Below are 56091 nucleotides of genomic sequence, written 5' to 3'. Positions count from 1 at the left end.
GGTGCGTTTGGTCACCCCAATGTCGCCGGGTTGCTGATCGAGTTCGGGCAGCAGGTCGGCCCATCCCGGTGGAAATACATCGCTGCGCCGTGGCCGCTCGGTGCGCCCGGGGGCGAAGCCTGTGACGTTGACCAGCACCACCGGCATGCCGCGCTCGCGGAACGCGTCGAGCAGTGCACGGGAGCGTTCCACCACGGCGCCGATGGGGTGGATGAACGGGTATTCGGCGATGCCTTTTTGCAAGTCCACGATGATCAGCGCGGTGTTGGGATCCAGCAAGGTGACGGCCATGGGAGGTCCTCGAACGGATAGAAGTGGCTCAAAAGTCGGCGAGGCGCTCCAGCAGCTTTACCGCTGCCGCGAGTTCAGCTTGTTCTTCGGCAGACAGTTGCTCCTGCAGCGCCCGCAGCAGCCAATCGTCCTTGGCTGCCCGGCTGGCGATCAGGTGCTTACGAAAGCCGGGAGTCAGCTCGATCAGGGTTTGGCGCCCATCGCTGGGGTCGGGTTTGCCCCTGATCGCTTTCATCGTTTCCAGCCCGGCCACGGTGATGCGCATGGACTGCGGCCGCACGCTCTCCGCCCGGGCCAGGGCCGAGACGGTGCTGGGCCCGTCTCGGTCCAGGCGCAGCAGCACCGACTTCTGGGCGGAAGTGAAATCGTTCGGATGGGTTTGTTCCCGCAGCCGGCGTATCAGCTTGCCCAGGGAGATGCGCAGCTCGGCAGCCAGGGCGGCGGATTGGGTTTCGGAGGTGATGGAAGGTTTGTTCATGCCCGGACGTTAGCATGCGTGCAGAAAAACTGTACAGTTTAGCTGTATGAAATTTTTGTCATAAAAGCCCGCGTCGACGGTCCTTTTGCCGGGGCGTTACCTGGTGTCGCGGCTGGGCGTGCTGTCGTTCATGGACCGGGATGGTGCAAGACCGAATGCTATGTGGGTGACCGATTGTTGGGCGTGGATGATGAACGGGTTCTGCAACTGTTCACGGACTTGATGAGCCGCGCATTGACCTGATCGACATGCATGCGCGGCTTTTTCCCGGCCTATCAAGTGTGTTGATAGCGGTACTCCTGAGTCACCCCTTCATAGCCGTAGGCACTGGCCCGGCAGTCGATGATGTGCACATTGGAGTGCGGGTGCAGGTTGCCGATCAACTCCGCCAACAGCGTGTAGGCCTCACGATGAAAACGCGCCTTTTGCGCCTTGGTGTTGGTCTCATCGGTCACGGTGACTTCCAGGCGGAATGCGTTGCGCCCGTGTTCGGCCAGCGAGCGGTTATGAATGAACCACTGGTCGTGCGGCACAAAATCGAGAATCAGCAAGGTCTGCTCCGGGCGTTTCTCGAGCACTTCACAGGTCAGTGCAGTGAGCTGCGGGACGAGCTGGCGGACCAGTTCGGGATTGCGTTCTCCGGAGATTTTCAGGGTGATGCCTGGCATGGCGAATTCCTCGTAAGGGTAGGGTGAGGTGCCAGATTAAGAAAATTATTCGGATCTGAAAAACGGGAAGATATAATGATATCTATCGGAAAAAACGCAGGTTAGACATGCGCCCCTTTGACCTTGAGCAACTGCGCTCCTTCGTCACCATCCTGGAATCCGGCAGCCTTTCGGCGGCCGCGCCCAAGCTGTGCCGTTCCCAGTCCGCGCTCAGTGAGCAACTTCGCAAGCTGGAAACCTTCACCGGCGTGACGCTGCTGGAGCGCGGCAAAAAAGGCGTGAGCCCCACACCTGCCGGAGAGCGCCTGCTGGCACATGCGCGTGAATTGCTCGCGCTGAGTGACTGCGTGCTTGAGGATATGCGCGGCGTAACCTTGAGCGGCGAACTGCGCCTGGCCATCACCGACTATTTTTTGCCGAGCGCCATCGCGGGCATGTTGAAGGGTTTGCGCACGCGATATCCGCAGCTTCGGTTGCATGTTTCGGTGCGCAAGAGCCTGCAAATCGAAAAGGGCGCCAACAGCGGCGAATTCGACATTGGCCTGTCGATGCGCATCCTCGATGGTCGCAGCCTTCCCGAAGGCATTCCCGTACGACGAGAGGCCCTGCGGTGGGTGGCACTCAGTGGGTTCGACGCACAGCACCAACTCGCGGCGCCGCTGCCGTTGGTGGTACTTCCCCAGGATTGCAGCTTGCAGCGGTTCACCATCGACCTGCTGGATGCGCGCGGGGTGCCGTATGTCATTGCGCATTCCGCGTCCGGGGTGGCGGGCCTGCAATCGGCACTGCTGGCGGGGCTGGGCGTGGCGTGCCTGAACAGCTCGGCCGTGCCTGCCGGGGCCGAGGCATGCCGGTCGATTCAAACGCTTCCGGCGCTGCCCGATGTCGAGTTCAGCCTGTTACCGCCGCGTCCGGGCGAGGCTTCGCTGGTCAGTGCAGTGCGAGAAATGTTGATCACGCACTTTTCCTAGCGGCTCAAGACCTCCGGCTGGCCCCCGGCGGCTGCCCGGTGACGCGCTTGAATGCCCGGCTGAACGCGGCCTGGGAGTTATAGCCAAGGCGCTGCGCCACGGTTTCAATGGGCAGCCGCTCCAGCGTCAGCCACTGGCTGGCCAGGCGCATCCGCAGTTCGGTGGCGTAGCGCAACGGTGGCGTGCCGATTGTGGTTTGAAAGTGTTGGGCGAACACCGAGCGCGAGGTATGACACTGCGCCGCCAGCTCTTCCACCGTCCAGTCACGCCCAGGCTGCTGGTGCAACGCCAGCAGGGCCTTGGCCAGGCGCGGGTCGCGTAGCGCGGCCACCAGGCCGGACGCATTCCCGCAGGCACATTCGACCCAGCCCCGAACAACCATGGCCGCCACCACGTCCGCCAGGCGCGCCAGTATGCCGGCGAAGCCGATGCGGGCGCTGCTGACTTCACGCTCCATGGCCGCCAGGATCGGCATCAGCCCCGGATAACGCTGGCCCTTGGCGTCGATCAGCATCAGGTCCGGCATCAGGCGGCCAAGGCCGTGCAAACTCCCCAGTTCAAACTCCATGCAGCCGCTGAAGAGCAGGGTGCTTTGAGCCACGCCTGCATCGGCGCGGGCATCCACGGCACACACCGCATCGCCGAGGGCTGCGGCGTTGAAGCTGTCGATGTCCTGCACCGGCACCTCCGGGCTGGAGAGCAACTGATGGGCGCCCCCGTGGGAGATGAACACGGCGTTGCCCGGCGTCAGTTCGTACTGCGTGCCGTCCTCGGTACGCAGGGTGACGCCGCCGGCGGCGACAAGGTGGAAGTACGCATGCCCGGGTTTGGCCGCAAAGCCCAGGCCAAACGCCGGCCCGGCCTGGATGCGGCGGTACTCGACGCCCCGCAGGCGCATGCCGCGCAGCAGCTCGTTGATGAGGTCAGAGGACACGTCGAACGGTTCTGGAGGCATCATTTTCGGGGTTTCGGTAAAGGATTCAAGATTTTGCATCATAGATCATCCTGCCCTGCGTACCTAGACTGGCGGTCGCGATAACTTTTGGAGGGTGACCAGTGATGAGCAGTTGTGTGTGTGACGCCGTAACCGGTGCAGATGTTGCGCCCGCGACACCGGCCTGGATGGCGGTGTTTTCGTTGGCGATGGGCGTGTTCGGATTACTCACGGCGGAGTACCTGCCGGCCAGTTTGTTGACGCCGATGGCGGCCGAACTCGGCGTCTCGGAAGCCTTGGCAGGGCAGGCGGTGACAGTCACGGCGGTGGTGGCGTTGTTCGCCGGGCTGCTGGTACCGGGCCTGACCCGCGGGATCGACCGGCGCGTGGTGCTGTTGTGCTTCAGCGCACTGATGATCTGCTCCAACCTGCTGGTGGCGGTCTCGTCGAGCCTCACGGTGTTGCTGCTGATGCGCGTCCTGCTGGGCATCGCCCTGGGTGGCTTCTGGAGCATGGCGGCGGCGGTGGCGATGCGGCTTGTACCGGCGGCACTGCTGCCGCGTGCCTTGTCGATCATCTTCAGCGGCATCGCGGTGGGCACTGTCGTGGCGGTGCCGCTGGGCAGCTTTTTGGGTGGGCTGTACGGCTGGCGCAGCGCGTTTCTCGCCGCCGCCGCAGTGGGCGGCGTGACCCTGGTGTTCCAGCTGTTCACCCTGCCGCCGCTCGCACCCCGCAGGACCGCCCGCTTGAGGACGGTGCTGGAAGTGCTGCTGCGTACGGGCATTGCCGTGGGCATGTTGGGGTGCGTGCTGGTGCACACCGGGCACTTTGCGCTGTTCACCTATATCCGGCCATTCCTGGAAAGCACCACTGGCGTCGATGCCGAGGGGCTGGCGTTGATGTTGCTGGGGTTTGGCGTTGCGAACTTTGCCGGCACGCTGCTGGCTGGTTGGCTGCTGGTGCGTCTGCCGCGTGGAACATTGGTGCTGATGCCCGCGCTGGTGGGCGTTGCGGCGCTCGCCCTGGCGCTGTTGCCGGCAACCGTGACCGGCCAGGTGTGGTTGTTGATGCTCTGGGGCCTGGCGTTTGGCGGGGTGCCGGTGGCCTGGTCGAACTGGGTGGCGCGGGCAGTGCCTGACCAAGCCGAAAGCGCCGGGGGCATGGTGGTGGCTTCAGTGCAGTCGGCGATTGCCGCCGGGGCGGCGGCAGGCGGCGCGATGTTCAGTTTCAGTGGTATCGGCGGGGTCTTTGTCGCGGCAGGTATCTTGATGCTGTTGGCGGCACTGTTGATTGCGCTGAAGGTGAAGGTTGAAGCGCCTCCACAAGGTGCAGAGGCGGGGCCGGTGTTTCATCTCTGAAACCGTGTTAGAGGCAGGGGGCGAGAATAAACGCATGCGCTTCGCCCCCTTTCAGTTCGCTTGATCAATCCTGCTGGTTTTGGGCTCAGTTCCGACTCCGAGCAATCGTAGCTGAACGACCGCCTGCTGATCATTGATCTGCAGCGACCCTCGTATCTCTCTTTACTTCAGTAGCTGCGCAAAATAACCTCTGCCTCGCAGGCACCGTCCTGCTCCTTCAGGTTTGGCAAGGCGCTTCACACTCACCAGCACCGCCTGGCAGGTGTCATGGTGCTTGCACGTTGAGGTTCTGCGATGAGCGCAGTCGTTGATCATGGCGTCCGTTTCGGACGAATTGCAGTAACGCTTCCCGTAAAGGACATGGGCAGGGCCCATGATTTTTACACCAGGGTCCTGGGGTTTACGAAAGCCTTCGAAAATGGAAACCCGATCGGCTTCATGATTCTGCAGCGCGACCAGGGTGAGCTGCATTTGACCTTGCAACCCAACCACCCAGCCGCCGCGTTCACGATTGCCCACCTGATGGTGGACGATGTCGACAGGCTGCACGCCGCTTGCGTGCAGCATGGGGCGAGGATCATCAAGCGCCTCAAGGATCAGGATTACGGGTTGCGGGCGTTTGTGTTCGAAGACCCGGACGGGAATCGTATTGATGTAGGTCAGCCGCTCCAACCGAGCAATCAGGGAAGATAATGTTGACGACTACCGATGTTGTTCACACGCTGCGTGCACCGTCAGAGCTTGATTACTACGCCACCCGGTCAGCCCCGCTGCCTACTGAAATCACCGCGCTGGATGCCTGGAACATCATGACCGGCGAACCGGGGCCGTTGATGCAGGTGGCTTTCCGAATCAGGGATGCCATTTCCTCGTTGTTTGGTGTGAAGCGCATCGGTGGGTTCTCCGGCACCTTGCGCGAGGCTGTGCAGGTCGGCGACCGGCTGGACTTCTTCCTGGTGGAACGCAGCGCGCCCGACATGCTGGTGCTGACCGAGCGTGACCGGCACCTGGATGTGATGATCTGCCTTTCAATCGCTGACCGTGTACTCACGATCACCTCGTCGGTTGTCACCCATAACACCTATGGGCGCCTCTACATGCTGCCGGTGGGGCCAGCGCACAAACTCATCGTGAATGCTCACCTACGACGACTTGAACGAACGCTGCAAGAGACAGCCGCAACGCCCGGCGGGTAGGCACGTTCACCGCCCGCCGGGAGGTGGATCAATTGCCTTTTTCAGCCGCCAAGAAGTACGCAACCAACGCATTGGCGTGACCATGGCCCATGCCGTGTTCAGTCTTGAGCAAGGCCACAAGCTCCATATGCTTCCTGGAGCTGGCGGCCTTGAGCAGATCCAGCCAGTGGCTAATGGGTTGCCCATAGTTTTTTTCGATGGAGGGGAAGTACGACGCTGGCCCTTTTGTTTTTGTGTCGTCGGTCATGATGCAAACTCCCTTTTTGCTGAGGTGATAATGCCCGGATAACGTTACCGCTCTGGACTCACCGGGTCCACCGTACGGCCCGTCCCTACACGCCCCCGTTGGCCTCGCCAATCAGAATATCCTCGAAGAACGCCCCGACCGGTTGTGTGGGATGGCAGATCTGTATCTCCAGCACCCAGACCATCTCGCTCGGTACGATCTCGACTTCAGCCAGCTTGTCCTGCCCGAACAGGGCATGGGGGAAGTCGGCGATGCGGTGTCCGGCCAGGTTGCGCTCAAGGCGCCAGCCCTTGGAGAGGGCGCTACCCTCAGCGAAGTCGTACAGCTCGCGCCCGGTCAGCCCGCGGTGCCAGGCATCGCGGGTCTCGTCGAACACTTCATGCAGGGCCTTCGTGCAAGCGTCATGCAATGGGTGCTCGCCGAATACGAAGGTGTCGCCATAGTCGCCTTCATAGCCATCCCACACCGGGCCAAGGTCCACCACGGCGATATCGGTGGGCCGCAGCTTGCGCAGCAGGTCGATGCCTTGGCGGGGTGTGCGGACGGTGTCTTCGCCAAAGCGGATATAGGTGGGATGCCAGGTGTGAGACGCGCCCATGGCCTGCAATGTCTCACTGGCCATTGCGAGGGCTTGCGCCGTGGTCATGCCGACTTTCAATTGATCGGCGATGGCGGCCAGGGCCCTGACCGTTTGCTCGCGGGCCGCGAGCATGCCGTCCAGCGAGTAGCGCGGGCCGACTTTTTCCAGCACCGGGTGCCGCGTGTTGAGCGACTCCGCTGGCGTCAATGCACCGCTGGGGACGAAGGCTTCGGCGACAAAGCGATGAGCCTGGGCGCCCGCTGCCAGGCAGGTTTCGCGGACTTGGCCGATCATCTTGCTGTTGCCGCAGGCATAGATCTGGCTCTCCGCCCAGTGGTGGGGCTGTGTCAGCGCAACCTGTTGCACGCGGGCGTCTACCGACTGCACTCGATGCCAGTGAAAGCGTGGATGTGCCTGGCTGGCTCGCTCAAGAAACTCAGCGTCGTAGAAGTCTGCCGGCGACGAGTTCCCCCAATACAGGGTGACTTCGGCCTGGCGGGCCAGGGCCGTCAGCAACAAGGGCTTGATGCCGGCATAACCGGTCCCGGTGGCGAACAGCACAACAGGGCGCCCATCGTCGTGTTGCCAGGTGCAGGCGCCTACGGGACCTTCGAGCTTTACCGCATCGCCCACTTGCAGGGTCGGCAGGATGCGTTCGGAAAACAGGCCACCGCTGACCTGGCGAATATGAAACACCAACCGGCCTTGGTCCTGCGCGGGCAGATTGGCCACGGAGAAACAGCGGCTGTCGCCATCGTCGAGGCGAAACCTGAGGTACTGGCCGGCCCGGACTTCGAGTGGCTGGGCAGTCAGCAACACCAGCTCGACGATGTCGGCGCTCAACGCGCGTTTGCTGATCACCTGTGCGCTGGCTTCCAGCGCGGGCGTGTCCAGTGACCAGCCGGGGATTTCCAGGCGCATGTCGCTGCAGGCATGGCTCTGGCACAGCAACATCTCGTCAGCCGCGAGCGGATAAGAAGGGGCAGGGGTGTCGGGTGCGCGCAGCTTTTCCCGGTGCTGGCCCGACACCACCTTGACCTTGCACGATCCGCAGGCGCCGCGCCGGCAGGAAAAGGGTACGGCGAGACCGCTGGCCAGCATGGCGTCGAGCAGCAATTGATCGGCAGCTTCGAAGGATTTGCCCGAGGGCAACAATTCAACGACATGGCGGTTTTGCATAAACACCTCGGGGCAATTGAGGCTCGATTGTTGCGGTAGACTAGGACCAGGAGAACCTCCAGTTTTGGATAATTCATATGGTCCAGCTTCGCAAATGGCGCCCGTTGCTCAAACTCGATGGGGAGCAGCCGCAGGCATCCTACAGAAAGATCGTCGAGGGCCTGGTGAGCGCGATTGTCGAGGGCCGCCTGCGCCCCGGAGCGCTGTTGCCCGGCACGCGGGAGATGGCGCAACTGCTGGACGTCAACCGCAAGACGGTGATCCTTGCCTACGAGGAGGCGGCGACCAAGGGCTGGCTGGTCAGCATTCAACGTCGCGGCACCTTCGTCAGTTCGCAGCTGGCGACAGGCGCGGTGCCGGCCACCCGCGCCCCGAAGTCGTTTGCCCCGGCATTGCGGGAGGCGCCTGCGGCGGCCTATTTCACCCCGGGCGAACAGGTGACAGCCCTGCAACACCGGCCCGGCGCGCTGTTTTTTGACAATGGTGCCTGTGACCATCGCTTGCTGCCGCAAGCCGTGCTGCACCGCTATTACCGCAATGCCTTGCGCAACAGCTTTACCACCAACACCGTGCGCCATGGCAGCGAAGGCAGCGGCCAGTACCTGCGCGATGCCCTGGCCGAAATGTTGCGCCACAATCGCGGCCTGACGGTCGGCGCGCCGCAGATTTGCCTGACCCAAGGCGTGCAGATGTCGCTGTACCTGACCGCCAGCGCGCTGCTCAAACCCGGTGATGTGGTGGTGGTCGAACGCCTGAGTTACCCACCGGCCTGGGAGATTTTCCGCCAGTTGGGTGCGCAACTGGTCACCGTGGACCTGGACGACGAAGGTTGCCGGGTCGACCAACTCGCCGAGCTGTGCCGCCTGCATGACGTACGGATGATGTACGTCACCCCCCATCACCAGTTTCCTACCACCGTCAGCCTGCGTGCCGGACGTCGCCAGCAGCTCCTGGAACTGGCCCGGCTGCATGACTTCTGCATCATCGAGGAAGACTACGACCACGAATACCACTTTGCCGGACGGCCCTATTTGCCTCTGGCCAGTGATAGCGCGCAGCGTCATGTGATCTACATCGGCTCGCTGTCCAAGTCCCTGGGCAGCACCTTCCGTTGCAGCTATATCGTTGCCCCGTCGAACCTCATCGAAGTGCTCGAGCGTACGGCGGCGGTGAGCCTGGGCCAGGGCGATGCCGTGATGCAGCGGATGCTCGCGGACCTGATCAACGATGGCGAATTGAAGAAGCACCTGCGGCGGGTGTCCAGGGAATACCGCCGGCGTCGGGAGACCCTGCTCAGTTGTTTGCTGGAAGCTTTTGGCGAGCAGATCTCTGTGCAGGAACCCGAAGGCGGGCTGGCGTTGTGGGTAAGGTTCGCCGACTCAATCGACGTCGACCGACTGGCCGAAAAAGCACTGGAGCTGGACCTGGTGGTGCGCAGCGGTCGCCTGTTTTCACCGTTTGATCATCCTGAAAATGCCTTGCGCCTGGGCTTCGCCTCGCTCAATTCGGAGGAAATCCGCGTCGCTACGCAGCGTTTGGCTGAGGCGGCGCGGGCGATTGGCGGCGCGGCTAAATAATTAAGCCGGCTCAAAGGTGGATGTGTAAGGATATGTTACTTAGCCTTTGATACTGCCAATAACAGGAACCGACGCTGATGCTCGCTGCCTTCAGACACTACCCGTTTTCGGTCAATCTGCTGCTGTCGTCTGCGTTGTTCCTGACCCTGGGGCGCGCCATTACCCTGCCGTATATGGTGATTTATCTGTCATCCAACTTCACGTTGGGCATCAGCGAAATCGGCCTGGTGGTGGGCGGTGCAATGCTCGTCGGTTCGTTGCTGAGCCTTTACGGCGGCTACCTGACTGACAAAATCTCCAGCTACCGATTGATCCTCAGCTTCACGGGGTTTTTCACCGTCGGCTTCATCGGCATGTGCGTCACGTCGCACCTGTGGCTGTTTTTCCTGTTTCTGGTGTCGTTCAACTTCGCCTATTCAGTGATCGATATCGTGGTCAAGGCCGCGTTTGGCAAACTGCTGCCGGAAGCCGAACGCGGCAAAGTGTTTTCGGTGCGCTACACCCTGATCAACGTTGGTTACGCAGTGGGGCCGTTCATTGGCGCCGGGCTCGCGCACATGGATATGAAACTGCCGTTCCTGGTGTCGGCGATCCTGGGCATGGGCTTCTTCCTCACCTATATGGTGTGGGGCGACAGGAGCCTCAGCTCCGCCGACCCGGCCAATGCCCCGGTGTCGTTCGTCGCGGTGGGGCGCATTCTGCTCAAGGACTATCGCCTGGTCTGCTTCACGGTGGGCGGCGCGTTGAGCGCCGTGGCGTTCGGCCAGTTCACCGGCTACATCTCGCAATACCTGGTGACCACAAGCACGCCGGAATTTACCTACCGGGTCATCAGCTCGGTGGTGGCGGTCAATGCGACGGTGGTGATCTGCCTGCAGTACATCGTGGGCAAGCGCATTACCAACGAGCATCTGAATCAATGGCTGACGGCGGGCTTCAGCCTGTTTCTGCTGGGCGTCGTCGGTTTTGCGCTGTCCACCACCGTGCTGCATTGGGCGTTGGCCGTGGCGATATTCACCGTGGGCGAAATCATCGTGTTCCCGGCCGAGTACATGTTTATCGACCGCATCGCACCGGACCACCTGCGCGGCATGTATTACGGCGCGCAAAACCTGTCCAGCCTCGGCGGTGCGCTGGGGCCGGTGTTGTGCGGGTTTGCCCTGGCAACGCAGTCGGCGCATTTCATGTTCTACATGCTCGCGGCGTTTATCGTGGCGGGTGGGTGCTTCTATCTGATGGGGGCTTCCTATTCCAAACGCTACGACACTGGACGCGGGGAGTGAGTGCTTTACCTATCCTCCACGCCTGCCCAGGTGAGTAAGCCAAACTCAGGTGTTCATGGCCGCCCCTTCAAAAAACGCCGCGCATGATCCGGATCCGGCAACAGGCAGGTGTCGTATTTCCCGAAGAGCCGATAGCGATTACGCGCGATGCGATCATAAGCCCAATCCCGAAGGAAGCGCGGGATGGCGCGCAGCACCAGCAACGGGCGCCAGCGGGCAGGCAGTTGCGCAATGATTTCAAACACCGCCTCCGAACGCTCCCAATACTGCCGGTCGCGGATCACTGCGAGGGTGTCGAACTGATCCAGCGGCAATCCGGCCCAGGCCAATAGCGCCTGACCTTCGGGCGACTGAACGGCCGCCAACCGCACACGTCGGTCGTGGTCGTGGCGAATCAGGAACCTCGCCCAGCCGTTGCACAGCTTGCACACACCGTCGAACAGCACCACGGTTTCGCCGGGCTTGAGGAGTGGTGCGGGAGTAGGCCGGGTGTGGGAGGCGGGCATCAGCGTGGGTCCAGTCGGGCCGGGTTAGCCTGGATCATACCCGCGTTCGGCACGACTCAGCGCTGCCCGCAGCCCCGTCGATGCACTGGTGAGTGGAGCAGGGCCCGTCGTTACAAGCGAAGAGGCTTCGCTCATGGACGCTTGCGCCAGTGCCACGATAGACGCGCCATCCCCATAGGCACGGTCCGCAGCCCTGGCGATGGTCGCGAGATAACCGTGCAGGTCGCCCGCCTTGAACATCGCCCATGCCCCCGGAACCAGTTGCACCTCCACCGACGCCCCGGTGTGCTGGGCCATCTGGTAAAACAAGCGAGCAGTCGGCTTGAGTGTGGTTTCGACAGCGCACAACACCACCACCTTCCCGCCAGCTTGAACCGCCGCGAATGCCAGCGCTTCATCTGCCCGCAAAATCGGCACCGGGGTGTGAGTACCGGCAAGTTCAACCACCGGGCCCAGGGTCGAACAGGTGAGCACCACTGCATCGCAGTGCTGAGCCAGGGCAACCAGCGCCAGCTGCGTTTCCTCGGCTATGCCTGCGGTCAGCTTACCCGCGCATTCAACCGCTGCCAGAAGATCGGCCCGGACTGCATGGTGCAACACCCGTGACCCGATCCCCAGCGCTGCTGCGGCAGCGTCAAACACGGCAATGTTGCTCTCGGCGGTATGCAGGCAGGTAATACGCATCGCTCAGGTCTCCGGCACTTTTGAACACCCGCCGACTTTAACGCGACAACACCGGCGCTGCGCCTTTTTCCTCCACACCCACCTCATGCAGCGAGATCCGTGACGTCTCCGGCAACGCCAACCCGCCCGCCAACGCCAGCACCGCCACCGCAATCAGATAAAACGCCGGCGACAGGTTGCTGCCCGTGGTACTGATCAACCACGTCGCCACCAACGGCGCCGTACCGCCAAAGATCGTGTACGCCATGTTGTAGGTAATCGCCGAAGCCGTATACCGAGTGCGTGTCGGAAAGGTCTCCGACAACAACGCCGCCGTCACCACTCCACACAACACCGCGCCCACCGCCAGCAACATCACCCCCACCACCGACGCCGCGAACGATCCGGAACTGGCCATCAGGAACGACGGGTACACCACCACAATCAACAACACACACGCCGTCATCACCGTGACCCGACGCCCCACCCGATCCGAATACAACCCTGCCAGCGGGCAGATCGCCGCCGCGAAAATCAGCGCAATCAGCGACACCAGCAACGCCACCGCCCGACTCAAGCCACCCGCCACCTGCAGATACGTCGCGAAGTAGGTGGTGAACATATAAAACGACAACGCCGTGAGCGACACAAAAGCGCCCAGGCAACAGATCGCCGCACCATGGTTGCGCAAGGTTTCCCTGAGGGGAGAGTGCGCGACCGCGTGCTCCTGCTTCACCGCCTGGAAGGCCGGCGTCTCATCCAGCTTCCAGCGCAGGTAAAGCCCCACCAGCCCCAGCGGCGCCGCGATCAGGAACGGCAAGCGCCAGCCCCAGCTGCCCATCGCCTCGGCGGACAGCGAAGCCTCCAGGGCGTACGCCACCACGGCCGCCGCAGCGAACGCAGAAAACGTCGACACCGGCACAAAACTGCCATACCAGGCGCGCTTGTCACTGGGCGCGTGCTCCATCAGATAGGCACAGGCCCCGGCGTATTCGCCCCCGGCGGAAAAACCCTGGGCGCAGCGAATCAACGACAACAGAATCGGCGCCGCTACACCGATGGCGGCATAGGTGGGCAGCAGGCCGATCAGCGTGGTGGCGCCGGCCATCAGCAAAATCGTCATGGCCAGCGTGCGTTTGCGCCCGATCCGGTCGCCGAGCATGCCAAAGAAAATCCCGCCCAGGGGCCGGAAGGCGAAGGCCACCGCGAACACCGCAAAGGTCTTCAGCAACGCCGCGCTGGCGTCACCGCTGGGGAAGAATTGCTGGGCGATGGTGGTGGCGAGAAAACCGTAGACGGCGAAGTCGAACCACTCCACGAAATTACCGATGCCGGCGGCGATGATCACTCTGCGCAGGGTTTGGGGGCTGACCTGTTCGGTGGATGGGCTCGTCATGGGGGAAGGCCTCGGCGGTGGTAGGGGGATGCTTGATTATCGGGGGCGGGGATTGGGCGGCGGGGCTCAAAAGAGTCGTCCGCGTAGTCAGTAGCGACTGGGTGGGAGTGATGCAGGCAGGATTTGGGCCAGGTAAGGCGGGGAGCTATCCAGGGAGGGGGTGGGTGATTTCTACGCAAGGACCACAACGGAAAAGGGGGCATTTATTTGATCAAAAATAAATGCCCCCTTTTCCGTCCCGTATTGAGACCTACGCGACCTGAGAGGAATAGGGGTCTGACCCCTATTTCATCCTTAGCGTACAAAGCCGTTTCAGTAACTTAATGCCCTGAAACCGGCTCTTCCTCCTGAACTTTGCGTATGACGTTGGAGACCGACTCCAGAGCCACCAGGTCTTGCCACTTGCCATCTGCAACGATTCTGCCCGTGTCGAAGACGATGACTCGATCAAAGTGATTGAGCACAGTGAAATCGTGGGTTACACAGATTAGACTTTTATCGGCAAAGCAGGTGAAGAGTGCATCCCAGATTAACGAGGCGCCCTGAGGATCAACGGATGAGGTCGGCTCATCGAATATGTTGAAATTCCCAGGTCGTAGCAGCACGCGTAGAAGCGAAAGCTTTTTTGCTTCGCCACCGGAAATACTGGTCGCGTCTTGATTTATCGTTCGAACAGGCAATTCGTCAAACAGGTGCTGGATATTGAGCTGCGCCGCGACGCTGCTAAATGTCGAGTTGAACGAGCCATGAAAAAAAACAGCGTCTGCCAGGTTGCCTGATAAAAACTTCGGAGTTTGGGGGCAATACCGAATGAGCCGAAAATGTTCCTCTTCAGCGATTGACTCTAGCGCGGTCTGTCCTATCCGGACGGTGAGCCCGGGACGCTGCTTCACGCCCACGAGCAGTTCCACAAAGGTTGATTTTCCGGAGCCACTTGCCCCAACGACGGCAAGATGCTCACCGGGGCGCACTTCGATGGCCTGTTGAATGACTAATGAAACTCCCTCGGCGATCAGTGCAGTGGAGGCGGGGTAAATCAAGCTGTCAGAATCCAAGGGCAAGCTCTCGGCCTTACCCTTGAAGCTTTGCTCGCGCAGAATCGATCGAAACTTGGCGTAGTCCGAAGAGAATTGATCGGCGAAACGATAGACCTCTCCGATGCTGAACACCGTGTTGAAAAACATCGTGGATAAGGTAAACAAGACGACAAAGTCGCCAACCGTCAGTTCGGACGCCGAAGCCTGTCTTACAAAGATGCCGTACCCGATCACTGTGCTGCTGGTCAGGGTTAAGAAAAGTGCCCTTGACGCCCCTAGTACCGCAGCGGAATATCCGACTTTTGTGGCGGCATCCGCGTACTGGTAAAACGTATCGAACAGGGGTTTCAGCCCCGATTCCTGGGCCCGCTCCAGCCTTATCTGTTTACCCGCCTGAATCGTGTTTGCAAATACTCCCGCCTGTTCATCTTCGGCGTCATTGACCGCATCGATATGAGCGCGACGCCACGTGATCAAGTAGTGGGTCAATGCCAGGTAGACACCGGAAAGTGCAAGCACAAGCGCCAGGAACACAATATTCGCAATCCATACCAGCCACGCCGAAATCACGATGAACTCGATGCAAAGCGGTAAAATAGTGATCAGCGCGTAGTTAAGAATTCGCTCGCTGGCTTGTATGCCGCGTTCAATCGATTTGAGCATCTTGCCGATATTGATCGATGAGAACAGGTCGAAGTGCTTGGTGAATATCTCGCGAACCCATCGAATCGAAACATCGCTGAGCCCTTTTTGAATAAAACGGGTCAAGTAGTACCCCTGAATAGGGATAAGAATAACGTTAATAACGCCGACGCAGATAAACCCCAACAGATACAAGGCCGTCTCTGAATCCAAGGTGTGCTGGGTAAAGGTATCTACTACGCGCCCGATGATAATCGCCGGCATTATGGTTGCCACTTTGGATAGGATGACAATAACCATAACTAGCCAGAACAGCCTCTTATGACGGTAAAGTGCGTGTTTAAAATCCTCAAGCATGACCCGCCTCCTCAGTTGCTCTCGTTAATTGTGTTCAAGCAAAACGTTGTTGGGTACCACGAGAGAAAAGAGTAGGGGGCAGCCCCCGTTTTCAATAATGGTGGTCTGACCCCTATTTAAAAATGTGGGCGCAGGCTATCCCAGTTCACACTAGCCTCCAATACCAGCCTCGCTATTATTTATGCATACCCAAAGAGAAAAATATTCTATGAGACTACTCTATAAATTTTCACATGTTGTGCCTCATGGGGCGTGAATTCAGGAACTCTCAGGACTTTCCAATCAACTTGCCGCATGGCGTTGTCACGTCGTGACTTTCCCGGCACGGGCCACTATTTGCCAAGAAAATACTTCATGACGCAGTTCTCTATTTTCTACTGCGCAGTTGATACCAGCCCTTCACCGTTCTCCCGTCAGGCACGTCACCACGCTTTCGCAGCTCGCGTTAATCGCCAGCTGCAAGACCCAAACGGCGCAGACACAAGAGAAGAATAGGGGGCAGACCACGTTTTCAATAATGGTGGTCTGACCCCTATTTCTGCATCTATTATCTGAGGTCGAACCAACGACCGAAGTTGTCGAAGTGGGATTACTTTTGAGCATGGGGCCGCCGATGCAGGGAAAAACGTTCGAGATAGTGCGAATAGATCAAATCCACGAAATTGTTTCGCCAACCGTAGAGTCACTTTTACAGCCGTTAGGATTCGAAGTTCAGGGCCCGCTGTCCTGGCTTCGTAGCGTCGATGCTCCCATTCGCCAACTCTTTCGCCTTGAGCAGTGGAAAGGCGGCGCGCTAGCGCCGTCATGGGCTCTGTCACTGGACTTCGTTCCCCATCTTTCCGGCAATGAAATCAAATGGCACAGGACGTCAAAATCAGCACGACCTGATCTGACTTTCGATGTGCGCGATCGAGCGTTTGATATCTCATACAGCTACGGACCTGATGCCATAGCAACCAGCGCACCCAATATCCTCCGGGCTGCCATTCCAAAAGCTGAATCGTTTTGGGACGAGGCTCGTTCGATAGCCGACCTGCCTGGTGCTTTCGAGCGGGTCAAGCAGCATTTGTCGACGGGTGGCCTGGGTTTCTACAACTACATACAACATCCTCCTGCATACGCGTTTGTATTGGCCATGAACGGCAAGCCCGATACAGCCGAAGAAGAGTTTCAACGCTATTCACAGCGTCTTTCAGAGGCGGCTCGAAAAAAACTCCGCAAGCTATTCATTGATGCAGGCGGTCACCTTGGCTAAGCGAGTACGGCTTTTTCAACAGAGTCGGCCAGAAGCGGTCTTTCGAGGAAGATAGCCGGCGGCCATTTCTGGCATCTCGCGGAGATAGAATAGCGGCCGGGTTCGTAGAATCGCAGGGTAGTTCGTCGAAAGCACCGAATTCGACAATTATTATGTCCGTCAGCACCTTACGGCGCGCAACACACCTTGCCAGCCAGGTGAAATGATTTGAATCCGGCGCGCGCCTTCTAGACAATCCCCGCCTTTGGCTCGAAAGGATGCGTGCGATGAAGTTCGAAGGGACTTTCCAATACATGGGCAATCACGGGATCGTGTTCAACGTCTCGCAGATCACCCTCACCGACAGCGAACGCGGACGTCTGAGCGAGCTGCATTTTGGCGAAGCGAAAAGCGCCCACTACGAGGTCAACCGCAAAGTCGTCGAGGTGTACGACAAGATGCTGGCCAAGAACCTACCGTGCCTGATGATGATCGGCATCTCCAAGCCGCTGACCCGGCAACAGGGCGACGTGCTCAACGCCCAACGCACCAAGATCGCCAACCTTGCGGCCTCGGCCTTCGCTGGCGCCACCTCTTACGTAGCGTCCCCTTACGTGGGCGCCCCTGTCGGCGCCGGAGTGCGCATGTACGTGAGTGACACCCTGCCCACCTATCATGCAGGCGACATACTGGTCAGCATCGAAGCGCAGGTGAACGGCGGCATCGGCCCGCAGCGCAGCGCCTCGACACTGATCATCAAGACCTGACGGGAGAAACACATGTCTGACATTACCCAACTGGTCGTTGCCCTGGTGCTGTTTTTTCTGCTTGATCGGTTTATCAGGTCGTACCCGCTTCGCAAATGGCTAGGGGTGCTATTGGTAGCGGTGGGGGCGGTCGGCTGCGTGGCTGTGAGCCAAATCCGCTTGCTTGGGGTTGACCTGGGGCTGCTGTCGATCTTTGCCGTTGCACTGGGGGTGGGGTTGTTCCTGAAGCGGCGGCGGTTCGAGCCGATTGGCTGAAGGAGGGCCAGGAATTTCCCCACGCCCGGCAGTAAAAAGGGACGGACTGATCTGAAAAAAGATCCGTCCCTTTTCCGATTCGCCTCTCGACCTACGCAGCATGAGCCTTGACGGCCGGCTGGGGCGACTTGCGATACGTCAGCAACACAATCCCCGTCACCACAATCATCCCGCCCACCACCTGCCCGGCGCTGAGCATCTGGTCGAGCACGATCCAGCCCATCAACAACGTCGCCAGCGGCTCAATGTTCATCACCGGCGCATTACGCGGCATATCCAGGCGCGGCACCGAAATGAACAGCACGATAAAACCCGTGCCGTACAGCACCACCAACGTGGCCAATGCCAGCCAACCGGTACTGGTGGCCGGCAGGTTCAGGCCATCGACAAGCGCACCGCTCAAGCCCGCGAGGTTGACGCTGCTGAACACAATGAAGATCGTCAGCAGACTGCGCACTGAACCGCGCACTTGAGACAACTTGTGGTCGGTGATCCACAGCGCGCAGGCGAATACGAACGCGGCGCAAAAGGCCAGGGAGACGCCGACCAGCCATTCCGGGCCGAGGGTGGTGTTGGCCGAGAGACGGCCGGGTACGTCCAGCACGAACACCAGGCCCAACAGAATCAGGCCCATCAGCAAGGCCGTGCGTGCGGTAGGGCGTGGGCCGCCGAGTGCCCAGGTGAGCAGGGCCAGCAGGATGGGGAACACGTTGGCGACCAATAAGGCCAGCGCTACCGGGACGCGGGCGACGGCGGAGTAGAGGCAGAGGCTTTGGGTGGCGATGAGCAGGCCCAGGAGGACTTGCCAGCGCCATGCGCCTGGGGGGAGGCGGAGGTTTTGGCGTTGGTAAAGGACCAGTATCGCCAGAACCAACAGGGTGCCGCCGGAGCGCATGAGGATTGCGAGAAGGACTCCGGCGCCGTCGTCGAAGGCTACACGGGCGGCGATGTGGTTGCCGGCGAAGGCGCAGCCCATGCAGAGCAGGATCAGGACGGCGATGTGGCGGGGGAATTGGGTGGGGGCAGGGGGAGTCATGGTGGGGGCTCGGGGAGTTGGCGCCAAGGGGGGGGGTTGTCGTACAACTTGAAGGTGGAGGTTGTAGCGTGTTTGGTTCGCGAGGGCAAGGGACGTTTTTTGGGTGGGACGGAGGGTATTGAAGGAGCGCTAGTGATAGTTTTTGGGCATATTCGTAGAGAGGAGAGATGAGGGTTATTGCACAGGTAGTGTATCGAAAGTTTTATGAGCTATTTTAGGAGTGGTACGAAGTGCCTGATATACGTTTATAAAAAATGGCACGATTAACTAGATCTAAAATGCACTTTCCTCTATTTGGGTTACGATTTCAGATGTGGGTGTTTTTAGTTTTACTATTTGGCAGTTTTTGATGTTTTTTGATGGTGGTACTGTTAGGTATCCCAGTTCTTCAATTAAGCAACGAAATACAGCTGAGTGAGAGACTATCAGAATATTTTCATGTTTGTTGATGGAGTTTATACTGCTCATTATACGTCTCTTAAAGAGATCTTTGTTTTCTACGCTGGAGTAAAAGTTAATATTGGCTCTGGCGTTTAGGCTCTTGTAAGTTCCCTCAAGCTCTCCAAAGCAGCGCTCTTGTATTCCCGGGAGAATTGAGATTTCAGGCGTAATACACTGCTGCTTTGCTATGATTTGTGCGGTTTCATAAGCTCGAATTAGAGGGCTGCTATAGATTTTTTTTAAATGGATTTTGGACAGTTCTATAGCAGCATTCTTCGCCTGCGCGCGACCTTCATCATTAAGCGGAGTGTCAATGCTCCCCATCCATAAATTATTGATATTGTAATCCGTTTGTCCGTGTCGAATATACAATATCAAGACGTATCTCCTGTTTAAAATATTAAAGCATTATGAATTGGGTGTGGCGGATTGGTGTTGTCTGGATACTGCAATTTCAGCCAACTATCGAGGACTTTAGAGAACTCCTTGCTTTTTTCTCTCATTTCTAAAAATAAAGGGCATTCGGCGCGGTTGTTTTTTGTTATTTTTTCTAATGTTTCTCTGTTTTTTGGGCATTCTATTGTTTGCAAGAAATCTTGGTATATTCCAAGGATTTCAGGTGTGTATGCGTTGTCGATTCCGATATCTTGGACCCGCTCTAACACTGTCTTGTCTAGAATGTTTGCGAGTAGCTCGTTTTTTTCTGTTTGAGCAGAAAGTGCTGTTTCAGCTATCGAGATTACACCGCCAAAATATAATAGTTTTCGTGAAAAGCGGAGCTTTACATTTCTTAGTCCCCAGGACTTGCTGCTCTCCGTTACTTTAAATTCAAAGTCGGTTGTAATTGTTCGGTAGTATCTAATTATATCGTTGAGCAGGAACCGAGAAATTTGTCTTTCAGGGTCACCTGCTTTGATATATTTATTCAGAAGGTCAGTTCTATATGCTTTGAAGCGCTCTTCACCATATAGCCATTTTCCTTCAAGTAAAAACAACATTCTTCTAGTCAGAAGTATGTTGAAATCTTTGTCTCCACCTATGTTTTGTAACATTTCATTGAAGTTTACTACTACATCAGAACCAAATGTTCCAGTGTCCCCGGCAGGTTTTTTGATATAGCTCTCAACTATTGTGCGTATTAAGGTCCGCTCAGTCTGTAAGCTATCTTCAGATTTATCAGAGTCGAAAAAAATAAATAAGTCTAAGTCTGATTCTTTTGAAGCCTCACCCCTTCCGAAGGAGCCAGTTGTTACGATGGTTAGTCTATCTTTAAACGGACTTTCTGCTAGCGCTTTCTGTAAATCGCTCCTCATTGACTCCATAATCGCTTGGGAGTGTTTATATGCTTTATCTATAGATTGAAAGCCTGAGAATCGGTCAGTGGTCATTTTTAATTCCATTTAAATTTATTGTTTGTTGTTTGTCTTCGTCTTCGGTTTCTTGTGAAAAAACTTTAACTTTACTTTCTTTTTTGCAGCTGTATCTGCTGCTGTCTTCTTTGTCGGGCAATATGGAGTATGTTCTTTTGGTGAAGCTTATTTTTGAATTTGAAATACAGCTTGGAATTACTTTGCTTTTTAAAATTCCATTTAGTTGGATGAATAATGACTTGTGCTTTTGCTGCCAGCTTTTTTCACTTTTGTACAGATCTCCTTCCTCTAGAGGGATGGAAGACTCCATGAAAAATATCTCACTTGTTTTATCTGAGATAATACCAATTTCATCGTTTATTAATCCAGAGTATACTCTTTCTTTCATAATCCAAAAAGCATCTAGGATGCGGTGGTCTTTTTTTGGAGTGTCAATAAAGGATGCGTGTGCAATAGCTAGCTTTGAGTGAGTTGAAGAAAATCCAGTAAAGTATGTGTGTGAGCGTGTTATTCCGTCGATGGTGTCGATATTTATGGGGCTGTAAAAAAGGTCTCCACCATCTTCTTTGGATGCGTTCATGTTCAAAAGTTTGTGAATAAAACCCAGGTCGCAATATTTTTTGAGTATTAGGCTGAGATCTTTGCCAAGCCTTTGTTTTCCGTCAATTATTTGCTCGCCAGCTTCATGGTGACCATAGCCTATCGTTTCTTTTATTAAAGGCTCAGCACTATGTGATAATGGGGCGTGGCCTATATCGTGCAAAAGGGCCGCGATTACTAGTTGCCTTTTTAAATCGGGAGAATAATTGCGCTTTTCTGCAACGTAAGCTGCGAGTGCTGCTACATGAAGTGAGTGCTCTGCACGACTTCGACTTTGTTTAGAGATTTTTTCAGTTCCTGGATACGTATAGTCTAGCGCGCCAAGAAAAGATATATCGTATAATCTTTTAAAAGGTTTGGACTGAATGATGAGTGACATGATCTCGTCACTAACTATTGTGTTAATCCAGTAGTTAATGGTGTCAGGATCATCTATGGCCGATGGCCACATTGCGATATTATCAGAAAATTTATAATTCATTCTTGAGACATCAAAGATAGCAATGAGGGGGCGTCATGATTTACCTCAAGCCAAAATTCCATAAGAGTATATATCATGATTCCTACCATGCATCTTGCGCTAAAGGCGTCGCTATATTAATTAATAGGCTCGCAAAACTTTCTATAGCATTGCAATTGCCTATCATTTTTTCACAACTCCGCAATCCTAAATGATCTGGATTATCAGTCCCTGACGAAGCTCTTGTCAAAAAAATGTCTAGCGTGCTTCTGGTATCTGACGGGCGGCCTTTCCGGCGCTGGGATGTCGGTCCCGAGCGTCGTCCTCGATAGGAGTTGCAATCAGTTTTGCACGCGATTTCTAGTCAGGCCAAAATTGTAAAAGGCTTTGTCTATCCCCAAGAGATGTGAAACTCGCAAACCTCTTTCTGTCGAAAGGCTCCTTTAATTCCCATACCGGTCTACCATGCTCACCCCCGGCAGTGGTTCCACGCGCTACCGACCTCAATCTCAAGGTATCGCCCATGACCTCTTTCACCCGCACCACACCATTCCGCATCTCATCCGAGGCATCCCAATGAGCATCGACCAAATCAGCCTCCCAAAAGGCGTAGGCCCGCAGGCCATCAAGCTCCTCGACGCCATCACCGGTGCTGACACCAAAGAAGACCTGAACCGCGCAGGCGGCAAGGCCGAAGGTTTTGTATTGGGTCTGGAAAGCGCCAAGGCCATCAAAAGCCAAATCGCCGAGTCGTTGTATGTGGCATACGACGACGCGGCGAGTAATCGGTTGGGTGAGTTGAAGGGCTAGTCCCGCAGGACCGCGTTGGGCTCTACGCCCGAGGTGTTTCGCGGTCCATCAGTTTGCCGATCAGCAGCACACTCAATTCGCTCAGCTGGTGTATGGCCAATGCCACGTCGCGGTCTTTGCCGGTCAGTTCGTCGGACAGGTCGAGCAGCAGGGCGCTGACGGAGGAAACGGTTTCGTAGCTGTTGGCGATCAGGATTTCGCTGCTGACGCCGGAGGTGACGCTGAAGAGGGCGGTTGTCTCTGGGACTGTCTCGGCATCAGTGCCGGGATTGAGGTAGTGATCAATGGCGCGCTGGGCAGCCTGGTGGAGTTTTTGATCAGGCGTGTTAGGAGGATTCGGCGTTACTTTGAACATGGTGCAATTCCTGAATGGGGCCGACACCCTTTCGCTACTACACAATAGGGTGGCAGCTGTACGCAGGTTAGTAGACCGGGGAATTACACAAAGCCGGCGCACCCGAAGGCGCCCTACGCACAGCCACCATCAAGCACAGACAGGAACGTCTGATAGATGCAGCTCATGCACTATGTGTAATTGACCCTAGGGCTACTAAACCCGATCACTGAGTTTTCAGCGACCGAGCAACCTTAGAGATGGCCACCCAGGTGCACAAGCCGGCGGATTCTGACGTAAGCGTAGGCAATGGAGCAAGGTGGTGTTGTCTTTCAAAATGACGGATTTACCCCGTTGCCCCGCGTTAGCGTTGACGTTTTTCGCGAGCAAGCTTGCTCCTACAGGGCCGTGTGAACTTTTACCGGTGTGTAGGACGTCCAAGCTGTAACGAACCCTGAGCCAAGGACACGCGATGATCACCTTCCTTATTTTTCTTCTGGCCTGCGGTGCCGCTGCGAGCACCGGCATCATCTTCAAACCGGGCGACTGGTACGCCACCCTGGTCAAACCCAGCTTCACCCCACCCAACTGGCTGTTCCCGGTCGCCTGGACCATCATCTACCTGCTGCTGGCTTGGGCTGGCTATCGCTTGACCCTGATCCCCGGCAGCGAAATCGTGCTGGCTCTATGGGCTGCACAGATCGCACTCAACACCCTGTGGACGCCGGTGTTCTTCGGCGCCCACCGGATTTTCGCCGGGATGGTGATCATCACGCTGCTGTGGCTGGTAGTGGCCGCCATGGTGCTGCTGACGGTGCGTCTGGATTTGATCACCGGGCTGATCCTGTTCCCGTACCTGGTGTGGCTCAGCGTTGCGGCTGCGTTGAATTTCTCCATCCTGCGCAATAACCGCTGAGCCTGGCGGCGTGGGCAGAGGGCGGAAACATCATTGCCATGATGCCCACGCACACTGGCCAAGGTGAACATCTCTTTTAGAGATAGAGGGAATATCGAATTGGGAACTCACACGCTGTGGCCTGCTGAAGAACATGAACTGGCGCAAATGCAGCGCTTTAACCAGAAGCTCGCCTGGATGCCGCGTTTTCGCATCCGCAACCGCGTGACGCCCCGGGTGATCCAGGCGCTGTTGCGCTCCAGCCAGATGGTGGCCGGCAACAAGTTGCTCAAGCATGGCCTGCACGCTGAAAGCCGGCGGGTGGGCTCGGTGCCGGTGCGCATCATCCGGCCGAAGGGCAAGGCCAGGGGCGTGGTGCTGGATATCCATGGCGGCGGCTGGGTGATCGGCAATGCGCAGATGAATGACGACCTCAACGTGGCCATGGTGAATGCGTGCGAGGTGGCGGTGGTGTCGGTGGATTACCGGCTGGCGGTGAATACGCCGGTCGAAGGGATTCTGGAAGACTGCCTGGCCACGGCGCGCTGGTTGCTCGGGGACTGTGAGGAGTTCGCCGGCCTGCCGGTGATCGTTGTCGGCGAGTCTGCCGGGGGGCACCTGGCGGCGGCCACGCTGCTGGCGCTGAAGCAATCGCCCGAATTGCTGGCGCGGGTGAGCGGGGCGGTGCTGTATTACGGCGTCTACGATTTGACCGGTACACCGAGCGTGCGCACGGCGGGGCGGGAAACGCTGTTGCTGGACGGGCCGGGCATGGTGGAGGCGCTGCGTTTGCTGACGCCGGGCCTGAGTGACGAGCAGCGTCGGCAGCCGCCGTTGTCACCGTTGTATGGCGACCTTGCCGGGCTGCCACCGGCGCTGATGTTTGTGGGGGAGCTGGACCCGTTGCTGGACGATACGCTGCAGATGGCCGAGCGATGGGCGGGGTCCGAGGTGTTTTTGTTACCGCAGGCGGCTCATGGGTTTATTCATTTTCCGACGGCGATGTCGGGCCGCGTGCTGGCTTACAGTCGCGAGTGGATAACGGGTCGTTTACGCTCGGTTGGTTGATATTGGATTTTTACAACAAGGCCACATGGAAAGATGAAAATAAGAAAGTCGTTCATCGCGTCGCTGGGGATTTTATCGCTGGTTCAAACGTCACTGTCCTTTGCGGACAACGCTAACGGGAAAAACATTTATCTGCAGCGCTGCGCCATGTGCCACGGCGCGGATATCAAAGGCACGGGACCCTTGGCGAATAAAAGCAATCCGCCTACGCCTGACCTGACAACGGCTACTTTCAAAAAACGCTTGAGTGATTATCCGGGCGTTATCGTGTCGTCCGTCATTCTTCGTCCAAATGGCGACCTGATTCCCAGAACGTTGCGGGAGAACGGTGTGAGGTTGTCACCGTTCACCTGGAAAGTTCAGGACTTCCGCGACTTGAATCAGTACATGAGTGGAGTGATTTCAAAAAGCCGATGATGCTGCTCGTTCCCACGCTCTGCGTGGGAATGCATCCCGTGACGCTCCGCGTCACCAACAGCGGGACGCAGAGCGTCCCCGGCGGCATTCCCACGCGGAGCGTGGGAACGATCAGTCAGCAACCGCTCAACGCTACTTGCGGACGCTCACCTGCAAAGAAGAACGGCCGCAACCGCACGCCCACGCTATTCCCGATAAACGCCGCCACCAACCACACCCAGCCATGCAGGCTGCCCGACGCAATCCCGCTGAAGTACGCGCCGATATTGCAGCCGTACGCCAGGCGCGAGCCGTAACCCAACAGCAACCCACCGATCACCGCGGCGAACAGCGAGCGTGCCGGAATTTTGAGGCTTGGAGCGAAACGCCCGGCCAATCCCGCAGCCAACAGCGCACCGAGGATGATGCCGACGTCCATCACACTGGTGACGTCTTCCCACACCGGCGCCGCCAGGGCCTTGGCATTGCCCGGCATTTGCCAGAACGCCCAGCTGCCTACGTCCACGCCCAACCCGCCGGCAACCTTGGCGCCCCACAGGGCGAACGCCGAAGTGATACCCCATGGCCGCCCGGCCAGTGCCAGGGTGGCGTAGTTGAGCAGGGCCAGGCCAATTGCGCCCCACACCAATGGCCATGGCCCGCGCAGGAAGCGGCGCAGGCCCTGGTGCTGGCTGGTGACGCCGGCTTCGAGTTGCCCGTGACGACCTTTTTCCAGGCGCACGGTGACTGCTGCGATGATGCTAAATACGGCCAGGCTCAGCAGCAAGGCCGGCACCACGCCGAAGCTTTTGACGATGGAAACCGCCGGGAACGAAGGCAGCGAGAACCACCAGTCGACGTGGTGAGTCGCGATCAACGAACCACAGATAAAGAAGAACAGCGTCACCAGCATGCGCGCGTTACCACCGCCCACGGTGAACAGGGTGCCGGACGCACAACCGCCGCCCAGCTGCATGCCGATGCCGAAGATGAATGCCCCGAACACCACCGAAACCCCGGCCGGCGCCACCAGCCCGACCACGGGTTGGCCGAACAGCGTGCCGGCCCCCAGCGCGGGGAAGAACAGCACCACGGCAATCGCCAGCATCACCATCTGCGCACGCAAGCCCGCGCCACGCCGGTCGGTGATGAACACCCGCCAGGCCGAGGTGAAGCCGAAGGCAGCGTGGTACAGCGTCAGGCCCAGTGCGGCGCCGACCACCAGCAACAGCACCTGGCGCGAGCCGACGCTGTTTTGCAGGAAGACGGCGCCGAACAGCAGGATGGCAAACGCCAGCAGGGGCGCGAGCGGCTTGCGCGCTGAGGTTGTGGATAGGGAAAGGCTCATCGGGAATCTCGGGTGATGTGGGTTAAGGGCGAGGTGGCGAAGTATAAACCTCGCGCTCCGCCACTGGCGCCTTGAAAAGCAACGCCAGCGCCACGATCACCGACAGCGCCACGGCCACTGCGCCCGCCAGGTACACCGATGCCACTCCGGCCACGCCGGCCAAGGCGCCGATCAGCGGGGTGCTGACCCCCAGCGAAATATCCAGGAACGCCACATACGCACCCATCGCCAGGCTGCGGGATTGGGGCGGCGCGCGCTTTATCGCCTCCACCCCAAAGCCGGGAAACGCCAGGGAGTAGCCGAAGCCGGTCAGCGCCGCGCCCAGGTAGGCGGTCAAGGCGCTGTCTGCGCCCCAGATCAACAGCTGCCCGGCGGCTTCGATTATCACGCACACCAGCGCGACCTTGGCACCGCCGATCTTGTCGGGCAGGTGCCCAAAGAAAATCCGCGCGCCGATAAACGCCAGACCAAAGGCGGTAAACGCCAATGACGCATTGCCCCAGGCCTTGGTGGCAAACAGCAGCGCGATAAACGCGGTAATCACGCCAAACCCGACGCTTGCAAAGGCCAGGCCCAACCCCGGTACCCACACCGAGCGCAGCACCTTGAAAAACGAGGTGCGCCGCTGGCTGGTCGGCGCAACGCCTTGCGCTCCGGCGACGATGGCCAGTGCCAGCAGCGGAATCACCATGGTCCCGACGGCGATCCCGCTGAAACCCCACTGGCTATTCACCGCCACTCCCAGGGGCGCCCCCAGGGCAAACGCGGCGTAGATTGCGATGCCGATCCAGGCCATGACCTTGCCGGTATTTTGCGGCCCCACCAACCCGACACCCCAGCCCATCGAGCCGGTCACGATCAGGCTTTCCCCCAGCGCCAGCACCACGCGCCCGGCGAGCAACACCCACACCGAGACCACCGGTGATGCCACAAACGCCAGGGACGCGAGGTAGATCAAGCCGGAGCTGGCCGCCACCAGCATGCCCACAAGCATGGCGCGCTTGGGGCCGCGCATATCGGCAAAATTGCCGGCCCAGGACCGCGACAACAATGCCCCGGCAAACTGCGCACCGATCACCACGCCCACCACCAGCGTGTCCATGCCCAAGGTGTTGTGCAGGTGCAGTGGCAGCACCGGCAGTTGCATGCCGATGATCAGGAACCCGACAAACACCGCCAGGGTGATGGGCAGTAATTTCAGTACCACTGGGCTTACCAATCCAGACATGAGTTGAATCCTCTGACGGGCATCAGCCCAGGCGAACGGAAAGCTCGACGTCGTCACCGATCGGCACCGACAGGTAGCCGTTTGCTGGCGAGCGCACCCGGGCCAGGTAGTCGGGGCAGTAGTCGGTGTTGTCGGCGATGATCAGCGCGCCGGGCTTGAGGCGGCTTTCCACCAGGTTCAGTACATCGCCATACAGGGCTTTGGCGCCGTCGAGCAGCAGCAGGTCGACGCTGTCGGGCTGGCCGGTGGCCAGGGTGACCAGGGCATCGCCTTGGCGGATCTCCACGAGGTCGCTCACGCCGCCTTGCTCCAGGTGTTGCCGGGCGAGAGCGATCTTCGAGGGCTCGAACTCGCTGCTGATCAGCGTGCCGCCGCCGTTGTCCCGCAGGGCGGCCGCCAGGTGCAGGGTGGACAGGCCGAACGAAGTACCGAACTCGACGATGGCCTGCGCTTTGCTGCTGCGTGCGAGCATGTACAGCAGGGGGCCGGTGTCGCGGGAGACGGGCAACCACAGGTCTTTCAGCATCCCGTAGAGTGCCAGGTAGTCGGTCTTGCTGCGCATCAGGCGGTCGCGTTCTTCGTGGGTCACTGTGTTGATGACGGGGCTGGTGGCGGCATCGGCCTGTGTGTACAGCCGTTCAATCAGGGCCGCCATCGGGGCCGAGGTAAGCGTATTCATGGGGATGTCCTGCTGCAGGTTGAGCGCCGTGAGGCGCCGGGCTAGTATGCGAATGATTCGTCGCATTTAAAGTATGCGAACAATTCGTCACATTCGCTATTCGCATTCCAACGGCAGCAGGAGCGCCCCATGACCGATCGCCAGACCTCGCAGATTTCCTCACGCAAAGAGCCCAAACAGGCGCGGTCCACCGAGTTGGTGTCGGCCATTCTGGAGGCGGCTATTCAGGTTTTGGCCAAGGAAGGCGCCAGCCGTTTCACCACCGCCCGTGTCGCGGAAAAGGCCGGTGTCAGCGTGGGGTCGGTGTACCAGTACTTTCCCAACAAGGCGGCCATCCTGTTTCGGCTGCAGACGGATGAGTGGCAGCAAACCTCGCAGATGCTCAGCCGCATTCTGCAGGACGTCAGCCAGCCGGCCCTTGAGCGGTTGCGGGCGTTGGTGCATGCGTTTATTCGTTCGGAATGTGAAGAGGCGCAGATGCGCGTCGCCCTGAGCGACGCCGCGCCGCTGTACCGTGATGCGCCCGAAGCCCATGAGGTTCGCGCAGAAGGGCAACAGATTTTCCAGGCGTTCATGCTGGAACTGCTGCCGCAGGTGCCTGAAGCCACCCGCGCTTTGGCTTGCGATTTGATCGCCACCACCTTCAGTTCGGTGGCAAAGGAATTCTCGGGAAGCCCGCGCACTGAGGCGCAAATCACCGCCTATGCGGATGCCATGGCGGATATGTTCAGTGCCTACGTGACGGTGCTGAACCAGACAGCACGATGACCCGCAGGGCGGGCCATCGCTTGCAGCGCTTGCCTTAGCGGCGGTTCAGCCACACGGTCTGCGCGTTGCAGAATTCCCGCACACCGAAGTGCGACAATTCCCGCCCGAAGCCGCTCTTTTTCACACCACCAAACGAGACCCGGGGATCGGACACGCTGTAGGCGTTGATAAAGATCCCGCCGGTTTCCAGCTGGTTGGCGATGCTGCGTGCCTTCTGCGGGTCGGTGGTGAACACACTGGCGGTCAGGCCGAACTCACTGTCGTTGGCCAGGGCCACGGCGTGGTCCGCATCGCGGGCGGTGATGATGGAGGCGACCGGCCCGAACAGTTCCTGTTTGAACGAGGTCATCTGGTCGGTGACGTTGGCCAGCACGGTGGGGGCGTAATAGTTGCCCGCGCCTTCGACTTTGTTGCCGCCCAGCAGCAGGGTGGCGCCTTCGGCCAGGGTGGCCTGGACCTGGCCGTCGAGTTCGTCCCGCAGGTCGAAGCGGGCCATCGGCCCGATGTAGGTCTCGGTGGCGGTCGGGTCGCCCATCACCAGGTTGCGGCTGGCTTCGAGGAATTTGGCGGTGAAGGCTTCCACCACGCCTTCTTCGATGATCAGGCGCTTGGCGGCGGCGCACACCTGGCCGGAGTTCTGGAAACGGCCGATCAGGGCGGCTTGCACGGCTTCGTCGAGGTTGGCGTCGTCGAGCACAATGAACGGGTCGGAACCGCCCAGCTCCAGTACGCATTTTTTCAGCGCGGCCCCGGCCTGGGAACCGATGGCCATGCCGGCGCGCACGCTGCCGGTGAGGGTCACGGCGGCGATGCGCGGGTCGGCGATGGCTTTGGACACGCCGTCCTGGGTGACGTTGATCACTTCGAACAGGCCATCGGCAAAGCCGGCGCGCTGGAAGGCTTGTTTCATCAGGTACGCGCTGCCCATCACGTTAGGCGCGTGCTTGAGCACGTAGGTGTTGCCGCTGAGCATGGTTGGCACCGCACCGCGCAGCACTTGCCACACCGGGAAGTTCCACGGCATTACAGCGAGGATCGGGCCCAGCGGGCGGTATTCGATCTGGGCGGTGCCGTTGTCCACCAGGGTGGCTTCCGGGGCCAGCATGGCTGGGCCGTGGGCCGCATACCACTCGGCGAGTTGCGCGCATTTTTCGATTTCGCCACGGGCCTGGGCGATGGGTTTGCCCATTTCCAGGGTGATCATCTGGGCCATTTCTTCGGCCTGGTCGCGCAGGGTGCTGGCCAGGGCCAGCAGCAATTCGGCGCGCTGGGCGACGGGGGTATTGCGCCCGTTGCGGAAGGCGTTGATCGAGCGGGTGAGGGCGGCATCCAGCTGCGCCTCGGTTTCGTACGGGTAGCTGGCGACCGTTTCACCGTTGGCGGGGTTGATCGACAACGCGTGGGTCTGGGAGGAAATGGAGTTCATGGCACCGTCCTGCGCAGTGAATGGGATGGAGGCCAGCGTACGGGGCTGTATCTTTTTCGGAAACTGAATAATATTAAGCAATACGTTCACGTTTGGAGAATGACTTGGATCTGGTCCAGCTGGAAATTTTCAAAGCCGTTGCCGAGCAAGGCAGCATCAGCGCTGCCGCGCAATTGATCCATCGCGTGCCGTCGAACCTGACCACGCGGATCAAGCAATTGGAGCAGGACCTGGGCGTGGACTTGTTTATTCGCGAGAAGAGCCGATTGCGTTTGTCACCGGCCGGGTGGAATTTCCTCGGGTATGCGCGGCGCATTCTTGACCTGGTGCAAGAGGCCCGGGCGACGGTGGCGGGGGAGGAGCCCCAGGGCGCGTTTGCGTTGGGCTCGCTGGAGAGTACGGCGGCGGTGCGTATCCCGGCGTTGCTCGCGGCGTATAACCAGAAGCACGCCAAGGTCGAGCTGGACCTGACCACCGGGCCGTCCGGCACGATGATCGAGGGTGTGTTGTCGGGGCGGCTGGCGGCGGCGTTTGTCGATGGGCCGGTGTTGCACGCGACGCTGGAGGGCGTGGCGGTGTTCGAGGAGGAGATGGTGGTGATTGCGCCGTTGCATCACGCGCCGATCACCCGGGGGCGGGATGTGAGCGGGGAGAGCATCTACACGTTTCGTTCGAACTGTTCGTACCGGCATCACTTCGAGCGCTGGTTTTCACAGGATGGCGCGGTGCCGGGGAAGATCTTCGAGATGGAGTCGTACCACGGGATGCTCGCGTGTGTGAGTGCCGGTGCCGGGTTGGCGCTGATGCCGCGGAGCATGCTGGAGAGCATGCCGGGATTTACGGCGGTGAGTGTGTGGCCGCTGACCGATACGTTCCGGATTCTGAATACCTGGCTGATCTGGCGCCGGGGTACGGTGTCGCAGAGTCTGAACAGTTTTGTGCAGTTGCTGGAAGAGCGTGGCCTGGCCCTGGCATCGTAGCCGTAGCAGCTGAGCCCCGGCGAGGCTGCGATGGCGTCGGCACAGTCGACATTTATGGTGCCTGACCCACCGCTATCGCGGCCTCGCTAAAGCTCGACGGCTCCCACATTTGATCTTTGTCAGCCGCCAAATTGCAGGTGTACTGCTTGCATCGAGTTGCACCAACCATACGAGCGCGGACTGAAGGCGGGAGTAGATCTCCTGTGGGAGCTGTCGAGCTTCAGCGAGGCTGCGAAGGCGTCGGCACAGTCGATATTGAGGGTGCCTGACCCACCGCTATCGCGGCCTCGCTAAAGCTCGACGGCTCCCACATTTGATCTTTGTCAGCCGCCAAATTTCAGGGGGACTGCTTGGGTCGAGTTGGACCAGCCACACGAGCGCGGACTGAAGGCGGGAGTAGATCCCCTGTGGGAGCTGTCGAGCTTCAGCGAGGCTGCGAAGGCGTCGGCACAGTCGACATTGAGGGTGCCTGACCCACCGCTATCGCGGCCTCGCTAAAGCTCGACGGCCCCCACATTTGATCTTTGTCAGCCGCCGAACTGGAAGGTGCCCATGGCCAGCTTGGCCATCAGGGCGCCGGCGCCCAGTTGCACCAGCCATAAGGCCAAACCACCGAGGAATACGCCGAGCGCGACTTGCAGCACCAGGCTTTTCTGGCGCTTGGCGGGTGGTGGGCGCGGGGTGAAGTGGTCCAGTTCGTCGCGGTCGGCACGCAGGTCCAGGTCGTCGTTTCTCATAGGATACTCAAGGGGAAGGGACTGTCTTGCTGTCAGTCTAGGGGCAGCGGACTGAAAGCAGCGAATTTTTAGGGGCTGAACACCCGCTCTTGAAGGCAAACCACCCACCCTGTGGCGAGGGAGCTTGCTCCCGTTGGGCTGCGCAGCAGCCCCAGTTCAGGCACCGCATTCATTCATAAAGTTCACGGTGGCAGGTTTTGGGGCCGCTTCGCAGCCCAGCGGGAGCAGGCTCCCTCGCCACAGGGGGCGCGGTTTTCAGAATGAAAAAGGGGAAGCCACCGGCTTCCCCTTTTTTTGCATCACAACAGGCTTACAGCACCTGAACGATGGCCTTGGTCACTGCATCAATGTTTTTCTGGTTCAACGCCGCCACACAGATACGACCGGTATCCAGCGCGTAGATACCAAACTCGTTGCGCAGGCGTGTCACTTGTTCAACGCTCAGGCCGGAGTAGGAGAACATCCCGCGCTGGCGACCGACGAAGCTGAAGTCGTGGCCCGGAGCAGCCTTGGCCAGGTCAGCCACCATCTGCTCGCGCATGCCGCGAATGCGCAGGCGCATTTCCGCCAGTTCCGCTTCCCACTGGGCACGCAGCTCAGGGTTGTTCAGCACCGCCGCCACAATCGCCGCGCCGTGGGTCGGCGGGTTGGAGTAGTTGGTGCGGATCACGCGCTTGACTTGGGACAGGATGCGCGCGCTTTCTTCCTTGGAGTCGGTGACGATGGACAGGGCGCCCACGCGCTCGCCGTACAGCGAGAACGACTTGGAGAACGAGCTGGACACAAAGAAGGTCAGGCCCGACTCGGCGAACAGGCGCACCGCAGCGGCGTCTTCGTCGATGCCGTCGCCAAAGCCCTGGTAGGCCATGTCGAGGAACGGCACGAGGTTTTTCGCCTTGACCACGTCCAGCACTTGTTGCCAGTCGGCCGGGCTCAGGTCGACGCCGGTCGGGTTGTGGCAGCAGGCGTGCAGCACGACGATGGACTGTGGCGGCAGGGCGTTGAGGTCTTCCAGCAGGCCGGCGCGGTTTACGTCGTGGGTGGCGGCGTCGTAGTAACGATAGGTTTGCACCGGGAAGCCGGCTTTTTCGAACAGCGCCTGGTGGTTTTCCCAGCTCGGGTCGCTGATGGCGACGACGGCGTTGGGCAGCAGTTGCTTGAGGAAGTCAGCGCCGATTTTCAGGGCGCCGGTGCCGCCGACCGCTTGGGCGGTGATGACGCGGCCGGAGCTGATCAGCGGCGATTGCGCGCCGAACAGCAGCTTTTGCACGGCCTGGTCGTAGGCGACAATACCGTCGATCGGCAAGTAGCCACGGGCGGCGTGTTGCGCCACGCGAATGGCTTCCGCTTCGGCAACGGCACGCAAGAGTGGAATCTTCCCCTCCTCGTTGCAGTAAACGCCCACGCCAAGGTTCACCTTGGTGGTTCGGGTATCGGCGTTGAATGCTTCGTTGAGGCCCAGGATTGGATCGCGTGGTGCCATTTCGACAGCGGAGAACAGGCTCATTTTTGCGGCAGCTCTATAGAGAGTGGAGGGACGTGTCGCGCTCCAGCCGAATGCACTAGAGCGGTGCACAAACGGGGAGCTAGTATAGAGGCCATCACCGCTCGCGGCGACAGCCGAAACGGCTTTTCGGCCAAGTTTTTCGGTTTATTTACCGACCGTTAGTCTTATTGCAACATGGGTGACCAACGGCATGTAGGACGATTGCCTTGAAACCCGTCACATTCGCCTCCACTTCTACAGCTATCATGGTTTTTTCCTGCAACCTGCGCCGAACAGTCGCGGGTCGCGGTCTTTTTCGTCCCCGTTGCTTTTTCCGGCCCCGGGGTGACTCAAGAGGTACGTTATGTCGGATTTCCAGCTAGTCACCCGCTTCGAGCCCGCCGGCGATCAACCGGAAGCCATCCGCCTGATGGTCGAAGGCATTGAGGCCGGCCTCGCGCACCAGACCTTGCTCGGGGTGACCGGCTCCGGCAAGACTTTCAGCATCGCCAACGTGATCGCCCAGGTGAACCGCCCGACCCTGGTGCTGGCGCCAAACAAGACCCTGGCCGCGCAGTTGTATGGCGAGTTCAAGGCGTTCTTCCCGAACAACGCGGTGGAGTACTTCGTTTCCTACTACGACTACTACCAGCCGGAAGCCTACGTACCGTCGTCCGACACCTTTATCGAGAAAGACGCCTCGATCAACGACCACATCGAGCAGATGCGGCTCTCGGCGACCAAGGCGCTGCTGGAACGCAAGGACGCGATCATCGTCACCACGGTGTCGTGCATCTACGGCCTGGGCAGCCCGGAAACCTATTTGAAGATGGTGCTGCACGTCGACCGCGGCGACAAACTCGACCAGCGCGAACTGTTGCGTCGCCTGACGAGCCTGCAATACACCCGCAACGACATAGACTTCGCCCGGGCGAGCTTCCGCGTGCGCGGCGATGTGATCGACATCTACCCGGCGGAATCCGACCTGGAAGCGATCCGCATCGAGCTGTTCGACGATGAAGTCGAGAGCCTGTCGGCCTTCGACCCGTTGACCGGCGAAGTGATCCGCAAGCTGCCGCGCTTCACCTTCTACCCGAAAAGCCACTACGTGACCCCGCGCGAAACCCTGATGGGCGCCATCGAGGGCATCAAGGCTGAGCTGGTGGAGCGCCTGGAATACCTGCGTTCCAACAACAAGCTGGTGGAAGCCCAGCGCCTGGAACAGCGCACCCGCTTCGACCTGGAGATGATCCTCGAGCTGGGCTACTGCAACGGCATCGAAAACTACTCGCGCTACCTCTCGGGCCGCGAGTCCGGGCAGGCGCCACCTACCTTGTTCGATTACCTGCCGGACGATGCCTTGCTGGTGATCGACGAGTCCCACGTCAGCGTGCCGCAGGTGGGCGCGATGTACAAAGGTGACCGTTCCCGTAAAGAGACCCTGGTGGAATACGGCTTCCGCCTGCCATCGGCGCTGGATAACCGGCCGATGCGTTTTGACGAGTTCGAAGGCATCAGCCCGCAGACGATTTTTGTCTCGGCCACGCCGGGTAACTACGAGGCCGAACATGCCGGGCGTGTGATTGAGCAACTGGTGCGCCCGACCGGCCTGGTGGACCCGCAAATCGAAATCCGCCCGGCGCTGACTCAGGTGGATGACTTGCTCTCGGAGATCACCAAGCGCGTGGCCCTGGAGGAGCGGGTGCTGGTCACCACGCTGACCAAGCGCATGTCCGAAGACTTGACCGATTACCTGGCCGACCACGGCGTGCGCGTGCGCTATTTGCACTCGGACATCGACACCGTGGAGCGCGTGGAAATCATCCGCGACCTGCGCCTGGGCGCCTTCGATGTGCTGGTGGGGATCAACCTGCTGCGTGAAGGCCTGGATATGCCGGAAGTGTCCCTGGTGGCGATTCTGGATGCGGACAAGGAAGGCTTCCTGCGGTCTGAGCGTTCGTTGATCCAGACCATTGGCCGGGCGGCGCGCAACCTGAATGGCCGGGCGATTCTGTATGCGGACCGGATTACCGGTTCCATGGAGCGCGCGATTGGCGAGACCGAGCGTCGTCGCGACAAGCAGATTGCCTACAACCTGGAGCATGGCATCACGCCAAAGGGTGTGTTCAAGGACGTGGCCGACATCATGGAAGGCGCAACGGTGCCGGGTTCGCGCAGCAAGAAGCGCAAGGGTATGGCCAAGGCTGCGGAGGAGAATGCCAAGTACGAAGCGGAATTGCGTTCGCCGAGCGAGATCACCAAGCGTATTCGCCAGCTGGAAGAGAAGATGTACCAGTTGGCGCGGGATCTGGAGTTTGAAGCGGCGGCGCAGATGCGCGATGAGATCGGCAAGTTGCGGGAGCGGTTGCTGGCGGTCTGATGATCGTTCCCACGCTCTGCGTGGGAAAGCAGCCCGGGACGCTCTGCGTCCCAAGAGCGGACGCGGAGCGTCCAGTGAGGCATTCCCACGCAGAGCGTGGGAACGATCTTCAAGCTCTTTGTGGCGAGGGAGCTTGCTCCCGCTGGAGTGCGAAGCGCTCCCAGAATTTTGGGGCCGCTTCGCAGCCCAGCGGGAGCAAGCTCCCTCGCCACAGGTTATTTCAGTGGGCTTCCCCAGCCTTGAGCCCCGCCGGCAACGCCTTGGTCAACAAGATCGCCACCATGCTGATCCCCAGCGCCAATCCCACAAAGTGAAACGCATCGTTGTAGGCCATGATCTGCGCCTGCTGATGCGCTATCTCACTCAACTTGCCCAACGCCGCCGTCTCACTCCCAAACGTCTCCGTCAGCCTGGCCATGCGCTCTGCCACCTGTGGATTGGTCGGCACAATCGCCTCACGCAGGTAATCAAAGTAGGTCTTGGTGCGCGCATCCAGCAGCGTCGCCAGCAACGCAATCCCGATCGCCCCGCCCAGGTTTCGCAAAATATTGAACAGGCTCGACGCCGACCCCGCGTCCTTCTGCATGATGTATGCCGTGGCAATCAGCGAAATTGTCACCATGATCAACGGCTGCCCCAGCGCACGGATGATCTGGATGCGGTTGAACTGGTCGCCGGCAAAGTCCGGGTTCAGCACCCCCGATGAAAAACTCGCCAACCCGAACAGCCCGAACCCCAGGGTGCACAGCCATTTGGGCGACACGTACTTCATCAGCTTGGGCACCAGCGGAATCAAAAACAGCTGCGGAACCCCCATCCACATGATCACTTCGCCGATTTGCAGGGCGTTGTAGTTCTGGATCTGCGCCAGGTACAGCGGCAGCAGATAAATCGAGCCATACAACCCCACGCCCATCCCCAGGCTCGAAATACTCGATAGCCCGAAATTGCGATTGCCGAGGATGCGCAGGTTGATCAGCGGGTTGGGCTTGGACATCTGCACGATCACAAAGGTGATCAAGCTCAACAGGGCGACGGTGCCCAGGCTGACAATCAGGCTGGATTCCAGCCAGTCCTTGCGATGGCCTTCTTCCAGAAACACCTGCAAACACCCAAGGCCCACGGCCATGGTGACGATGCCAAGATAGTCGGTGCTTTTGAGCAGGTCCCAGTTCGAGTCCTTTTTCTCCAGGCCGTACAGCAGCCCGGCGATCATGATCAGGCCCGGCGGGATGTTGATGTAGAAGATGTATTCCCAACCCCAGTTTTCCGTGAGCCAGCCGCCAATGGTCGGGCCGATGGACGGGGCGAAGGTGGCGGTCATGGCGAACATGGCCATGCCTTTGGCGCGGTGATGTTCGGGCAGCTTGATCAGCGTGAGGGTGAACGCCAGGGGGATCAGCGCGCCGCCGGTAAAACCCTGCAGCGCGCGGAATACGATCATGCTTTCCAGGCTCCAGGCCATGGAGCACATCAGCGAGGCGATCAGGAACCCGCCCGAGACCCACACCGCCAGCCGACGCGCCGACAGCAGCTGCACCAGCCAGGCGGTGAGGGGGATCATGATGATTTCGGCCACAAGGTAGGAAGTGGAAATCCACGAACCTTCTTCCAGGGTGGCCGACAGCGCGCCCTGGATGTCCTTGAGGGAGGAGTTGGTGATCTGGATGTCGAGCACCGCCATGAAGGCGCCGAGCATTACGCTCATGACTGCTATCCAGTCGCGCCGGCTCGGCTCGCCTACCGGCGGCAGCAGTTGATCACCGGCCATCTTGCGGGTCTTGGATGTTCACTTTGACCGTCACCGACATGCCCGGGCGGATTTTGCCTTGCAGCGGGTTGTCGGCGGCGAAGGTCAGTTTGACCGGAATCCGTTGTACGACTTTGGTGAAGTTGCCCGTGGCATTGTCCGGCGGCAGCAGGCTGAATTGCGCGCCGGAAGCGCCGAACAGGTTGGCGACGCGGCCTTCGATTGGAGTATCGCTGTAGGCGTCGAATGTCAGCTCGGCCTTTTGCCCGGGTTGCATGTGGCCGATCTGGGTTTCCTTGAAGTTGGCCTGCACCCAGATGTCCTGGTCCGGGACGATCGACAGCAGGTAGGCGCCGGCCTGTACGTATTGACCGTTGCGCGCGGCACGCTGGCCGATCAGGCCGCTGATGGGCGCGTGGATTTCGCTGCGGGTCAGGTTCAGTTCGGCCTGGGCCAGGTCGGTCCTGGCGTTGGCGATCATCGCGTCGAGGCGCTTGATCTCGGCGTTCAGGGCGTTGACCTGCTGGCGCTGGCCCTGCAGGTCGGCCTGGGCCATGGTCACCTGGGAGCGGGCGATGTGGTTGTCGGCGTCGAGGGTGGTGACCCGTTCTTCGGAGACATAGCCGGGTTTGCGCAGGGTTTGTGCGCGGTTCAGGTCGATCTGCGAGCGGCCGAGGGTGGCCTGGCTGGACGAGACCTTGGCTGCACCGGCGGCGATCAGGCTGGCTTGCTGGGTCAGTTTGCTCTGGGCCTGCACACGCTCGGCTTCGCGCATGGCCAGGGCGGCGTTGGCGCGGTCGACGGCGAGGTGGAAGTCGTCGCCTTCGAGCTTGACCAGCAGTTGGCCTTTTTCCACGTGCTCGTTGTCGCCCACCAGCACCTCGACGATGCGCGCACCCAGTTGGCTGGAGACCCGGGTGATCTCGCCCTGGACGTAGGCGTTGTCGGTGCTTTCATAAAAACGGCCCTTGAAGAACCACTGGGCGAAAAAGCCCCCGGCGATCAGGACCACGATAAACAGGAAGATAAACAGGCGGCGTTTGAGCGGGGCAGGCATGGCAATAATGTCGTCGACAAAAGGTAATGGAATATAGCCAGCGAACGGTCTGGCAAATAGCCATGTCGAGACTTGAGACCGGAGCTTGTCTCATATGCCCTTTGTTCGCCTCCCCACGCTGGAGCCCAAGGGCTTGGGGCTGTTACCATTCGCCCCTTGTTTCATTTTCAGTTTTATCGCCAATTCGAGACCCGCCATGACCACCGTCCGCACGCGCATCGCGCCATCGCCTACTGGGGATCCCCACGTAGGTACTGCTTACATCGCCTTGTTCAACTACTGCTTTGCCAAGCAGCATGGCGGTGAATTCATCCTGCGGATCGAAGACACCGATCAACTGCGCTCCACGCGCGAGTCGGAACAGCAGATTTTCGATGCCCTGCGCTGGTTGGGCATTACCTGGGCTGAAGGCCCGGACGTCGGCGGCCCCCACGGCCCGTATCGCCAGAGCGAGCGCAGCGACATCTACAAGCAGTACACCCAGCAACTGGTCGACATGGGCCATGCCTTCCCGTGCTTCTGCACCGCCGAAGAGCTGGACCAGATGCGCGCCGAGCAGCAGGCCCGTGGCGAAACCCCGCGCTATGACGGCCGCGCACTGCTGCTGTCGAAGGAAGAAGTGGCCCGGCGCCTGGCCGCCGGCGAGCCGCACGTTATCCGCATGAAGGTGCCGAGCGAAGGCGTGTGCGTGGTGCCGGACATGCTGCGCGGTGACGTCGAGATCCCGTGGGACCGCATGGACATGCAAGTGCTGATGAAGACCGACGGCCTGCCGACGTACTTCCTGGCCAACGTGGTGGACGACCACCTGATGGGCATCACCCACGTACTGCGTGGCGAAGAGTGGCTGCCATCGGCGCCGAAACTGATCCTGCTGTACGAGTACTTCGGCTGGGAACAACCGCAGCTGTGCTACATGCCGCTGCTGCGTAACCCGGACAAGAGCAAGCTGTCCAAGCGCAAGAACCCGACCTCGGTGACTTTCTACGAGCGCATGGGCTTCATGCCCGAAGCGATGCTCAACTACCTGGGCCGCATGGGCTGGTCGATGCCGGACGAGCGCGAGAAGTTCTCGTTGCAGGAAATGGTCGATAACTTCGACCTGTCTCGTGTGTCCCTGGGTGGGCCGATCTTCGACATCGAGAAACTCTCGTGGCTCAACGGCCAGTGGCTGCGTGACCTGCCGGTGGAAGAGTTCGCCAGCCGCGTGCAGCAGTGGGCGTTGAACCCCGAGTACATGATGAAGATCGCGCCGCTGGTGCAGGGCAGGGTGGAGACCTTCAGCCAGGTCGCACCGTTGGCGAGTTTCTTCTTTGCCGGTGGCGTGAACCCGGACGTGAAGCTGTTTGAGTCGAAGAAACTCTCGGGTGACCAGGTTCGCCAGTTGATGCAGTTGATCCTGTGGAAGCTCGAAAGCCTGCGCCAGTGGGAGAAGGATGCGATTACCGCGACTATCCAGGCGGTGGTTGAATCCCTGGAGCTGAAATTGCGCGATGCCATGCCGCTGATGTTTGCCGCGATCACCGGGCAGGCGAGTTCGGTGTCGGTGCTCGATGCGATGGAAATTCTGGGCCCGGACCTGACTCGCTTCCGTCTGCGCCAAGCCCTTGATTTGCTTGGTGGTGTGTCGAAGAAAGAAAACAAGGAATGGGAAAAGCTGCTGGGCGCTATCGCTTAAGCACGCTGTTGTAACGGCCAAACCCCGGTTTTCCGGGGTTTGCTCGGTAAGTGATTGTTATCTCGGCAAAAAATTTTGAAAATTGTTGAAAATAAATTTGACACGTTTCGAATACGCCATTAAGATTCGCCCCGTCCTCACCGACGAGGGGCTATAGCTCAGCTGGGAGAGCGCTTGCATGGCATGCAAGAGGTCAACGGTTCGATCCCGTTTAGCTCCACCAATTTACAGGTTCTAGGTCTGGCCACACCGTCCTTGAATTCGATCAGACTCAGCCTGATCACGTTGTATAGAAGGTTTGTGTCCCCTTCGTCTAGTGGCCTAGGACACCGCCCTTTCACGGCGGTAACAGGGGTTCGAGTCCCCTAGGGGACGCCAGTTTCAACAAGCAGTTCGAAAGGTCTGCTGCGCCGCGAGGCGAAAAATCCGGGGCTATAGCTCAGCTGGGAGAGCGCTTGCATGGCATGCAAGAGGTCAACGGTTCGATCCCGTTTAGCTCCACCAATTTACAGGTTCAAGGTCCGGCCACACCGTCCTTGAATTCGATCAGTCCTCAGCGCTGATCAGTTGTACAGAAGGTTTGTGTCCCCTTCGTCTAGTGGCCTAGGACACCGCCCTTTCACGGCGGTAACAGGGGTTCGAGTCCCCTAGGGGACGCCACGATTACCCGCTCTGCGGGATTTTTAAGGGTCATTCAATTATTGAATGGCCCTTTTGTTTGTCTGGCGTTTGGCCAATCCTCCTTCCTTTTTCCCTGAATGTTCTTCTGACCAATGGTCATGCCTGTGGCTTGCGAAATATTATTATGGTAATAATATTCGAAGCATGAGATTCGGAGGCAACGATGAACGATAAAAAAGCGCAAACCCGTGAACGCATTCTGCAAGCTGCCGGCGCCGCCCTGGTACAACGCGGCCCGGCCGAGCCGAGTGTGGGCGAAGTCATGGGCGCGGCGGGGCTTACCGTCGGCGGTTTCTACGCGCACTTTGAAAGCAAGGACGCACTGATGCTGGAGGCCTTCACCGAGTTGCTGGCCCGGCGTCGCGCCGCCGTCGATGACATGGACTCCTCGCTGACCGGTGAAGAGCGTCGCGCGCTGGTCGCAGCGTTCTACCTGTCGCGTAAACACCGTGACTCCACCAGCCAGGCGTGCCCGATCCCGTCCACCGTGGGCGAGATGAGCCGCCTGCCGGACGAATTTCGCCAGGCCTTGAACGAACACTGCGAACTGATGGCAGCACAGCTGGCCGCCAGCCCGGAAGACACCGACAAGGCCCTGGCCGACATGGCGCTGATGATCGGCGGCTTGTCGCTGGCCCGCGCCCTGGGCCCGGGTGAGTTATCGGATCGTGTATTGCGTGCGGCCAAGTCCGCAGTGCGTTAAGAACGGCTTCTGGCCTGAGGGATGAGCGATGGGCACGTTGAAATGGATTCGTGGCGTCAATGGCACCTTGGGCCGGCTGGCGCCGCAAACGGTGGCCAGCAAGATGCGTCGGGTGTTCATGACGCCTCGCGATTTGCCGCCACGTGACTGGGAGCTGCCGCTGCTGGCGCAGTCCGAGCGCATCACTTTGCGTTTCGGCCTGTCGGCGCTGAAGTGGGGCCAGGGCCCTGCGGTGCTGTTGATGCACGGCTGGGAAGGGCGCCCGACGCAATTCGCCAGCCTGATCAGCGCATTGGTGGACGCGGGTTATTCGGTGGTTGCGCTGGACGGCCCGGCCCACGGGCGTTCGCCGGGGCGCGAAGCCCATGTGCTGCTGTTTGCCCGTGCCATGCTGGAAGCGGCTGCCGAACTGCCACCGCTGCATGCGGTTGTCGGTCACTCCATGGGTGGGGCCAGCGCGATGTTGGCGGTGCAGTTGGGCTTGCGCACCAAGGCGTTGGTCAGCATCGCCGCACCCTCGCGGTTTCTCGACGTACTGCGCGGCTTTGCCGGCATGGTCGGTTTGCCGGCGCGAGCGCGTTCGGCGTTTATCCAGGAGGTCGAGCTGACGATGGGCATGCCTCTCAAGCACCTCGATGTCGCCCACTATCAAATGAATATCCCGGGCCTGATCGTGCATGCCGAAGACGATACCTTCGTCTCGGTCAAGGCTTGCCAGGTCATCCATGACGCCTGGTTCGACAGCCGCCTGCTGCGCCTGGAGCAGGGCGGGCACCAGAAAGTGCTGGCGGATCCGCGTGTGATCGAGGGCGTGCTGGCGCTGCTGGCCGGCCGCCACGTGCCGGAGCGCCAAACCGCCTGAGCCATGGGTTACACTGCTCGCCGCCGACATTAATCGACCGGGAGCACCCCATGGGCTGGGATTTGGCAACGCCGTTTATCATTGATCTGCAGGTCGGTGCCGAAGACATCGACGGTCTGGGGCACGCCAACAACGCCGTTTACGTGTCCTGGCTCGAACGCTGCGCCTGGCGCCATTCCCAGCGCCTGGGGTTGGACCTTAGCGAGTACCGCAGGCTGGATCGCGCGATGGCCGTGGTGCGTCATGAGATCGATTACCTCGCCGCCGGTTACGAGGGCGATGAGCTGCAGTTGGCGACCTGGATCGTCGACTGGGACCAGCGCCTGAAAATGACCCGACGCTTCCAGCTGGTACGCCCGCGTGATGGCGCTACCTTGCTGCGAGCGCAAACCACCTTTGTCTGCATCGAACTGTCCAGCGGCAAGCCCAAGCGCATGCCGTCGGAATTTCTTGAGGGTTATGGCCCTGCGCTGCAAGGCGAATTACCTGCCAGCGTCTGAAACCAGTAAACTGCGCCACGTTTTTCGTTGAGTGTTTTCCATGCAAATTGCTTTGGCGCCCATGGAGGGGTTGGTCGACAACATCCTGCGGGACGTGCTGACCCGGGTCGGTGGTATTGATTGGTGCGTGACCGAGTTCATCCGGGTCAACGACCGCCTGCTGACGCCTGCCTATTTCCACAAACTCGCCCCTGAGTTGCTGCACGGTGCCAAGACCGCTGCCGGCGTGCCGCTGCGTGTGCAGTTACTCGGTTCAGACCCGGTGTGTTTGGCGGAAAACGCCGCCCTGGCGTGTGAGCTGGGCTCTCAGGTGGTTGACCTCAACTTCGGTTGCCCGGCCAAGACCGTGAACAAGTCCCGTGGCGGTGCGGTGCTGCTCAAGGAGCCGGAGCTGCTTAACCAGATCGTCGAACACGTACGGCGTGCGGTGCCGGCGCATATTCCCGTCACGGCCAAGATGCGCCTGGGCTTCGACAGCCCCGACGGTGCCCTGGTGTGCGCCACGGCCCTGGCCGAAGGCGGCGCAGCGCATATCGTGGTGCATGCCCGCACCAAGGCTGATGGCTACAAACCTCCGGCGCACTGGGAGTGGATCCCGCGTGTGCAAGAGGTGGTCAAGGTGCCAGTGTTCGCCAACGGTGATATCTGGAGCGTTGAAGACTGGCGGCGGTGTCGCGAAATCAGTGGTGTCGAAGACATCATGCTCGGTCGCGGCCTGGTGTCCCGTCCCGACCTGGCCCGGCAGATTGCTGCCGCGCGGGCCGGGGAAGAGGTGGTCGAGATGACTTGGGCGCAGATGCAACCCATGCTCCAGGAATTCTGGCGGCAATCCGTTGAGCAATTGACCGAGCGCCAGGCGCCGGGACGCTTGAAGCAATGGCTGGCGATGCTGACCCGCAACTATCCCGAAGCAGTTGAACTATTTACGCTGATGCGGCGGGAAACCGACCTGGAGCAGGTAGGACGATTGTTGGGGGTGCCTGATTCGGTTGCGCTGCAAAATTGAGTACATATATATAAGCGTTTCAATTCAGTAGGAAAGGGTGCCGTGGGCGCCCTTTTTTTTGCTTGAAATAAGGCCACGGATCGTTAACAGCGAGTGTTTGTGGGCACGTGACTAGAGCTTTTTGATTGCTTTATATATGTGAGCAAGTTTCTTGTTTGCTACAGAGTCTTGCGGTGTCAGCGGCGCATATTTTTAAGTTTTGTTAGTTGGAGTATGAGGGGCGCGCGCAATAACACAGATATGAATGACTGGCGTGGGTGAGTGATTTCATCAATTTGCCTTAACGTCTGACTGTTGCCTGATATATCCATTTTGCCCACGGCGACCACCGGGTAAGCATGATGTTTTACGGAAAGTCCATAGGATAAAGTCTCTATTTTCATTTGATTTCCTTATGTGAAGGCCGATTTTCGGAACCCGATGCTCGCAACACCCACGAAAGTAGGGAGTGTGCAGCACTCGGGTTTGTTTCCAGTCCAGAACCTGGACGGTCTGTTTGCAGACCGCTGAAGGAGTTTTGGCAATCACTGAATAAGGATTTGTTTATGTCTAATTTGTCGGTCAATAATTTCCCTCGCTTGACTAATGACTTCAATCAGCAGAATGCAGACCTGCCAAAGTCTGTCGACAAGAGCGCCGGCGAAATCCGGGCGAATACGCCCGGCACAGTATTGAAAAACAATACCGCCGTGGTGACGGATGGAACCGTCACCTTCAACAAGGATGCACTCGAGAAGTTGTTCGAGTTGTTTGAATATGCATTCAAGGCCATACGGAACATGCTGTCCGGGCAGGGGGGGATGCCCAAGTTGGTACCCGATGCTGGCCCGCTGCCTAAACCCGAGAAGAGTAGCGATACTCCGGTGAAGGATAAGGCGGACAGTAAATCGAATGTGCCGGACACTGCGGCCAAGGACAAGGCGGGGACTGATTCGCAAGTGCCGAACACTGTAGCCAAGGACAAAGCCGAGACCAACTCGCCGGTATTGAACACTGCACTCAAGGACAAGTCCGGGACCAATCCTGAGGTGTCGGTACAGAAAGACAAGCCAGCAAACAATCCAGCGTTCCCGAGTTCCGAGGTTAAGGTAACGCCTAAACCTCTGCCAGAGCCCCGCAGGCCAGACCCCGCATCGGGCAAGGACGTGCAGCCGAACAGCCGGAGCAGTTCCGACGTGAACGTCACGGTCCAAGTGATGAACTGCCATTGTCCTCACCCGGATGCAACGAAGCCGGTCCCGCCTAAGCCCGATGCACCGGTCCCGCCGAAGCCAGACGTGCCAGTTCCGCCGAAGCCCGATGCACCGGTCCCGCCGAAGCCGGACGTGCCGGTCCCGCCTAAGCCCGATGCACCGGTCCCGCCGAAGCCGGACGTGCCAGTCCCGCCGAAGCCCGATGCACCGGTCCCGCCGAAGCCAGACGCTCCGGTCCCACCGAAGCCGGATGCGCCTAAACCAGATACTCCGAAGCCGGATAAGCCGGAGCCGGACATCACTTCGCCAGGGCCGTCTGAGGATTTCTTTGAGTTCGAAACCAGCGGCAGGCGTCGAGCGTTCGACAACGACTGGCGGTTTAATCCCGGCCGCCGGATAAGCAGGTAAGTCGGCCACTTCCTCAGTTTTTTTCAACAAGGCGCTCCCGATAAAAAACGTCGGGGGGCCCTTGATGAAGGATGGTTATATGTCTTGTTCAGAAATCAATAATGCGGGCGCGGTCAGAAACTATTATCAACATTCGCAAACCGGCAACACACCAGGACGATCGGTTCCCGTGCAGCCGGTATTCGTTAATAACCAAGTCCTCTCATCGTTCGGTAATAACGATCAAAGTACCGTTGGGAACACAGCCAGCGACACCCCGCTGTTAGCAAAGCTCCTCGAACTGTTCACCCAGTTTTTTACACAGTTGCAAGGCCTGCTGGCGGGCAAGGAACTGGCGAATACAGTTGCGACCAAGGTAACGCCTGCGCCCCCGCCGGCAGTGCTGCCCAAGCCGGATGCACCCCTGCCGGATCCAACACCGCAGCCGCTTCCTGATCTGTCCGATAAGCGCAACGGCGCCAAGCCTGCAAATATATGGAACGGTTTTCGCCAGGGCCCTGATGGTAATTGCGTGACCATTTCGGCGATCAAGGCGGCGATGGCGAAGTTCGGTCAAAGCCCGACCGATATCTTCAAGTCTGTTCAAGCCAAGGGTGATGGCTATCACATTGTCATGCGTGACGGGTACGCGCTGGATTTGAGCAAGGATGAATTGGCCCAAGCCAGGCGTGGCTCGAAGTTTGTCCCGATGCGCGATCCCGGCATGCTCAAGGATGGGCACTTTCTATTTGCCGTCAGCGCCAAGCGAGCGATGCTGGAAAACAATGACGGGACTGCAGGCAGGAGCTTTCAATCCGCGATAAACAGCCTCAACGACGGTGAGGACGAAACGGGGCCCGGGGAAGGCTTCAAGCGTCTGGGCTTGCGCCAGCATATGAAAGAAGTTCCGGTCAGTGCGTTTGCTGATAAATCATTGATCGGTATGGTCAACAGGAGCAGGCACTCTGTAGCAGTGGTTGATGGGTGTGAGGAGATGTATGGGACTAAAGCGGGAAGACCGCGGTTTGGACGGGCTATTGCATTGGTTGGCTAACGGGCCGTCCATAAAACAATAAGAAGATGATCGTTGCTGCGCAACACGTTAAATCTATAACTAGATCTTGTTGAACTTATTATCTGACTGAGTGCAGTTCATCGCGTGCAGAAAATACTGTATGCCGTGTTCATGCACTTTCTTTTTATGCCTGAGCGCAACGTGCAGGTGGCAGCGTTTACCACGGGCTATTGTGTGTTCGCCCTTTAAAGGAGTGCTCCATGATTACGATGAATACGGGTTATGCAATGAGTACGGCGGTCCATCATCCTGCGCGTGTATACGGGGGTGAAAATAAATCCGTCGACAGTGTAAGTACTTTGAATTCTACCGAGCGACAGTTCGGTGAGCATTTTGATACGAGCAGCCATTCTGCTGTTATCCAGATGATGATATCGACCTTCGGTCCTGCGCGCGCTGATCTATTTGATGAAGTAAAGCGCGTTGGCTCGGGGTATGACGTTACGCTGAAAGACGGTTATAAGTTGCATGTTTCCGATCATGAAGTGCATGGCACTGCCTCAGCGTCGAGATTTGTCGGTGCTGATGCCAATACAGTGGAAAACGCGAATTTCGCATTGGCTGTCTTCATCAAGCGCAAACAATTGTCCAGTTCCGACAGCCGTATCAGCAGCAGCTTTAACGCGGCCTTGACCACGTCCTTACAGGGTGAGACTGCATCGAACCTGCTCAAGGGCATGGGCATGGGCCGTTTTATGCAGCAGATCCCTTCGGAGCAACTCGTCGGCAGGAACTCCGTCGGCGTCATGGAGGCGCATAACTTCGGTGCCGCGTTGATTCGGGATGGGGTGGCGCATCGGTTTGACCGTCAATATCGCCCCGACCGTCCCTACGTCTACGTGCTGGACAAGGAGGGGCAAACGGCTAAGCCGGTCAAGCGAGATGTGCCGGTTGCTCCGGTCGATGTTCCCCACGTCGATACGCCGTCCACCCGGCGTGGCCGCAAGCCCGTTGACATTCTCAGCGGATTTAACGCGGCCGAGCGAGGATTCGGTGAGGTTGTTGATGGCAGCAGCCATGCCTGCGTCATAAAAATGATGATGATGAGGTTTGGTCCAGACGCCACGGATATGTTCGAGAAAGTCACCCCGGCGGGAGACGGTTATGACATCACGATGAAGGACGGTTTCGAACTGCATTTTTCCCGGCAAGAGTTGCAGCAAGCGACCACGGCCTCGCGTTTCGCTGGGAACAACCCCGACGCGGTGAAGCAGGCCAACTTCATGCTGGCGGCGTACACGAAGCGCAAGCAGATGACCCGCGGTGACCAGGACCCTGGGGCATCGTTTGAAAAGGTTTTATCGAACACGCTCAAAGGCGATACGGAATACCGCGTGTTGAAGGGCTTGGGCATGACTGGCTTCTTGCGCATCGTGCCACCCGCCAAGATGCAGGAGCAGGGCGCGGTGGGGGTGGTCAGTACTTTTGGCTATTCGAGTGCCTTGGTACTGGATGGCCTGCAGCACAGCAATGGTGACAAGCCATCTATCGTCAAATCTTATGGCTACATGCTCGCCGAGGAGGTACCGGACGGAGTGCCCGTTGGTTCAAGCTCGCGGCCCCCGCCTATTTCCAATGTACCGGTCGGGGTCAAGCCTGGGGATATCTGGAGTGGATTCTATCAAGGTGTCGAGGGGAACTGTGTCACGGTATCGGCGATCAAGGCGGCGATGATGAAGTATGGGCAAAGTCCCCGGGGCATCTATAAAAACATCACCGAGACCCGCGACGGTTACACCGTGACGATGCGCGATTCCAGCAAGGTCAGCTTGACCCATGCAGAACTGAAAACAGCCCGCGAACACTCGAATTTCAAAGGCACCGACGCCGGCCTGCTCAAGGATGCGAATTTCCTGTACGCCGTCAGCGCCAAGCGGGCGCAAATGGAGAACCACGAGTTTCGTGCCGGCGAGAGCTTTGAAGCGGCGATGAGCACGCTCAATGATGGCGAGACCCCTGGTGATGCACTGCGGCGTCTGGGTTTGTTCGCCTTTACCCGAAGCAGCAGCGTCCAGGCGCTGGCAGATGGTGCAACCGGCACGTTGGCGAACTTCATGCATTCTGTTGTCGTCGTTGACGGGGCTTTTGATGATTACGGGTATAAACACCCACTGAAATCATCAAGCTGGATGGATGAAGAGGGCACGGCGCTAACGCTGGTTTAGGTTTAAAGGTGCAGAGTTTGAGAAACACAGGCCACGAGATCTCGTGGTCTTTTTTCTGCGCGCAGAAAAGACAAGTCCGATGGTAGCCGGCTGCATATGCCTTGCAATCTGTGTCCGCATAGGTAGTTGGCCTCGGCTACTCTCATCGACTCTGGAACCTCCTGCTCATGGATGAAATTCAATAGCATTGGCTGTATGCCCTGTCTGCTCCCATGGTGTCCATCAACCCTGGCGCCGGTTATCTCGAGCCGGCTTTCTATGCGGGTCCTTCCCCTATTGATCTCGAAAGCAGTTGGGGAATCAATGATCGCGACCAGTTGTTCGGCATGTTGTCCCTGGCGGACAACGGCCATGCACGTCACCTCAACGAGGCCTACCATCAATGGGTGACGGTAGGGGAGACGGCCAAACAATGCGGTAACCGTCCGTTGCACCGCAGGCATACGCGTCGCGCCGCCTAGCGGCGCCGGGGAGTGCTTTGCATCCTGCATGGTCGGTGCGTCCGAAAATGGAAAGCACTTGAACCTACAGGCTCAAAAAGCAGCTGCCCATCAGGAAAATCCGGTGCAACTTATTCCGATGAAGTGGCCTGGGGCATTCGCTTCAGTACCTGCCTGAACCCTTCCACCGGCAAGGGCCGACTGTGCAGATACCCCTGATACAAATGACACCCAAGCCCCTGCAAAAACGCCAGTTGCTCAGGGGTTTCCACACCTTCGGCAATGACGTCCAGGTTCAAGCTGCGCGCCATGGCCACAATGGCACGGATGATCTCCGCATCGTTGGGGTCATGGGTGGCGTCGCGCACAAACGACTGGTCGATCTTCAGCGCATCCACCGGCAGGCGCTTGAGGTAGGTCAGCGACGAATAGCCGGTGCCGAAATCATCCATCGCAAAACTCACGCCGAGCTTTTTCAGGCGGCGCATTTTGCTGATGGTGTCGTCCAGATTCTGGATCACGATGCCTTCGGTGATCTCCAGCTTCAGCAGGGTATAAGGCAGGTGGTGGGTGCGCAGGCTGCGTTCTACCCGTTCGACAAAATCATTCTGGCGAAACTGCCGCGGGCTGATGTTGACGCACAGGCTGAAGTTCAGTGGATCTACCAGCCCTTCGGCAATCAACTGCGCGAAGGTGCTGCAGGCTTCGTCGAGGATCCAGGTGCCCACTTCAAGGATCAGGCCGCTGTCTTCCAGGACCTTGATGAATTCCGTCGGGGACTGTGCGCCCAACTGCGGATGTTGCCAGCGCACCAGGGCCTCGGCGCCGACGATGGTGTTGCCGCGCGCATCCACCTGGGGTTGGTAATGCACGCTGAACTCACCGCGGGACAGGGCCAGGCGCAGGTCGGTTTCCATGCGCAGCCGCTCGCTGGCGGTTTTCTGCATGCTGTTGTGGAACATCTGGATGGTGTTGCGCCCTGAATCCTTGGCCCGGTACAGGGCGATGTCGGCGCGCTTGAGCAAATCGGCCGGGGTTGAGCCGTGATCGGGGATCAGCGCCACGCCAATGCTCGGGGTGACTTGCAGGCGGTGGCCATCCAGGAACATCGGTTCGGATAACAGTTCGCGCAGGGTATCGGCCAGCTCCTGGACTTGAGTGCTGACTTGCGGGCGCGTGCCTTCCAGGCCGCTGAGCAGCACCACAAACTCATCGCCGCCCAGGCGTGCCACGGTGTCTTCCATGCGCACACTGGCTTCAAGGCGTGCAGTGACGATCTTCAGCACCGTGTCGCCGACCGGGTGGCCGAGGGAATCGTTGATGTGCTTGAAATGGTCCAGGTCAAGAAACAGCAGGGCGCCCCGCAGGTTGTGGCGCTTGAGCAGGGCGATCTGCTGGCTCAGGCGGTCCATCAGCAGGGCGCGGTTGGGCAGGTTGGTCAGGGGGTCGTGATAGGCCAGGTGGCGAATCTGCGCCTGGGCGTTTTTCAGCAGGCTGACGTCCCGGGCGGTCAGCAACAGGCAGGGGGTTTCATTGAGGGTGATGGGCTCCACCGACACTTCAACCGCCAGCACTTCGCCGCGCTTGTTGTGCCAGAGCATTTCCAGGTGATGAATGCGGCCCTTGATCTGCAACTCGGCCAATAACGCCGCGCGCTGGTTTTCATCGGCCCAGATGCCGATCTGGTAGAGCGTCAGGCCGATCGCTTCTTCGGCGCGGTAGCCGGTGAGGCGGCAGAAACCGTCATTGACCTCCACGTAGCGCCCGGTATCGCGCTCGGTGATCGACACCGCATCGGGGCTGGAATGAAAGGCCTTGGCGAACTTCTCTTCGCTGGCCTTGAGCGCCGCTTCCGAGCGTTGTTGTTGGGTGATGTCCCGCAGGGTGGTGACGATGCAGGGTTGGTCGCTGACCTGGATCAGGCGGCTGGATATCACACAGTTCAGGGTCTGGCCGTTCTTGTGATGAACGGTGATTGCCACGTTGCTCAGGGATTGTTCGCGGATCACCTGCTCGATGCGCTGCAGGCGTTGGCTGGACTCCTCCCACAAGCCGATCTGCTCGGCGTTGTTGTTGAGCACCTCGGCGGCGGTCCAGCCGAAGGTCTGGGTGAAGGCCGGGTTGATCTCGATAAACTGGCCGGTCTCCAGGCGCGTCACGCAGATTGGGTCGGGGCTGGCGAGGAACAGGCTGGCGAATTTTTCTTCGGATGCGATCAGGCGCTGCTCCCGTTCAACCTGGTCGGTGATGTCGAGCAGGGTCCCGGCCATTCGCAACGGTACGCCCGTGTCATCGCGATACAGGCGGGCGCGGCTTTCCAGGTAGCGCGAACTGCCGTCTTCCAGTTGCACGCGGTAGGTCAGTTGGTAGTTGCCCGCCGGGCCTTCGCGCAGGGTGCGGTAGGCGTTGCGCATGCTCTCGCGCTCTTCCTGGGGCATGCCTTCAAAGAAGGCCTCGAAGGATTCGTGGAACGGTTGGGGTTCCAGCCCGTGCAGTTGGGCGGCGCGGGCCGAGCCATAGAGCATGCCGCTGGGGATGTGCCAGTCCCAGGTGCCCAGTTGCGCCGAGTCCAGGGCAAGGTCCAGGCGTTCCTGGCTGTCCTTGAGGGCCTGCTCGGCATTCTTGCGCTCGGTGGTGTCGAGGAAGGTGCTGATCAGGTAGTCCTCGCCGTCCAGCTCGACTTTCTGGGCGCTGAGGGTGCCATCGTGGACCTGCCCGTTGCTGGCGCGAAACTGCACTTCCATGGTGATGGGGGCGCCTTTGCGCTGGGTGGCCTTGACCAGATGCGCGCGTTGTTCCGGGTGTACCCAGAGGCCCAGCTCCAATGTGCTGCGGCCAATGGCATCGGCCAACGGCCAGCCGAACAGGCTCTCGAAATACTGGTTGGCTTCGCTGATCAGGCCGTCCGCCTGGCGGGTCAGCAGGACCATCAGCGGGCACAAATGGAACAGGGTGGCGAAGCGCTTTTCCGAATGGCTGAGGGCGTGTTCGCGCTCGCGCTGGTGGGTGATTTCGCGGATCACCCCGATCATTCGACGACGCCCGGCCTTGTCCGGTAGCAGGCTGCCGTTGATTTCCAGCCAGTGCAGGCTGCCATCGGGCCATTGGATACGGTGGTGCATGGCCTGGACAGCGGGTTCGCCGGCCAGCACCGCATGAAAGGCCCGGACCACCTTGGCGCGGTCCTCGGGGGCCAGCAGGTCCAGGTACTCCAGGTCTTCAGGCAGCGGCTGGCGCGGGTCGAAGCCGAACAGGGCCTGAGTGCCTCGGGACCAGCTGATCCGGCCGGTATCGATTTCCCAGCTCCAGGCGCCCAGCCGGGCAGCGTTGAGCGCCGCCAGCAGTTGCGGCGCGCTGTCCCAGCTTTGCTCCGCCTCCTGTGGGTCCAGGGCGTAGATGCGGGGCAGGGGTGGCACGGTATCGACGGGGTTGCGCATTATCAAAGGGCCTTGGCTCGATGGGCGTTCGGCGCGGGTTCCACGGTCTACGGGCCACGGCGATTCAAGCCTGATTCCCTGGCAGATCGACCTGTGCATCCAATAGGCTCATGAAAGCCCGCGCAGCGTTCGACAGCGTCCTTTCGGTGTGCACGATATAGCCTAGCTGGCGACTGAGCTGTATGCCCGGCAAAGCGATGCGTGCCACCTGGTCATCGAGCATGGTGCGCGGCAATACGCTCCAGGCAAGGCCAATGGAGACCATCATCTTGATGGTTTCCAGGTAGTTGGTGCTCATGGCGATGTTTGGCGTCAGGCCCTGGGCCTCGAACAGCCGCTGCACGATATGGTGGGTAAAGGTGTTGCCGCCGGGAAACACCGCCGGGTGTCGGGCGATGTCCGCCAGGCTGACGCTGCCGTTGCTGATCAGGCTGTGTTCCGGCGCCACCACGAAATCCAGCGGGTCGTCCCACACCGGGGTGGCCCGCACCAGCGTGTGGGGCTCCGGCGCCAGGGTGATTACGGCCACTTCGGCGCGGCCATGGAGGATTTCTTCGTAGGCCACTTCCGAATCGAGAAACTGAATATCCAGGGCGACGTTCGGGTATTCCCGGGTAAACGTTCGCAGTACGGGCGGCAGGCGATGCAGGCCGATGTGATGGCTGGTGGCCAGGGTGAGACGACCGCTGACCTCGCCGGTCAGGTTGGTCAGGGCGCGGCGGGTGTCGTCCAGTACATTGAGAATCTGATACGCCCGGGGCAGCAGCGCCCGTCCGGCTTCGGTGAGGCCGACTTCACGCCCCAGCCGGTCGAACAGGCGCACCTTTAATTGTTGCTCCAGGCCGGCGATGCGCTTGCTGATGGCCGGTTGGGTCAGGTGCAGGCGTTCACCGGCACCGGAGAAGCTGCCGGTCTCGGCGATGGCGATAAAGGCATTGAGGTTGGCCAGGTCCATTGTGCTATTCCAGTTGGTAATCCAAAGCATAAAAAATATGAATTTGAGTTATTTAATGTAGCGCCATACCATCAGCCTCACAAGCCAAAGGGTTATTGAATCGTTCAAGGCCCGGGGCATAGAAACACCTGATGAGGACCGCGTGATGGCCGGCAAAACGCTTTACGACAAGCTTTGGGATTCCCATGAAGTGAAACGGCGCGATGATGGGTCGTCGCTGATCTACATCGACCGTCACATCATCCATGAAGTGACCTCGCCCCAAGCGTTCGAAGGCCTGCGACTGGCCGGGCGCAAGCCTTGGCGCGTCGACTCGATCATCGCCACCCCGGACCACAACGTGCCGACCACCCCGGAGCGTAAAGGCGGGATCGACGCCATCGTCGACACCGTGTCGCGCCTCCAGGTGCAGACCCTCGATGATTACTGCGACGAATATGGCATCACCGAATTCAAGATGAATGACGTGCGCCAGGGCATCGTTCACGTGATCGGCCCGGAGCAGGGCGCTACCTTGCCCGGCATGACCGTGGTCTGCGGCGACTCCCACACCTCTACCCACGGGGCGTTTGGCGCCCTGGCCCACGGTATTGGTACCTCCGAGGTGGAACATGTATTCGCCACCCAGTGCCTCGTCGCCAAGAAAATGAAGAACATGTTGGTGTCGGTGGAAGGTGAATTGCCTTTCGGCGTCACTGCCAAGGACATCGTCCTCGCCGTGATCGGCAAGATCGGCACCGCCGGCGGTAACGGCCACGCCATCGAATTCGCCGGCAGCGCGATTCGCGACCTGTCCATCGAAGGCCGCATGACTATCTGCAACATGTCCATCGAAGCCGGTGCCCGCGTGGGCATGGTGGCGGCGGACGAAAAGACCATTGCCTACGTCAAGGGTCGCCCGTTCGCACCTGCCGGTGCTGATTGGGACGCCGCTGTCGAAGCCTGGAAAGACCTGGTTTCCGACGCCGATGCGGTGTTCGACACCGTGGTTACTCTCGATGCCGCCCAGATCAAGCCGCAAGTCAGCTGGGGCACTTCGCCGGAAATGGTGTTGGCCGTTGACCAGAACGTGCCGGACCCGGCCAAGGAAACCGACCTGGTCAAGCGTGGTTCCATTGAGCGCGCCTTGAAGTACATGGGCTTGAAAGCCAACCAGGCGATTACCGACATCCAGCTGGATCGCGTGTTCATTGGCTCCTGCACCAACTCGCGGATCGAGGATTTGCGCGCTGCGGCGGTGATCGCCAAGGGCCGCAAAGTCGCCTCGACCATCAAGCAGGCGATCGTGGTGCCAGGTTCGGGCCTGGTCAAGGCCCAGGCTGAAGCCGAAGGCCTCGACAAGATTTTCCTCGAAGCCGGTTTTGAATGGCGTGAGCCGGGTTGCTCGATGTGCCTGGCGATGAACCCGGACCGTTTGGAGTCGGGCGAGCATTGCGCGTCCACCTCCAACCGTAACTTCGAAGGGCGTCAGGGCGCCGGTGGCCGTACCCACCTCGTCAGCCCGGCCATGGCTGCTGCGGCTGCCGTCAACGGTCGTTTCATCGACGTTCGCGAATTGATCTGAGGAATACCCGATGAAAGCTTTTACTCAACACACCGGTTTAGTCGCGCCGTTGGACCGTGCCAACGTGGACACCGACCAGATCATTCCCAAGCAGTTCTTGAAATCGATCAAGCGCACCGGTTTTGGCCCGAACCTGTTCGACGAGTGGCGCTACCTGGACGTGGGCTACGCCTACCAGGACAACTCCAAGCGCCCGCTGAACAAGGACTTTGTGCTCAACGCCGAGCGTTACCAGGGTGCCAGCGTGTTGCTCGCCCGGGAAAACTTCGGTTGCGGCTCCAGCCGTGAGCACGCGCCGTGGGCCCTGGAAGAATATGGCTTTCGCAGCATCATCGCGCCGAGCTACGCCGACATCTTCTTCAACAACAGCTTCAAGAACGGCTTGCTGCCGATCATCTTGAGCGATGCCGAAGTGGATGAGTTGTTCCAGCAGGTGGAGGCCGATGTGGGCTACCAGTTGACCATCGACCTGGCGGCGCAGACCGTGACCCGTCCGGACGGCAAGGTGTATCACTTTGAAGTGGACGCCTTCCGCAAGCACTGCCTGATCAATGGCCTGGACGACATCGGCCTGACC

51 protein-coding genes and 4 tRNA genes (2 of these 55 only partly in view) are annotated in these 56091 nt (G+C 59.4%); 30 read left to right on the top strand and 25 right to left on the bottom strand.

Features of this window, described 5'->3' with window-relative positions; all coding sequences use genetic code 11:
• The 3 genes from ACIOMR_RS06445 to ACIOMR_RS06435 all read right to left on the bottom strand — a co-directional run.
• Positions 1-291: the 5' portion of an isochorismatase family protein gene (locus ACIOMR_RS06445; RefSeq protein WP_401192952.1), read on the bottom strand. The gene continues 273 nt to the left of window position 1, outside the view; 291 of the gene's 564 nt are visible here — the first part of the coding sequence; the start codon lies at positions 289-291; its stop codon lies off the left edge, out of view.
• Positions 292-319: 28 nt separating this feature from the next.
• Positions 320-769, bottom strand: coding sequence for a MarR family winged helix-turn-helix transcriptional regulator (locus tag ACIOMR_RS06440; RefSeq protein ID WP_003214523.1), 450 nt, complete (start codon positions 767-769; stop codon positions 320-322).
• A gap of 275 nt (positions 770-1044) precedes the next feature.
• Positions 1045-1437 carry a tautomerase family protein gene (locus tag ACIOMR_RS06435; RefSeq protein WP_003214522.1) on the bottom strand — a complete coding sequence of 131 codons (393 nt, stop codon included), beginning with the start codon at positions 1435-1437 and terminating at the stop codon, positions 1045-1047.
• Between the two features lie 107 nt (positions 1438-1544).
• Between ACIOMR_RS06435 and ACIOMR_RS06430 the strand changes: the two genes are divergently transcribed.
• Positions 1545-2408: a LysR family transcriptional regulator gene (locus ACIOMR_RS06430; protein ID WP_063031848.1), complete on the top strand. Its 864-nt coding sequence runs from the start codon at positions 1545-1547 to the stop codon at positions 2406-2408.
• Positions 2409-2412: 4 nt separating this feature from the next.
• Here ACIOMR_RS06430 and ACIOMR_RS06425 read toward each other — a convergent pair whose 3' ends face one another.
• Entirely contained in the window at positions 2413-3402 is a 990-nt protein-coding gene (locus ACIOMR_RS06425; protein WP_008438855.1) for an AraC family transcriptional regulator, read from the bottom strand.
• Between the two features lie 65 nt (positions 3403-3467).
• Between ACIOMR_RS06425 and ACIOMR_RS06420 the strand changes: the two genes are divergently transcribed.
• The 3 genes from ACIOMR_RS06420 (at position 3468) to ACIOMR_RS06410 (ending at position 5896) form a co-directional block, all read left to right on the top strand.
• Positions 3468-4700, top strand: a complete 1233-nt coding sequence (locus ACIOMR_RS06420; protein ID WP_401192947.1) for an MFS transporter — start codon at positions 3468-3470, stop codon at positions 4698-4700.
• Between the two features lie 294 nt (positions 4701-4994).
• Complete coding sequence (locus tag ACIOMR_RS06415) at positions 4995-5393, top strand: glyoxalase/bleomycin resistance/extradiol dioxygenase family protein (protein ID WP_087693746.1); 399 nt, start codon at positions 4995-4997, stop codon at positions 5391-5393.
• Positions 5393-5896 carry a DUF2867 domain-containing protein gene (locus ACIOMR_RS06410; protein ID WP_401192944.1) on the top strand — a complete coding sequence of 168 codons (504 nt, stop codon included), beginning with the start codon at positions 5393-5395 and terminating at the stop codon, positions 5894-5896. The genes ACIOMR_RS06415 and ACIOMR_RS06410 overlap by 1 nt, the downstream gene beginning before the upstream one ends.
• Before the next feature lie 28 nt (positions 5897-5924).
• Here ACIOMR_RS06410 and ACIOMR_RS06405 read toward each other — a convergent pair whose 3' ends face one another.
• The gene (locus ACIOMR_RS06405; protein ID WP_003214516.1) at positions 5925-6143 is read right to left on the bottom strand and encodes a DUF4287 domain-containing protein; all 219 of its coding nucleotides are present in this window, start codon (positions 6141-6143) and stop codon (positions 5925-5927) included.
• An 85-nt stretch (positions 6144-6228) separates the two neighbouring features.
• On the bottom strand, positions 6229-7902 hold the full coding sequence (locus ACIOMR_RS06400) for a M24 family metallopeptidase (RefSeq protein ID WP_401192941.1): 1674 nt from the start codon (positions 7900-7902) through the stop codon (positions 6229-6231).
• 77 nt (positions 7903-7979) lie between these two features.
• Here ACIOMR_RS06400 and ACIOMR_RS06395 point away from each other — a divergent pair, with 77 nt between their 5' ends.
• Both ACIOMR_RS06395 and ACIOMR_RS06390 read left to right on the top strand, forming a co-directional pair.
• Positions 7980-9479, top strand: coding sequence for a PLP-dependent aminotransferase family protein (locus tag ACIOMR_RS06395; RefSeq protein ID WP_401192938.1), 1500 nt, complete (start codon positions 7980-7982; stop codon positions 9477-9479).
• Positions 9480-9556: 77 nt separating this feature from the next.
• Positions 9557-10762: an MFS transporter gene (locus ACIOMR_RS06390; RefSeq protein WP_401192935.1), complete on the top strand. Its 1206-nt coding sequence runs from the start codon at positions 9557-9559 to the stop codon at positions 10760-10762.
• Between the two features lie 53 nt (positions 10763-10815).
• Here ACIOMR_RS06390 and ACIOMR_RS06385 read toward each other — a convergent pair whose 3' ends face one another.
• The 4 genes from ACIOMR_RS06385 to ACIOMR_RS06370 all read right to left on the bottom strand — a co-directional run bounded on the left by ACIOMR_RS06385 (position 10816) and on the right by ACIOMR_RS06370 (position 15363).
• On the bottom strand, positions 10816-11268 hold the full coding sequence (locus ACIOMR_RS06385; RefSeq protein WP_177035773.1) for a thiol-disulfide oxidoreductase DCC family protein: 453 nt from the start codon (positions 11266-11268) through the stop codon (positions 10816-10818).
• 24 nt (positions 11269-11292) lie between these two features.
• A complete protein-coding gene (locus ACIOMR_RS06380; RefSeq protein WP_401192932.1) occupies positions 11293-11952 on the bottom strand; it encodes an aspartate/glutamate racemase family protein in 660 nt (219 codons plus the stop codon).
• A gap of 37 nt (positions 11953-11989) precedes the next feature.
• Positions 11990-13327 (bottom strand): MFS transporter, encoded by a 1338-nt coding sequence (locus tag ACIOMR_RS06375; protein ID WP_177009656.1) that lies wholly within the window; start codon positions 13325-13327, stop codon positions 11990-11992.
• A 320-nt stretch (positions 13328-13647) separates the two neighbouring features.
• Positions 13648-15363 (bottom strand): ABC transporter ATP-binding protein, encoded by a 1716-nt coding sequence (locus ACIOMR_RS06370; RefSeq protein WP_177009657.1) that lies wholly within the window; start codon positions 15361-15363, stop codon positions 13648-13650.
• A 613-nt stretch (positions 15364-15976) separates the two neighbouring features.
• On the opposite strand from ACIOMR_RS06370, the gene ACIOMR_RS06365 reads away from it, so the two are divergent.
• From ACIOMR_RS06365 to ACIOMR_RS06355, 3 genes are all read left to right on the top strand, one after another.
• Positions 15977-16618, top strand: a complete 642-nt coding sequence (locus ACIOMR_RS06365) for a hypothetical protein (RefSeq protein WP_401192928.1) — start codon at positions 15977-15979, stop codon at positions 16616-16618.
• 266 nt (positions 16619-16884) lie between these two features.
• Positions 16885-17364 (top strand): hypothetical protein, encoded by a 480-nt coding sequence (locus ACIOMR_RS06360; protein ID WP_401192925.1) that lies wholly within the window; start codon positions 16885-16887, stop codon positions 17362-17364.
• A gap of 12 nt (positions 17365-17376) precedes the next feature.
• Entirely contained in the window at positions 17377-17619 is a 243-nt protein-coding gene (locus tag ACIOMR_RS06355) for a hypothetical protein (RefSeq protein WP_401192922.1), read from the top strand.
• Between the two features lie 91 nt (positions 17620-17710).
• Here the strand turns inward: ACIOMR_RS06355 and ACIOMR_RS06350 are convergent, their stop codons facing one another.
• The 4 genes from ACIOMR_RS06350 to ACIOMR_RS06335 all read right to left on the bottom strand — a co-directional run bounded on the left by ACIOMR_RS06350 (position 17711) and on the right by ACIOMR_RS06335 (position 21547).
• Positions 17711-18655 carry an EamA family transporter gene (locus ACIOMR_RS06350; protein ID WP_401192919.1) on the bottom strand — a complete coding sequence of 315 codons (945 nt, stop codon included), beginning with the start codon at positions 18653-18655 and terminating at the stop codon, positions 17711-17713.
• A 273-nt stretch (positions 18656-18928) separates the two neighbouring features.
• Entirely contained in the window at positions 18929-19474 is a 546-nt protein-coding gene (locus ACIOMR_RS06345) for a histidine phosphatase family protein (protein WP_401192916.1), read from the bottom strand.
• Between the two features lie 14 nt (positions 19475-19488).
• Positions 19489-20484 (bottom strand): nucleotidyltransferase domain-containing protein, encoded by a 996-nt coding sequence (locus ACIOMR_RS06340; protein WP_401192913.1) that lies wholly within the window; start codon positions 20482-20484, stop codon positions 19489-19491.
• Positions 20474-21547, bottom strand: a complete 1074-nt coding sequence (locus ACIOMR_RS06335) for an HD domain-containing protein (protein ID WP_401192910.1) — start codon at positions 21545-21547, stop codon at positions 20474-20476. Before ACIOMR_RS06335 ends, ACIOMR_RS06340 begins: the two co-directional genes overlap by 11 nt.
• 555 nt (positions 21548-22102) lie before the next feature.
• Here ACIOMR_RS06335 and ACIOMR_RS06330 point away from each other — a divergent pair.
• Positions 22103-22336 carry a hypothetical protein gene (locus ACIOMR_RS06330; RefSeq protein ID WP_003214497.1) on the top strand — a complete coding sequence of 78 codons (234 nt, stop codon included), beginning with the start codon at positions 22103-22105 and terminating at the stop codon, positions 22334-22336.
• Between the two features lie 22 nt (positions 22337-22358).
• Here ACIOMR_RS06330 and ACIOMR_RS06325 read toward each other — a convergent pair whose 3' ends face one another.
• Complete coding sequence (locus ACIOMR_RS06325) at positions 22359-22691, bottom strand: DUF6124 family protein (protein ID WP_087694351.1); 333 nt, start codon at positions 22689-22691, stop codon at positions 22359-22361.
• Between the two features lie 454 nt (positions 22692-23145).
• Between ACIOMR_RS06325 and ACIOMR_RS06320 the strand changes: the two genes are divergently transcribed.
• From ACIOMR_RS06320 to ACIOMR_RS06310, 3 genes are all read left to right on the top strand, one after another.
• Positions 23146-23586, top strand: coding sequence for a TspO/MBR family protein (locus tag ACIOMR_RS06320; protein WP_087694353.1), 441 nt, complete (start codon positions 23146-23148; stop codon positions 23584-23586).
• A 147-nt stretch (positions 23587-23733) separates the two neighbouring features.
• Positions 23734-24633, top strand: coding sequence for an alpha/beta hydrolase (locus tag ACIOMR_RS06315; protein ID WP_401193096.1), 900 nt, complete (start codon positions 23734-23736; stop codon positions 24631-24633).
• A 33-nt stretch (positions 24634-24666) separates the two neighbouring features.
• On the top strand, positions 24667-25050 hold the full coding sequence (locus tag ACIOMR_RS06310) for a cytochrome c (RefSeq protein WP_102368511.1): 384 nt from the start codon (positions 24667-24669) through the stop codon (positions 25048-25050).
• A 115-nt stretch (positions 25051-25165) separates the two neighbouring features.
• On the opposite strand, the gene ACIOMR_RS06305 is transcribed toward ACIOMR_RS06310, so the two are convergent.
• Genes ACIOMR_RS06305 through ACIOMR_RS06295 form a run of 3 tightly spaced genes read right to left on the bottom strand, consistent with a single transcriptional unit; the run spans position 25166 to position 28284 of the window.
• On the bottom strand, positions 25166-26377 hold the full coding sequence (locus ACIOMR_RS06305) for a YeeE/YedE family protein (protein ID WP_401192906.1): 1212 nt from the start codon (positions 26375-26377) through the stop codon (positions 25166-25168).
• Positions 26378-26399: 22 nt separating this feature from the next.
• Positions 26400-27605 carry an arabinose transporter gene (locus ACIOMR_RS06300; RefSeq protein ID WP_177035784.1) on the bottom strand — a complete coding sequence of 402 codons (1206 nt, stop codon included), beginning with the start codon at positions 27603-27605 and terminating at the stop codon, positions 26400-26402.
• A gap of 22 nt (positions 27606-27627) precedes the next feature.
• Positions 27628-28284, bottom strand: coding sequence for an O-methyltransferase (locus ACIOMR_RS06295; RefSeq protein ID WP_401192903.1), 657 nt, complete (start codon positions 28282-28284; stop codon positions 27628-27630).
• 129 nt (positions 28285-28413) lie between these two features.
• Between ACIOMR_RS06295 and ACIOMR_RS06290 the strand changes: the two genes are divergently transcribed.
• The gene (locus ACIOMR_RS06290) at positions 28414-29052 is read left to right on the top strand and encodes a TetR family transcriptional regulator (protein ID WP_301050950.1); all 639 of its coding nucleotides are present in this window, start codon (positions 28414-28416) and stop codon (positions 29050-29052) included.
• A gap of 34 nt (positions 29053-29086) precedes the next feature.
• Here the strand turns inward: ACIOMR_RS06290 and ACIOMR_RS06285 are convergent, their stop codons facing one another.
• Positions 29087-30478, bottom strand: coding sequence for an aldehyde dehydrogenase family protein (locus ACIOMR_RS06285; protein ID WP_401192899.1), 1392 nt, complete (start codon positions 30476-30478; stop codon positions 29087-29089).
• A 104-nt stretch (positions 30479-30582) separates the two neighbouring features.
• Here ACIOMR_RS06285 and ACIOMR_RS06280 point away from each other — a divergent pair, with 104 nt between their 5' ends.
• Complete coding sequence (locus ACIOMR_RS06280; RefSeq protein WP_003214475.1) at positions 30583-31458, top strand: putrescine utilization regulator PtrR; 876 nt, start codon at positions 30583-30585, stop codon at positions 31456-31458.
• A gap of 527 nt (positions 31459-31985) precedes the next feature.
• Here ACIOMR_RS06280 and ACIOMR_RS06275 read toward each other — a convergent pair.
• Together ACIOMR_RS06275 and ACIOMR_RS06270 are read right to left on the bottom strand one after the other, a co-directional pair.
• The gene (locus ACIOMR_RS06275; RefSeq protein WP_017478782.1) at positions 31986-32195 is read right to left on the bottom strand and encodes a hypothetical protein; all 210 of its coding nucleotides are present in this window, start codon (positions 32193-32195) and stop codon (positions 31986-31988) included.
• Between the two features lie 310 nt (positions 32196-32505).
• On the bottom strand, positions 32506-33702 hold the full coding sequence (locus ACIOMR_RS06270) for an amino acid aminotransferase (protein ID WP_008438775.1): 1197 nt from the start codon (positions 33700-33702) through the stop codon (positions 32506-32508).
• 343 nt (positions 33703-34045) lie between these two features.
• On the opposite strand from ACIOMR_RS06270, the gene uvrB reads away from it, so the two are divergent.
• Positions 34046-36061, top strand: coding sequence for an excinuclease ABC subunit UvrB (gene uvrB / locus ACIOMR_RS06265; RefSeq protein ID WP_008438773.1), 2016 nt, complete (start codon positions 34046-34048; stop codon positions 36059-36061).
• A gap of 220 nt (positions 36062-36281) precedes the next feature.
• On the opposite strand, the gene ACIOMR_RS06260 is transcribed toward uvrB, so the two are convergent.
• On the bottom strand, positions 36282-37832 hold the full coding sequence (locus ACIOMR_RS06260; RefSeq protein WP_008438772.1) for an MDR family MFS transporter: 1551 nt from the start codon (positions 37830-37832) through the stop codon (positions 36282-36284).
• A complete protein-coding gene (locus ACIOMR_RS06255) occupies positions 37822-38868 on the bottom strand; it encodes an HlyD family secretion protein (protein WP_401192893.1) in 1047 nt (348 codons plus the stop codon). The genes ACIOMR_RS06260 and ACIOMR_RS06255 overlap by 11 nt, the downstream gene beginning before the upstream one ends.
• A 196-nt stretch (positions 38869-39064) precedes the next feature.
• Between ACIOMR_RS06255 and gltX the strand changes: the two genes are divergently transcribed.
• From gltX to ACIOMR_RS06195, 12 genes are all read left to right on the top strand, one after another.
• Complete coding sequence (gene gltX, locus ACIOMR_RS06250) at positions 39065-40546, top strand: glutamate--tRNA ligase (protein ID WP_003214464.1); 1482 nt, start codon at positions 39065-39067, stop codon at positions 40544-40546.
• A gap of 147 nt (positions 40547-40693) precedes the next feature.
• Positions 40694-40769: transfer RNA gene (locus ACIOMR_RS06245), tRNA-Ala, on the top strand.
• A gap of 79 nt (positions 40770-40848) precedes the next feature.
• Positions 40849-40924, top strand: a tRNA-Glu gene (locus ACIOMR_RS06240).
• 50 nt (positions 40925-40974) lie between these two features.
• Positions 40975-41050: transfer RNA gene (locus ACIOMR_RS06235), tRNA-Ala, on the top strand.
• Positions 41051-41130: 80 nt separating this feature from the next.
• Positions 41131-41206, top strand: a tRNA-Glu gene (locus tag ACIOMR_RS06230).
• Positions 41207-41390: 184 nt separating this feature from the next.
• Complete coding sequence (locus ACIOMR_RS06225; RefSeq protein ID WP_003214462.1) at positions 41391-41930, top strand: TetR/AcrR family transcriptional regulator; 540 nt, start codon at positions 41391-41393, stop codon at positions 41928-41930.
• Positions 41931-41958: 28 nt separating this feature from the next.
• Positions 41959-42792: an alpha/beta hydrolase gene (locus tag ACIOMR_RS06220; RefSeq protein ID WP_102368520.1), complete on the top strand. Its 834-nt coding sequence runs from the start codon at positions 41959-41961 to the stop codon at positions 42790-42792.
• A 50-nt stretch (positions 42793-42842) separates the two neighbouring features.
• Complete coding sequence (locus ACIOMR_RS06215) at positions 42843-43292, top strand: thioesterase family protein (RefSeq protein WP_177009373.1); 450 nt, start codon at positions 42843-42845, stop codon at positions 43290-43292.
• A 40-nt stretch (positions 43293-43332) separates the two neighbouring features.
• Positions 43333-44298 (top strand): tRNA dihydrouridine synthase, encoded by a 966-nt coding sequence (locus ACIOMR_RS06210; protein ID WP_401192888.1) that lies wholly within the window; start codon positions 43333-43335, stop codon positions 44296-44298.
• A 545-nt stretch (positions 44299-44843) separates the two neighbouring features.
• Positions 44844-45899, top strand: coding sequence for an adhesin (locus tag ACIOMR_RS06205; RefSeq protein WP_401192886.1), 1056 nt, complete (start codon positions 44844-44846; stop codon positions 45897-45899).
• A gap of 64 nt (positions 45900-45963) precedes the next feature.
• Positions 45964-46932, top strand: a complete 969-nt coding sequence (locus ACIOMR_RS06200; RefSeq protein ID WP_401192883.1) for a hypothetical protein — start codon at positions 45964-45966, stop codon at positions 46930-46932.
• Positions 46933-47153: 221 nt separating this feature from the next.
• Positions 47154-49118 carry a hypothetical protein gene (locus ACIOMR_RS06195; protein WP_401192880.1) on the top strand — a complete coding sequence of 655 codons (1965 nt, stop codon included), beginning with the start codon at positions 47154-47156 and terminating at the stop codon, positions 49116-49118.
• A gap of 571 nt (positions 49119-49689) precedes the next feature.
• Here ACIOMR_RS06195 and ACIOMR_RS06190 read toward each other — a convergent pair.
• Positions 49690-52995, bottom strand: a complete 3306-nt coding sequence (locus ACIOMR_RS06190; protein WP_003212653.1) for a bifunctional diguanylate cyclase/phosphodiesterase — start codon at positions 52993-52995, stop codon at positions 49690-49692.
• A gap of 64 nt (positions 52996-53059) precedes the next feature.
• Complete coding sequence (locus ACIOMR_RS06185) at positions 53060-53950, bottom strand: LysR family transcriptional regulator (RefSeq protein WP_003212656.1); 891 nt, start codon at positions 53948-53950, stop codon at positions 53060-53062.
• Between the two features lie 145 nt (positions 53951-54095).
• Here ACIOMR_RS06185 and leuC point away from each other — a divergent pair, with 145 nt between their 5' ends.
• Both leuC and leuD read left to right on the top strand, forming a co-directional pair.
• Positions 54096-55514, top strand: a complete 1419-nt coding sequence (gene leuC, locus ACIOMR_RS06180) for a 3-isopropylmalate dehydratase large subunit (protein ID WP_008438759.1) — start codon at positions 54096-54098, stop codon at positions 55512-55514.
• Positions 55515-55524: 10 nt separating this feature from the next.
• Positions 55525-56091 carry the 5' portion of a 3-isopropylmalate dehydratase small subunit gene (gene leuD, locus ACIOMR_RS06175; RefSeq protein ID WP_003212660.1) on the top strand. The gene runs 78 nt beyond the window's last position, so 567 of the gene's 645 nt are visible here — the first part of the coding sequence; its start codon is at positions 55525-55527; its stop codon lies beyond the right edge, outside the window.

Origin of the sequence: Pseudomonas sp. NPDC087814 (assembly GCF_044742865.1) — a bacterium.
Taxonomy (GTDB): Bacteria; Pseudomonadota; Gammaproteobacteria; order Pseudomonadales; family Pseudomonadaceae; genus Aquipseudomonas.
This window is presented reverse-complemented; position numbering and strand designations above follow the sequence as displayed.

Excerpts from the sequence above, each read along its gene's own strand:
- ACIOMR_RS06420 (WP_401192947.1), top strand. The coding sequence starts at position 3,468 with ATGAGCAGTTGTGTGTGTGACGCCGTAACCGGTGCAGATGTTGCGCCC.
- ACIOMR_RS06435 (WP_003214522.1), bottom strand. The coding sequence starts at position 1,437 with ATGCCAGGCATCACCCTGAAAATCTCCGGAGAACGCAATCCCGAACTG.
- ACIOMR_RS06360 (WP_401192925.1), top strand. The coding sequence starts at position 16,885 with ATGAAGTTCGAAGGGACTTTCCAATACATGGGCAATCACGGGATCGTG.
- ACIOMR_RS06225 (WP_003214462.1), top strand. The coding sequence starts at position 41,391 with ATGAACGATAAAAAAGCGCAAACCCGTGAACGCATTCTGCAAGCTGCC.
- ACIOMR_RS06285 (WP_401192899.1), bottom strand. The coding sequence starts at position 30,478 with ATGAACTCCATTTCCTCCCAGACCCACGCGTTGTCGATCAACCCCGCC.
- ACIOMR_RS06215 (WP_177009373.1), top strand. The coding sequence starts at position 42,843 with ATGGGCTGGGATTTGGCAACGCCGTTTATCATTGATCTGCAGGTCGGT.
- ACIOMR_RS06430 (WP_063031848.1), top strand. The coding sequence starts at position 1,545 with ATGCGCCCCTTTGACCTTGAGCAACTGCGCTCCTTCGTCACCATCCTG.
- ACIOMR_RS06375 (WP_177009656.1), bottom strand. The coding sequence starts at position 13,327 with ATGACGAGCCCATCCACCGAACAGGTCAGCCCCCAAACCCTGCGCAGA.
- ACIOMR_RS06370 (WP_177009657.1), bottom strand. The coding sequence starts at position 15,363 with ATGCTTGAGGATTTTAAACACGCACTTTACCGTCATAAGAGGCTGTTC.
- gltX (WP_003214464.1), top strand. The coding sequence starts at position 39,065 with ATGACCACCGTCCGCACGCGCATCGCGCCATCGCCTACTGGGGATCCC.
- ACIOMR_RS06310 (WP_102368511.1), top strand. The coding sequence starts at position 24,667 with ATGAAAATAAGAAAGTCGTTCATCGCGTCGCTGGGGATTTTATCGCTG.
- leuC (WP_008438759.1), top strand. The coding sequence starts at position 54,096 with ATGGCCGGCAAAACGCTTTACGACAAGCTTTGGGATTCCCATGAAGTG.
- ACIOMR_RS06220 (WP_102368520.1), top strand. The coding sequence starts at position 41,959 with ATGGGCACGTTGAAATGGATTCGTGGCGTCAATGGCACCTTGGGCCGG.
- ACIOMR_RS06335 (WP_401192910.1), bottom strand. The coding sequence starts at position 21,547 with ATGAATTATAAATTTTCTGATAATATCGCAATGTGGCCATCGGCCATA.
- ACIOMR_RS06305 (WP_401192906.1), bottom strand. The coding sequence starts at position 26,377 with ATGAGCCTTTCCCTATCCACAACCTCAGCGCGCAAGCCGCTCGCGCCC.
- ACIOMR_RS06415 (WP_087693746.1), top strand. The coding sequence starts at position 4,995 with ATGAGCGCAGTCGTTGATCATGGCGTCCGTTTCGGACGAATTGCAGTA.
- ACIOMR_RS06260 (WP_008438772.1), bottom strand. The coding sequence starts at position 37,832 with ATGGCCGGTGATCAACTGCTGCCGCCGGTAGGCGAGCCGAGCCGGCGC.
- ACIOMR_RS06210 (WP_401192888.1), top strand. The coding sequence starts at position 43,333 with ATGCAAATTGCTTTGGCGCCCATGGAGGGGTTGGTCGACAACATCCTG.
- ACIOMR_RS06350 (WP_401192919.1), bottom strand. The coding sequence starts at position 18,655 with ATGACTCCCCCTGCCCCCACCCAATTCCCCCGCCACATCGCCGTCCTG.
- uvrB (WP_008438773.1), top strand. The coding sequence starts at position 34,046 with ATGTCGGATTTCCAGCTAGTCACCCGCTTCGAGCCCGCCGGCGATCAA.
- ACIOMR_RS06295 (WP_401192903.1), bottom strand. The coding sequence starts at position 28,284 with ATGAATACGCTTACCTCGGCCCCGATGGCGGCCCTGATTGAACGGCTG.
- ACIOMR_RS06395 (WP_401192938.1), top strand. The coding sequence starts at position 7,980 with ATGGTCCAGCTTCGCAAATGGCGCCCGTTGCTCAAACTCGATGGGGAG.
- ACIOMR_RS06270 (WP_008438775.1), bottom strand. The coding sequence starts at position 33,702 with ATGAGCCTGTTCTCCGCTGTCGAAATGGCACCACGCGATCCAATCCTG.
- ACIOMR_RS06275 (WP_017478782.1), bottom strand. The coding sequence starts at position 32,195 with ATGAGAAACGACGACCTGGACCTGCGTGCCGACCGCGACGAACTGGAC.
- ACIOMR_RS06255 (WP_401192893.1), bottom strand. The coding sequence starts at position 38,868 with ATGCCTGCCCCGCTCAAACGCCGCCTGTTTATCTTCCTGTTTATCGTG.
- ACIOMR_RS06195 (WP_401192880.1), top strand. The coding sequence starts at position 47,154 with ATGATTACGATGAATACGGGTTATGCAATGAGTACGGCGGTCCATCAT.
- ACIOMR_RS06390 (WP_401192935.1), top strand. The coding sequence starts at position 9,557 with ATGCTCGCTGCCTTCAGACACTACCCGTTTTCGGTCAATCTGCTGCTG.
- ACIOMR_RS06200 (WP_401192883.1), top strand. The coding sequence starts at position 45,964 with ATGAAGGATGGTTATATGTCTTGTTCAGAAATCAATAATGCGGGCGCG.
- ACIOMR_RS06290 (WP_301050950.1), top strand. The coding sequence starts at position 28,414 with ATGACCGATCGCCAGACCTCGCAGATTTCCTCACGCAAAGAGCCCAAA.
- ACIOMR_RS06315 (WP_401193096.1), top strand. The coding sequence starts at position 23,734 with ATGCAGCGCTTTAACCAGAAGCTCGCCTGGATGCCGCGTTTTCGCATC.
- ACIOMR_RS06425 (WP_008438855.1), bottom strand. The coding sequence starts at position 3,402 with ATGCAAAATCTTGAATCCTTTACCGAAACCCCGAAAATGATGCCTCCA.
- ACIOMR_RS06380 (WP_401192932.1), bottom strand. The coding sequence starts at position 11,952 with ATGCGTATTACCTGCCTGCATACCGCCGAGAGCAACATTGCCGTGTTT.
- ACIOMR_RS06365 (WP_401192928.1), top strand. The coding sequence starts at position 15,977 with ATGCAGGGAAAAACGTTCGAGATAGTGCGAATAGATCAAATCCACGAA.
- ACIOMR_RS06205 (WP_401192886.1), top strand. The coding sequence starts at position 44,844 with ATGTCTAATTTGTCGGTCAATAATTTCCCTCGCTTGACTAATGACTTC.
- ACIOMR_RS06405 (WP_003214516.1), bottom strand. The coding sequence starts at position 6,143 with ATGACCGACGACACAAAAACAAAAGGGCCAGCGTCGTACTTCCCCTCC.
- ACIOMR_RS06355 (WP_401192922.1), top strand. The coding sequence starts at position 17,377 with ATGTCTGACATTACCCAACTGGTCGTTGCCCTGGTGCTGTTTTTTCTG.
- ACIOMR_RS06300 (WP_177035784.1), bottom strand. The coding sequence starts at position 27,605 with ATGTCTGGATTGGTAAGCCCAGTGGTACTGAAATTACTGCCCATCACC.
- ACIOMR_RS06340 (WP_401192913.1), bottom strand. The coding sequence starts at position 20,484 with ATGACCACTGACCGATTCTCAGGCTTTCAATCTATAGATAAAGCATAT.
- ACIOMR_RS06325 (WP_087694351.1), bottom strand. The coding sequence starts at position 22,691 with ATGTTCAAAGTAACGCCGAATCCTCCTAACACGCCTGATCAAAAACTC.
- ACIOMR_RS06385 (WP_177035773.1), bottom strand. The coding sequence starts at position 11,268 with ATGCCCGCCTCCCACACCCGGCCTACTCCCGCACCACTCCTCAAGCCC.
- ACIOMR_RS06440 (WP_003214523.1), bottom strand. The coding sequence starts at position 769 with ATGAACAAACCTTCCATCACCTCCGAAACCCAATCCGCCGCCCTGGCT.
- ACIOMR_RS06400 (WP_401192941.1), bottom strand. The coding sequence starts at position 7,902 with ATGCAAAACCGCCATGTCGTTGAATTGTTGCCCTCGGGCAAATCCTTC.
- ACIOMR_RS06410 (WP_401192944.1), top strand. The coding sequence starts at position 5,393 with ATGTTGACGACTACCGATGTTGTTCACACGCTGCGTGCACCGTCAGAG.
- ACIOMR_RS06185 (WP_003212656.1), bottom strand. The coding sequence starts at position 53,950 with ATGGACCTGGCCAACCTCAATGCCTTTATCGCCATCGCCGAGACCGGC.
- ACIOMR_RS06330 (WP_003214497.1), top strand. The coding sequence starts at position 22,103 with ATGAGCATCGACCAAATCAGCCTCCCAAAAGGCGTAGGCCCGCAGGCC.
- ACIOMR_RS06190 (WP_003212653.1), bottom strand. The coding sequence starts at position 52,995 with ATGCGCAACCCCGTCGATACCGTGCCACCCCTGCCCCGCATCTACGCC.